Annotated in this window: 43 protein-coding genes, 1 tRNA gene and 1 pseudogene (1 of these 45 only partly in view); 20 read left to right on the top strand and 25 right to left on the bottom strand. The window is 64.9% G+C overall.

Features of this window, described 5'->3' with window-relative positions:
- Positions 1–85 precede the first annotated feature (85 nt).
- Positions 86–484 carry an MAPEG family protein gene (locus AC5ZFO_RS26455; RefSeq protein ID WP_282521843.1) on the bottom strand — a complete coding sequence of 133 codons (399 nt, stop codon included), beginning with the start codon at positions 482–484 and terminating at the stop codon, positions 86–88.
- Positions 485–566: 82 nt separating this feature from the next.
- On the opposite strand from AC5ZFO_RS26455, the gene hemH reads away from it, so the two are divergent.
- From hemH to AC5ZFO_RS26430, 5 genes are all read left to right on the top strand, one after another.
- Entirely contained in the window at positions 567–1,604 is a 1,038-nt protein-coding gene (hemH, locus tag AC5ZFO_RS26450; protein WP_282521844.1) for a ferrochelatase, read from the top strand.
- An 11-nt stretch (positions 1,605–1,615) separates the two neighbouring features.
- Positions 1,616–2,593, top strand: a complete 978-nt coding sequence (locus AC5ZFO_RS26445; RefSeq protein ID WP_306664430.1) for an ABC transporter substrate-binding protein — start codon at positions 1,616–1,618, stop codon at positions 2,591–2,593.
- A 106-nt stretch (positions 2,594–2,699) separates the two neighbouring features.
- Positions 2,700–3,227: a hypothetical protein gene (locus AC5ZFO_RS26440; protein WP_282521846.1), complete on the top strand. Its 528-nt coding sequence runs from the start codon at positions 2,700–2,702 to the stop codon at positions 3,225–3,227.
- A 191-nt stretch (positions 3,228–3,418) separates the two neighbouring features.
- Positions 3,419–4,423 carry an SPFH domain-containing protein gene (locus tag AC5ZFO_RS26435; protein WP_496122805.1) on the top strand — a complete coding sequence of 335 codons (1,005 nt, stop codon included), beginning with the start codon at positions 3,419–3,421 and terminating at the stop codon, positions 4,421–4,423.
- Between the two features lie 112 nt (positions 4,424–4,535).
- Complete coding sequence (locus AC5ZFO_RS26430) at positions 4,536–4,979, top strand: NfeD family protein (protein WP_282521848.1); 444 nt, start codon at positions 4,536–4,538, stop codon at positions 4,977–4,979.
- 203 nt (positions 4,980–5,182) lie between these two features.
- On the opposite strand, the gene AC5ZFO_RS26425 is transcribed toward AC5ZFO_RS26430, so the two are convergent.
- A complete protein-coding gene (locus tag AC5ZFO_RS26425; protein ID WP_282521849.1) occupies positions 5,183–5,509 on the bottom strand; it encodes a winged helix-turn-helix transcriptional regulator in 327 nt (108 codons plus the stop codon).
- A gap of 72 nt (positions 5,510–5,581) precedes the next feature.
- On the opposite strand from AC5ZFO_RS26425, the gene AC5ZFO_RS26420 reads away from it, so the two are divergent.
- Positions 5,582–6,136, top strand: a complete 555-nt coding sequence (locus AC5ZFO_RS26420; RefSeq protein WP_282521850.1) for a carboxymuconolactone decarboxylase family protein — start codon at positions 5,582–5,584, stop codon at positions 6,134–6,136.
- 157 nt (positions 6,137–6,293) lie between these two features.
- On the opposite strand, the gene AC5ZFO_RS26415 is transcribed toward AC5ZFO_RS26420, so the two are convergent.
- Positions 6,294–7,301 carry a KpsF/GutQ family sugar-phosphate isomerase gene (locus tag AC5ZFO_RS26415; RefSeq protein ID WP_282521851.1) on the bottom strand — a complete coding sequence of 336 codons (1,008 nt, stop codon included), beginning with the start codon at positions 7,299–7,301 and terminating at the stop codon, positions 6,294–6,296.
- 191 nt (positions 7,302–7,492) lie between these two features.
- Between AC5ZFO_RS26415 and AC5ZFO_RS26410 the strand changes: the two genes are divergently transcribed.
- The gene (locus AC5ZFO_RS26410; RefSeq protein WP_282521852.1) at positions 7,493–9,250 is read left to right on the top strand and encodes an outer membrane beta-barrel protein; all 1,758 of its coding nucleotides are present in this window, start codon (positions 7,493–7,495) and stop codon (positions 9,248–9,250) included.
- A 201-nt stretch (positions 9,251–9,451) separates the two neighbouring features.
- Here AC5ZFO_RS26410 and AC5ZFO_RS26405 read toward each other — a convergent pair whose 3' ends face one another.
- Together AC5ZFO_RS26405 and gltB are read right to left on the bottom strand one after the other, a co-directional pair.
- Complete coding sequence (locus AC5ZFO_RS26405) at positions 9,452–10,903, bottom strand: glutamate synthase subunit beta (RefSeq protein WP_282521853.1); 1,452 nt, start codon at positions 10,901–10,903, stop codon at positions 9,452–9,454.
- Between the two features lie 132 nt (positions 10,904–11,035).
- Complete coding sequence (gltB, locus tag AC5ZFO_RS26400; protein WP_496122804.1) at positions 11,036–15,769, bottom strand: glutamate synthase large subunit; 4,734 nt, start codon at positions 15,767–15,769, stop codon at positions 11,036–11,038.
- A gap of 491 nt (positions 15,770–16,260) precedes the next feature.
- On the opposite strand from gltB, the gene AC5ZFO_RS26395 reads away from it, so the two are divergent.
- On the top strand, positions 16,261–17,034 hold the full coding sequence (locus AC5ZFO_RS26395) for a hypothetical protein (protein ID WP_282521855.1): 774 nt from the start codon (positions 16,261–16,263) through the stop codon (positions 17,032–17,034).
- A gap of 101 nt (positions 17,035–17,135) precedes the next feature.
- Here the strand turns inward: AC5ZFO_RS26395 and AC5ZFO_RS26390 are convergent, their stop codons facing one another.
- Together AC5ZFO_RS26390 and AC5ZFO_RS26385 are read right to left on the bottom strand one after the other, a co-directional pair.
- Positions 17,136–17,906, bottom strand: coding sequence for an alpha/beta fold hydrolase (locus AC5ZFO_RS26390; protein ID WP_282521856.1), 771 nt, complete (start codon positions 17,904–17,906; stop codon positions 17,136–17,138).
- A 154-nt stretch (positions 17,907–18,060) separates the two neighbouring features.
- Positions 18,061–18,522 (bottom strand): Hsp20 family protein, encoded by a 462-nt coding sequence (locus AC5ZFO_RS26385; RefSeq protein WP_282521857.1) that lies wholly within the window; start codon positions 18,520–18,522, stop codon positions 18,061–18,063.
- Between the two features lie 207 nt (positions 18,523–18,729).
- On the opposite strand from AC5ZFO_RS26385, the gene AC5ZFO_RS26380 reads away from it, so the two are divergent.
- A complete protein-coding gene (locus tag AC5ZFO_RS26380; protein ID WP_282521858.1) occupies positions 18,730–19,677 on the top strand; it encodes an alpha/beta fold hydrolase in 948 nt (315 codons plus the stop codon).
- Positions 19,678–19,862: 185 nt separating this feature from the next.
- Here AC5ZFO_RS26380 and AC5ZFO_RS26375 read toward each other — a convergent pair whose 3' ends face one another.
- Positions 19,863–22,634 carry a di-heme-cytochrome C peroxidase gene (locus AC5ZFO_RS26375; RefSeq protein WP_282521859.1) on the bottom strand — a complete coding sequence of 924 codons (2,772 nt, stop codon included), beginning with the start codon at positions 22,632–22,634 and terminating at the stop codon, positions 19,863–19,865.
- Positions 22,635–22,825: 191 nt separating this feature from the next.
- Positions 22,826–24,622 (bottom strand): adenylate/guanylate cyclase domain-containing protein, encoded by a 1,797-nt coding sequence (locus AC5ZFO_RS26370; protein ID WP_282521860.1) that lies wholly within the window; start codon positions 24,620–24,622, stop codon positions 22,826–22,828.
- Positions 24,623–24,847: 225 nt separating this feature from the next.
- Here AC5ZFO_RS26370 and AC5ZFO_RS26365 point away from each other — a divergent pair, with 225 nt between their 5' ends.
- Together AC5ZFO_RS26365 and AC5ZFO_RS26360 are read left to right on the top strand one after the other, a co-directional pair.
- Positions 24,848–25,480, top strand: a complete 633-nt coding sequence (locus AC5ZFO_RS26365; RefSeq protein ID WP_282521861.1) for a LysE family translocator — start codon at positions 24,848–24,850, stop codon at positions 25,478–25,480.
- 66 nt (positions 25,481–25,546) lie between these two features.
- The gene (locus AC5ZFO_RS26360) at positions 25,547–25,957 is read left to right on the top strand and encodes a GFA family protein (protein WP_282521862.1); all 411 of its coding nucleotides are present in this window, start codon (positions 25,547–25,549) and stop codon (positions 25,955–25,957) included.
- Positions 25,958–25,960: 3 nt separating this feature from the next.
- Here AC5ZFO_RS26360 and AC5ZFO_RS26355 read toward each other — a convergent pair whose 3' ends face one another.
- Complete coding sequence (locus AC5ZFO_RS26355) at positions 25,961–26,713, bottom strand: sulfite exporter TauE/SafE family protein (protein ID WP_282521863.1); 753 nt, start codon at positions 26,711–26,713, stop codon at positions 25,961–25,963.
- 92 nt (positions 26,714–26,805) lie between these two features.
- Between AC5ZFO_RS26355 and AC5ZFO_RS26350 the strand changes: the two genes are divergently transcribed.
- Positions 26,806–27,696 (top strand): LysR substrate-binding domain-containing protein, encoded by an 891-nt coding sequence (locus tag AC5ZFO_RS26350; RefSeq protein WP_028148086.1) that lies wholly within the window; start codon positions 26,806–26,808, stop codon positions 27,694–27,696.
- A gap of 224 nt (positions 27,697–27,920) precedes the next feature.
- On the opposite strand, the gene AC5ZFO_RS26345 is transcribed toward AC5ZFO_RS26350, so the two are convergent.
- The 3 genes from AC5ZFO_RS26345 to AC5ZFO_RS26335 form a co-directional block, all read right to left on the bottom strand.
- Positions 27,921–28,898 carry a Bug family tripartite tricarboxylate transporter substrate binding protein gene (locus AC5ZFO_RS26345; RefSeq protein ID WP_282521864.1) on the bottom strand — a complete coding sequence of 326 codons (978 nt, stop codon included), beginning with the start codon at positions 28,896–28,898 and terminating at the stop codon, positions 27,921–27,923.
- 22 nt (positions 28,899–28,920) lie between these two features.
- The gene (gene hisN, locus AC5ZFO_RS26340) at positions 28,921–29,703 is read right to left on the bottom strand and encodes a histidinol-phosphatase (RefSeq protein WP_282521865.1); all 783 of its coding nucleotides are present in this window, start codon (positions 29,701–29,703) and stop codon (positions 28,921–28,923) included.
- A gap of 547 nt (positions 29,704–30,250) precedes the next feature.
- Positions 30,251–31,141, bottom strand: coding sequence for an N-formylglutamate amidohydrolase (locus AC5ZFO_RS26335; protein ID WP_282521866.1), 891 nt, complete (start codon positions 31,139–31,141; stop codon positions 30,251–30,253).
- Between the two features lie 328 nt (positions 31,142–31,469).
- Here AC5ZFO_RS26335 and cpdR point away from each other — a divergent pair, with 328 nt between their 5' ends.
- Positions 31,470–31,829, top strand: coding sequence for a cell cycle two-component system response regulator CpdR (gene cpdR / locus AC5ZFO_RS26330; RefSeq protein WP_007597092.1), 360 nt, complete (start codon positions 31,470–31,472; stop codon positions 31,827–31,829).
- A gap of 74 nt (positions 31,830–31,903) precedes the next feature.
- Positions 31,904–31,978: transfer RNA gene (locus tag AC5ZFO_RS26325), tRNA-Val, on the top strand.
- A gap of 216 nt (positions 31,979–32,194) precedes the next feature.
- Here AC5ZFO_RS26325 and AC5ZFO_RS26320 read toward each other — a convergent pair.
- On the bottom strand, positions 32,195–32,719 hold the full coding sequence (locus tag AC5ZFO_RS26320) for a Cif family virulence factor (protein ID WP_282521867.1): 525 nt from the start codon (positions 32,717–32,719) through the stop codon (positions 32,195–32,197).
- A 161-nt stretch (positions 32,720–32,880) separates the two neighbouring features.
- Positions 32,881–34,182 (bottom strand): heme-binding protein, encoded by a 1,302-nt coding sequence (locus AC5ZFO_RS26315; RefSeq protein ID WP_496122803.1) that lies wholly within the window; start codon positions 34,180–34,182, stop codon positions 32,881–32,883.
- Between the two features lie 505 nt (positions 34,183–34,687).
- Between AC5ZFO_RS26315 and AC5ZFO_RS26310 the strand changes: the two genes are divergently transcribed.
- Both AC5ZFO_RS26310 and AC5ZFO_RS26305 read left to right on the top strand, forming a co-directional pair.
- Positions 34,688–35,173: an L-2-amino-thiazoline-4-carboxylic acid hydrolase gene (locus AC5ZFO_RS26310; protein ID WP_282521869.1), complete on the top strand. Its 486-nt coding sequence runs from the start codon at positions 34,688–34,690 to the stop codon at positions 35,171–35,173.
- Between the two features lie 11 nt (positions 35,174–35,184).
- Positions 35,185–35,430: a hypothetical protein gene (locus AC5ZFO_RS26305; RefSeq protein ID WP_282521870.1), complete on the top strand. Its 246-nt coding sequence runs from the start codon at positions 35,185–35,187 to the stop codon at positions 35,428–35,430.
- 111 nt (positions 35,431–35,541) lie between these two features.
- Here the strand turns inward: AC5ZFO_RS26305 and AC5ZFO_RS26300 are convergent, their stop codons facing one another.
- A complete protein-coding gene (locus AC5ZFO_RS26300; protein ID WP_282521871.1) occupies positions 35,542–35,994 on the bottom strand; it encodes an NUDIX hydrolase in 453 nt (150 codons plus the stop codon).
- Positions 35,995–36,225: 231 nt separating this feature from the next.
- Here AC5ZFO_RS26300 and AC5ZFO_RS26295 point away from each other — a divergent pair, with 231 nt between their 5' ends.
- Complete coding sequence (locus AC5ZFO_RS26295; RefSeq protein WP_282521872.1) at positions 36,226–36,648, top strand: RidA family protein; 423 nt, start codon at positions 36,226–36,228, stop codon at positions 36,646–36,648.
- Positions 36,649–36,657: 9 nt separating this feature from the next.
- On the opposite strand, the gene AC5ZFO_RS26290 is transcribed toward AC5ZFO_RS26295, so the two are convergent.
- A complete protein-coding gene (locus AC5ZFO_RS26290) occupies positions 36,658–37,749 on the bottom strand; it encodes an enolase C-terminal domain-like protein (protein ID WP_282521873.1) in 1,092 nt (363 codons plus the stop codon).
- Positions 37,750–37,944: 195 nt separating this feature from the next.
- On the opposite strand from AC5ZFO_RS26290, the gene AC5ZFO_RS26285 reads away from it, so the two are divergent.
- On the top strand, positions 37,945–39,507 hold the full coding sequence (locus tag AC5ZFO_RS26285; RefSeq protein ID WP_496122802.1) for an adenylate/guanylate cyclase domain-containing protein: 1,563 nt from the start codon (positions 37,945–37,947) through the stop codon (positions 39,505–39,507).
- Between the two features lie 268 nt (positions 39,508–39,775).
- Here AC5ZFO_RS26285 and AC5ZFO_RS26280 read toward each other — a convergent pair whose 3' ends face one another.
- The 5 genes from AC5ZFO_RS26280 to AC5ZFO_RS26260 all read right to left on the bottom strand — a co-directional run bounded on the left by AC5ZFO_RS26280 (position 39,776) and on the right by AC5ZFO_RS26260 (position 45,446).
- Positions 39,776–40,999, bottom strand: coding sequence for an ABC transporter substrate-binding protein (locus tag AC5ZFO_RS26280; RefSeq protein ID WP_282521875.1), 1,224 nt, complete (start codon positions 40,997–40,999; stop codon positions 39,776–39,778).
- Positions 41,000–41,318: 319 nt separating this feature from the next.
- Positions 41,319–42,251 (bottom strand): alpha/beta hydrolase, encoded by a 933-nt coding sequence (locus AC5ZFO_RS26275; RefSeq protein ID WP_282521876.1) that lies wholly within the window; start codon positions 42,249–42,251, stop codon positions 41,319–41,321.
- A 142-nt stretch (positions 42,252–42,393) separates the two neighbouring features.
- Positions 42,394–42,909, bottom strand: a complete 516-nt coding sequence (locus AC5ZFO_RS26270; RefSeq protein WP_282521877.1) for a hypothetical protein — start codon at positions 42,907–42,909, stop codon at positions 42,394–42,396.
- Positions 42,910–42,928: 19 nt separating this feature from the next.
- Complete coding sequence (locus AC5ZFO_RS26265; protein WP_496122801.1) at positions 42,929–44,551, bottom strand: flavin monoamine oxidase family protein; 1,623 nt, start codon at positions 44,549–44,551, stop codon at positions 42,929–42,931.
- A gap of 325 nt (positions 44,552–44,876) precedes the next feature.
- Positions 44,877–45,446: an alpha-ketoglutarate-dependent dioxygenase AlkB gene (locus AC5ZFO_RS26260; protein WP_282521879.1), complete on the bottom strand. Its 570-nt coding sequence runs from the start codon at positions 45,444–45,446 to the stop codon at positions 44,877–44,879.
- 79 nt (positions 45,447–45,525) lie between these two features.
- Between AC5ZFO_RS26260 and AC5ZFO_RS26255 the strand changes: the two genes are divergently transcribed.
- On the top strand, positions 45,526–45,666 hold the full coding sequence (locus AC5ZFO_RS26255) for a hypothetical protein (RefSeq protein ID WP_007597071.1): 141 nt from the start codon (positions 45,526–45,528) through the stop codon (positions 45,664–45,666).
- Here the strand turns inward: AC5ZFO_RS26255 and AC5ZFO_RS26250 are convergent.
- The 3 genes from AC5ZFO_RS26250 to AC5ZFO_RS26240 are packed head-to-tail and all read right to left on the bottom strand — an operon-like array spanning position 45,663 to position 49,463.
- Entirely contained in the window at positions 45,663–47,249 is a 1,587-nt protein-coding gene (locus AC5ZFO_RS26250) for an ATP-binding protein (RefSeq protein WP_282521880.1), read from the bottom strand. The genes AC5ZFO_RS26255 and AC5ZFO_RS26250 overlap by 4 nt on opposite strands.
- Positions 47,246–47,950: a response regulator gene (locus tag AC5ZFO_RS26245; RefSeq protein ID WP_282521881.1), complete on the bottom strand. Its 705-nt coding sequence runs from the start codon at positions 47,948–47,950 to the stop codon at positions 47,246–47,248. Before AC5ZFO_RS26245 ends, AC5ZFO_RS26250 begins: the two co-directional genes overlap by 4 nt.
- Before the next feature lie 16 nt (positions 47,951–47,966).
- A complete protein-coding gene (locus AC5ZFO_RS26240) occupies positions 47,967–49,463 on the bottom strand; it encodes a DUF4153 domain-containing protein (RefSeq protein WP_282521882.1) in 1,497 nt (498 codons plus the stop codon).
- A 191-nt stretch (positions 49,464–49,654) separates the two neighbouring features.
- On the opposite strand from AC5ZFO_RS26240, the pseudogene AC5ZFO_RS26235 reads away from it, so the two are divergent.
- Positions 49,655–49,684 (top strand): annotated as a pseudogene (locus AC5ZFO_RS26235) (glycoside hydrolase family 3 N-terminal domain-containing protein); it runs 1,334 nt beyond the window's last position.

Raw genomic sequence — 49,684 nt, 5'->3', positions numbered from 1 at the left:
CCATCGCTACCCTCCAAGGCTTTGCCCGAGGGAATCACAATTGACGAATTACGCAACAGGCCCACAAGGGGAGAAGGAAGAAAGATCACACCGGCAAAAACCGCTTCAGCGCCGGCATGAAGAAGATCCCGAGATTGATCGCAAAGCCGATGCTCCAGAGGATCGAGCGCAATGTCGGGCGGTTGCCGAGATAGGTCAGCACGTAGGCGATCCGCACGATCAGGAACAGCACGGCGAGCTCGTCGATCAGCCGCTGCGGCGAATCCCGGAATTCGGCAAGCAGCACCGCGAAGGCGAAGAACGGAAAGGTCTCGATGCCGTTCTGGTGGGCACCGAGCGCGCGCTGCGCCAGCGCATCCTCGAAGAAGGCGGGGTCGCGCGGCCGGGAATTGTCGAACGTGCGAAACCGCGTCCATTTGATCGAGACGATCGTCGACAGATAAAGCAGCAGCGCTCCAAATACGCACCATTCCGCGAGCGTCATCTTTCCTCCCCCGCTTGGGCGCGACCCTAGCGAAACCGGCCTCATCTTGACAAGTTCGGAGCAACGCGCGACGCAACTGATCATGACGACAATTGCCCCCATCGCAGCGCAAAAGCCCGCCGTCCGGTCCAGCCTGCGGCGCGTCGGCGTGCTCCTGGTCAACCTCGGCACGCCCGATACGGCCGATGCGCCCGGCGTGCGGGTCTATCTCAAGGAGTTCCTCTCGGACGCCCGCGTCATCGAGGACCAGGGGCTGGTCTGGCAGTTCGTGCTCAACGGCATCATCCTGCGCAGCCGTCCCCGCACCAAGGCGCTGGACTATCAGAAGATCTGGAACAATGAGCGGAACGAGTCGCCGCTGAAGACCATCACGCGCTCGCAGAGCGACAAGCTCGCGGCCGCACTGTCTGACAGCGACCACGTCGTCGTGGACTGGGCGATGCGTTACGGCAATCCCTCGATCAAGTCGGGCATCGATGCGCTGATCGCGAAGGGGTGCGACCGCATCCTCGCCGTGCCGCTCTATCCGCAATATTCCGCCTCGACCTCGGCGACGGTCTGCGACGAAGTGTTCCGCGTGCTCGCCCGCTTGCGTAACCAGCCGACGCTGCGGGTGACGCCGCCTTATTACGAGGACGAGGCCTATATCGAGGCGCTCGCGATCTCGATCGAGACGCATCTGGCAACGCTGCCCTTCACGCCGGAGCTGATCGTCGCGTCCTTCCACGGCATGCCGAAATCCTATGTCGACAAGGGCGATCCCTATCAGTCCCACTGCGTCGCCACGACCGAGGCGCTGCGTCGCCGGCTCGGCATGGACGAGACGAAACTGCTGCTGACCTTCCAGTCGCGCTTCGGCAATGACGAGTGGCTCCAGCCCTACACCGACAGGACCATGGAGCGGCTGGCCAAGGAAGGCGTGCGTCGCATCGCGGTGGTGACCCCCGGCTTCGCCGCCGACTGCCTGGAGACGCTGGAGGAGATCGCGCAGGAGAATGCCGAGATCTTCAAGCACAATGGCGGCGAGCAGTTTTCCGCGATCCCCTGCCTCAACGACAGCGTATCTGGCATGGACGTGATCCGCACCCTGGTGCTGCGCGAGCTTCAGGGCTGGATCTGATGGCGCGTCCCATGAACCGCCGCGAGACTTTGGCGCTTCTTGGGACGATCGCCGCGCTGCCGGCCTCGGTGCTGGCGCAGCAGCCGAACGCCACGCGGCGGCTCGGCGTGCTCTCGGTCACGGCCGCGGATGACGCGATCGGGCAGGCCCGCAGCACGATCCTGGTCGAGACGCTCGCCGCCCATGGCTGGAAGGAGCACGACAATCTCAGGATCGATTGGCGCAGCGGCGCTGGCGACCGGGCGCGCATCGCGCGCCTCGCCGACGAACTCGTGGCGCTCAAGCCGGACATCCTGCTCGCGGTCGGCACGCCCTCGGTCGAGGAGCTGCGCCAGCGCACCACGACGATCCCGATCGTGTTCGCCGTCGTCACCGATCCCGTCAGCCAGGGCTTTGTCAAAAACCTCGCTTATCCCGGCGGCAACATCACCGGCTTCACCGATTATGACGGCCCGCTCGCCGGCAAATGGCTGGAGATGCTGACGCAGGTCACGCCAAAGGTGTCCCGCGTCTTCGTCGTCTACAATCCAGCCACCGCGCCGTTCGCGCCCCTGATGCTGCACACGATCGAGGACGCCGCACGGACGCTTCACGTGACGGTCGAGGCAGCACCAGTTCACGACGCCGGCTCGATCGCCGCGCTGGCTTCGCGGAAGGATGGCGGCCTTTTGGTGCTGCCTGACTTCTTCACCATGGCCAATCGTGCCCAGCTCCTGGCTGCAATCGGTGAAGCCCGCGTGCCGGCGGTGTTCTGGAGCCGCACCTTCGTCGACGAGGGCGGGCTGATGTCCTACAGCACCGACAGCGCCGAGCAGCTCCGCCGCGCGGCCAACTACATCGATCGCATCCTGAAGGGCGCGCAGGCAGCCGACCTGCCGGTCCAGAATCCCACCAAGTTCGAGCTTGCGATCAACCTGAAGACGGTGAGGGCGCTGGGGTTGACGATGTCACCCTCGTTGCTCGCGATCGCCAACACCGTGGTTGAATAGGGGCGCCGATGCTGCCTTCGACTGGTGATTCCAGAATTCCTGGGGCAGAATGACGGTGGGGATGTTGCCGCGAGCGATGCGGCTCGAACGGGGCGGGCGCGATTGCATGCGGGGATTGTTGCTTGTAGCTGTCGTGGCCTGCGGACTCGCCGGCTGCAACACGACCGGGGACGTAGCGTCGACCATGTATCCGGAAGCAGTGCGGGCCGGCGGTGCCGTCAAGAGTGATACGGCCATCGTCCTGGTCGCAAACGGCGGCAGCGAGACGATCAACTATCTTCAGTTCGTTCACAACGGCTTTCCCGCGATCAATGCGCGAGGGATCAGCCTTGCTCCGGACGGCCTTGTTGCGATTCCGGTCGCGGTCGGAACGACGGGGCTTGAGCTGCAAAACTATACGACGACGGGTCGCCCGGGCACCTATCTCCCGAATGGCGCGTCGATGGGATTCGTGCCGGTGCATACGCCCAAGATCGATCTTCCCTCCCCTGGACTGTATTACGTTGCGACCGTCTTTCCGGGGCAGCAACGCAGCTTCGAGACAAGGCCGACGGCCGTCCAACTGGCGAAGCTGCGCAAGGAGCGGCCCGAGCTCGCCGCGCTGAAGCCGGTGAATTTTACATGGTCCAACTAGGACACCGTTGCTAGGTTGCCGCCGTGCCGTTTCAAGGGTTTTCTCACAATACTTATCGGCGATCGTTCCGCCTCCGTACTTCTTGTGGAAATGTCGCTCCGCGCCGACGTGAATGGTGACCGCTGAACCGGTAAGGTCACGTTCCCGACCAATGACAGCGCGGGAAGGGGCTTTCCCGCCTTGGAGGAAATATGAGCGGTTTCGATGTTTTCGCGATTGTTCTGGTTTTGCTCGTCATCGTCACGCTGGTTGCCGGCGTGAAGACGGTGCCGCAGGGCTATGACTGGACCATCGAGCGGTTCGGCAAATACACCCAGACGCTGAGCCCCGGGCTCAATCTGATCGTACCCTATTTCGATCGCGTCGGGCGCAAGATCAACATGATGGAGCAGGTGATCGACATTCCCGAGCAGGAGGTCATCACCAAGGACAACGCCACCGTGACGGTGGACGGCGTCGCCTTCTATCAGGTGTTCGACGCCGCGAAGGCGAGCTACGAAGTCGCCAACCTCAACCAGGCGATCACGGTCCTGACCATGACCAACATCCGCTCGGTGATGGGCTCGATGGACCTCGACCAGGTGCTGTCGCACCGCGACGAGATCAACGAGCGCCTGCTCCGCGTCGTCGACGCCGCGGTCTCGCCCTGGGGCGTCAAGGTCAACCGCATCGAGATCAAGGACATCGTGCCGCCCGCCGACCTCGTCGAAGCCATGGGCCGGCAGATGAAGGCCGAGCGCGTCAAGCGCGCCGACATTCTGTCCGCCGAAGGCCAGCGCCAGTCCGAGATCCTGCGCGCCGAGGGAGCCAAGCAGGGGCAGATCCTCCAGGCCGAGGGCCGCAAGGAAGCCGCGTTCCGCGACGCCGAGGCCCGCGAACGTTCCGCCGAGGCCGAGGCCAAGGCGACGCAGATGGTCAGTGAGGCCATCTCCAAGGGAGACGTCGCCGCGCTGAACTATTTCATCGCCGACAAATATATCAAGGCGTTCGGGCAGCTGGCCGACTCGCCGAACCAGAAGGTCATCATGCTTCCGGTCGAAGCGATGAGCATGCTGGGCTCGCTCGCCGGCATCGGCGAGATCGCCAACGCAACGTTCGGAGAAAGCGCGGCGTCCGCGGCCGCTGCCGCCCGCCGTGGCGGGTCGGTGCCGACGACCGGCCCCACGCCGCCGGCGGTGCCGCCCCGGCAGGGATAATCAAAGCGCATGCGCTTCCGATGAGGGCATGCGTCAATTTAAAGCGCATGCCCCGGAAAAGTGGAGACCGGTTTTCCGATCAGGGCATGCGCCAATAGAAGGAGGTCGTGTCATGACCGACATGTTCGTATCGCTCGGCACCTGGAATTGGCTGATCTTCGGCTTCATCCTGATGGCGCTGGAAGTGCTGGCGCCGGGCGTATTCCTGTTCTGGCTCGGGCTCGCCGCGTTGCTGGTCGGCCTGATCTCCTTTGCTGTCGCCGTGTCGTGGCAGATCCAGCTCGTGATGTTCGCAATCTTCGCGGCCGCCGCCGTGCCGGTGTGGCGCCGGCTGGCGCGGCCGAAGCTGGACGCAAGCGCCAGCCCCTTCCTGAACAAGCGAAGCGAGGCATTGCTCGGCCGCGAGTTCACGCTGGAGAAGCCGATCATCGACGGCAACGGCACCGTGCGCCTCGGCGACACGGTCTGGCGCGTGGCCGGGCCCGATACGCCGGCCGGGACGCGGGTGAAGGTGGTGCAGGTGGACGGTGCGAATTTGACGGTGGCCGCGGCGTAGCCGCGCTTACCCTCCCCTGGAGGGGGAGGGTCGATCGCGCGAAGCGCGAGCGGGGTGGGGTGATCTCTCCACGCGGGCACTGTAGGCTGTGGAGGCACCGTCACCCCACCCCGTCTCACATTTCGCTGCGCTCCATGTGAGCCGACCCACGGGCGAGCTACGCTCGTCCCGGACCCCTCCAGGGGAGGGTAAGCGAGAAGACCTCACTTCTGCCACCTCTCCGCGAACCGGTGCAGCGGCATGAACGTCTCGCACAGCTCGCGCCCAAGCGCCGTCAGCCCGTAACCTCCTCCGTCGCCCAGCTCCACGAACCCCGCGTCGCGCAGCTCCGTCAGCCGCGCCTGCAGCACCGTCGGCGAGGCCTCGTCGCAGGCGGCGCGCAGCGCGCGGGAGGTGAGGGGGGCGTCGCGCAATTCCCACAGGATCCGCAGGCTCCAGCGTCGGCCGAGGAGGTCGAGCAGCGCCATGATCGGCCGGCCGGTGCGCGAGCCGCGCACCGTCCGGGTCCCTGATGCTGCCTGCTTCGCCATCCCGGCCCTCTTGCGCTGTGCTACAAATAATGTAGCGTATTGCTACGATAATTGTAGCAACGGAGACAGCTGATGTCCCAGGCCACGCCGCGTATCGCGCCGCTCGTTCCGCCTTATCCCCCGGAGATCCAGGCCCAGTTCGACCGCATCATGCGTGGCGCCCCGCCGCTGGCGCTGTTCCGGGTGATGGCGGGCCACGCCCGCGCCTGGGACAAGTTCCGCGCCGGCGGGCTTCTTGATCCGGGGCCACTTTCCCTGCGCCAGCGCGAGATCGTGATCGACCGGACCTGCGCGCTGACCGGATGCGAATATGAATGGGGCGTGCATGTCGCGATCTTCGCCGGGCCGGCGAAGCTCACCGAAGATGAGGTGCACGCCACCGTGCTGGGCGACGCGACGTCACCCTGCTGGTCGACGGCCGAGCAGGCGCTGATCGCCGCCGTCGACGCACTGCATCACCGCGCGACGTTGGACGACGCCGAATTCGCCGCGCTGTCGGCGCATTACGACGAAGCCCAGATCCTGGAGATCATGCTGCTGTGCGGCTTCTACCGCACGGTGTCGTATCTGGCGAACGGGCTGAAGCTGCCGCTGGAGGAGAAGGCTGCGCGGTTTCCGGCGGTCTAACCGCCGTCATTGCGAGCGTAGCGGTGCCGCTCTTGGTCCCTCATCCTGAGGAGCGCGGAACGCGCGTCTCGAAGGATGAAGGCCCGGCCGGTGGCCTCGCCCTTCGAGACGCGCGCCGTTGGCGCGCTCCTCAGGGTGAGGGTCAATACAGCGCGCCCTACGCCACGCCCGCCCGCAGCAGATCGTGCAGGTGCACGATGCCCACCACCTTGTCGGCTTCGGTCACGACCAGCGTCGTGATCTTGCTTGTGTTCAGCACCTCGATCATCTCGGTGGCGAGCATCGAGGGCGGCACGGTCTTCGGCTGCCTGGTCATGATGTCGTCGACGGACGCCGTCAGGAGATCCGGCCGCATGTGGCGACGCAGATCGCCGTCGGTGATGATGCCCGCGATGCCGCCGGCATCGTCGACGATGCAGACGCACCCCAGGCCCTTGGCCGACATCTCCATCACCGCGTCCGACATCTTGGTGCCTTCAGGCTTGACCGGGATCTCCGCGCCCGTGCGCATGTAGTCGCGGACGAATTTCAGCATCGCGCCGAGCTTGCCGCCGGGGTGGAAATGCGCGAACTCCAGCGCGGTGAAGCCGCGGCCTTCGAGCAGCGCGATCGCAATGGCATCGCCGATTGCGGCCTGCATCAGCGTCGATGTGGTCGGCGCCAGATTGTGCGGGCAGGCCTCGCGCGCCTTCGGCAGCTCGATCACGATGTCGGCGGCTTGTCCCAGCGAAGACGCCGCGTTCGACGTCACCGCGATCATCGGGATCGCGAAGCGCGCCGAATAATTCACCAGCGTCTTCATCTCCGGCTGCTCGCCGGACCAGGACAGCGCCATGATGACGTCGTCGGTGGTGATCATGCCGAGGTCGCCATGGGCGGCTTCCGCGGTGTGGACGAAGAAGGCCGGCGTGCCGGTCGAGGCCAGCGTCGCCGCGATCTTGCGCGCCATGTGGCCGGACTTGCCGAGGCCGGTGACGATGACGCGGCCCTTGGCGTTGCGGATCAGGTCGACCGCCTTGGCGAATGTCGCGCCCAGCGGACCGCGCAGGGCGGCGGCGAGCGCATTGATGCCGCCGCTCTCCGTCTCCAGCGTGCGGAGCGCGGATTCGACGCTGTCGGGGATGGGGCCGGATGATGGGGTCATCAGCGGTTTCGAGCTCGGCATGTTCAGGTCCAGGGAGGAGGGGCGCTCGCCCGTTGGCGCCTGCTTAGCATGCCCGAGCGGGCGAGGCGACGCGGCCGCCAAAGCCCTCAACCGGTCATTAACCATAATTGTTTTAACTCCATTAACGATGGTTCCCGCCCGCGGGCGGAGGTCGTCGTGGAAGTCTTTGATTTCGTTGGAGTTCTTACATCGTGGGGGCGCCTCCAGGCACGAGCCGGAGCAAACGCGGGCATTTCCTGCGCGCGGCTTTGCCATGCCTCGCGCTGACCGCCCTGCAAAGCGTGCCGGCGGCCGCCCAGAGCCTCACGCCCGACCTGTTCAATCCCAACCGCGGCGGCTTTGCCGCGCCCGACACGCTGCCGACGCGCCGCACGGCGGGCGTGCCGCAGGCGCCGTCGGATACGCTTCCGGCGCTGCCCGATCCCAATGCCGATCCGCGCAAGCGCCAGCAGGCGCCGGCAACCTCGCGCGTCGGCCAAAACTCGACCAACCAGGTCCCGACCTACGGCCTGCCCGCCGCCAACGGCGCAAGCGGCTCCGGCTACGACTCGCTCAACCGCAAGCGGCAGCAACCAAAGCTCTATCCCGGGCAGCCGAAGCCGAAGCGCCCGGTCGGACCCGGCTCGCCGGTGCCGCCGGCAACGCCGGACCGGACACTCGGGCCGCCGCGCATCGCGCCGCCGCCGTCCGAGACTGCGCACAAGGTGCCGGTGCCGCCGGCGATGGCCGGCAACGTGCCCGGCCAGCCGCTGCGCCGTCGCCTCAAGGTCGATGACGACGCGTTCGGCGCGGTCGGCGACTATGCCGGCAGCTTCCTGATCAAGGGCGGGCTCGAGCTCTCGGCCGGCTACGACACCAATCCGGCGCGCCTGAACAAGCCGATCGGCTCGCCGGCCTATGTCGTCGCGCCCGATCTTCTCGTGATGTCCGACTGGGAGCGCCACGCGCTGGTCGCCGATCTGCGCGGCTCGTTCTCCGGCTACACCAACAACATGCCGGCGACGATCGACGGCTTCGCCTCGCCGTCGCCGGTCGAGATCGATCGCCCCGACTTCACCGGTCATGTCGACGGCCGCCTCGACGTCGACCGCGACTTCAAGCTGACCTCGCAGCTCCGCCTGCGGCTCGCCACCGACAATCCCGGCAGCCCAAACGTGCAGGCCGGCCTGCAGAAATATCCGGTCTACGCCGCTTACGGCACCACGCTCGGCTTCGACCAGACTTTTAATCGCTTCCAGGTCGCAGCCGGCGCCACGGTGGATCGCACCGCCTACACCGATTCCAAGCTCACCGATGGCTCGACCTTCAGCAACGGCGACCGCGACTTCAACCAGTATGGCGGCATCGGCCGCTTCTCCTACGACCTGAAGCCGGGCCTGAAGCCGTTCGTCGAGATCGAGGGCGACACCCGCGTGCACGACCAGGCCGCCGACCGCAACGGCTACTTCCGCGATTCAAACGGCGGCTATGCCAAGGTCGGCTCGTCGTTCGAATTCTCGCGCATCCTCATCGGCGAGATCTCGGTCGGCTATACCGCGCGCAATTATGTCGACCCGCGCCTGAGCCAGCTCGCGGGCTTCCTCACCGCGGGCTCGCTGATCTGGAACGCAAGCGGCCTGACCACGGTGAAATTCGCCACCGACACGCAGATCGCGGAGTCCACGGTCCCCGGCTCCTCCGGCGTGCTGGTGCACACCTACGGGATCGAGGTCGATCACGACTTCCGCCGCTGGCTCACCGCCGTCGGCAAGTTCACCTACGGCACCTACGACTACCAGAACCAGAATCGCAACGACAAGACCTACTCACTCGAAGGCAATCTGATCTACAAGCTCAACCGCAACATCTGGATCAAGGGCACGCTGCGCCACGACATCCTGAACTCGAACCAGCCGGGGTCGAGCTCCCAGGGGACGGTGATGTTGGTGGGGGTGAGGTTGCAGAATTAAGGCGGCGGTGCGTCGCGATTGAGCGTATGCGGCTTAGTTGGCTTCGCTCTCGCCACTCACTCCGCTGTCATGCCCCGGCTTGACCGGGGCATCCAGCACGCCGCGGCTTATCCGTATACGTTTGACGTCTCTGGAATACTGGATCGCCCGGTCAAGCCGGGCGATGACACCGTTTGCTGATTTGGCGGCCGAGCAACAAGCTCAGCGCGGCAGATCCGTCTTCCCCATCAAAAACGTGTCGATCGACCGCGCACACAGCCGGCCCTCGCGGATGGCCCAGACCACCAGCGACTGGCCGCGGCGCATGTCGCCGGCGGTGAACACGTTCGGGCGCGAGGTCTGGTAGTCGAGCGTGTTGGCCTTGACGTTGCCGCGCGGGTCGAGGTCGACCGAGAGCAGCTTCAAGAGGCCCTCGTGCACGGGATGGACGAAACCCATCGCGAGCAGGATGAGCTCGGCATCGAGCTCGAACTCGGTGCCGGCAATCGGCTTGAACTTGTCGTCGACGCGCACGCAGTGCAGCTTCTTGACCTTGCCGTTCTCGCCGGAAAACTTCTGCGTCAGCACGGCGTATTCGCGGACCGCGCCTTCGGCCTGGCTGGAGGAGGTGCGCATCTTGAGCGGCCAGTTCGGCCAGGTCAGGCCCTTGTTCTCGCGCTCGGGCGGGGCGGGCATGATCTCGAGCTGGGTCACCGAGAGCGCGCCCTGGCGCAGCGAGGTGCCGATGCAGTCAGATCCGGTGTCGCCACCGCCGATGACGACGACATGCTTGCCGCCGGCCAGGATCTCCTGGACGCCGCCGAGCGGCTCCTCGGAGACGCGGCGGTTCTGCTGCGGCAGGAAGTCCATGGCGTAGTGGATGCCTTGAAGATCGCGGCCGGGGATCGGCAGGTCGCGCGGGGCTTCCGCGCCGCCCGTCAGCGCAACCGCATCGTACTCGTTGAGCATCTGGCGCGGGTCGACATTGCCGTCAGCGCCGACATTGCTGTTGTAGTGGAAGGTGACGCCTTCGCCTTCCATCTGCTTGACGCGGCGGTCGATGATGCCCTTCTCCATCTTGAAGTCGGGGATGCCGTAGCGCAGCAGGCCGCCGGCCTTGGCGAACTTCTCGAACAGGTGCACGTCGTGGCCGGCGCGCGCGAGCTGCTGCGCGCAGGCCATGCCGGCCGGACCCGAGCCGATCACCGCGACCTTCTTGCCGGTCTTCACGGCCGCCACTTCCGGCCTCAGCCAGCCATTGTCCCAGGCGCGGTCGACGATCGCGCATTCGATGGTCTTGATGGTGACGGGGTTGTCGTCGATGTTGAGCGTGCAGGACGCTTCGCACGGCGCCGGGCAGATGCGACCGGTGAACTCCGGAAAATTGTTGGTCGAGTGCAGGTTGCGCGAGGCCTCTTCCCAATTGCCCTGGTAGACGAGGTCGTTGAAATCGGGGATCTGGTTGTTGACCGGGCAGCCGGGCGTGCCGGGCGCCACCGAGCCGGTGCCGTGGCAATAGGGAATGCCGCAATTCATGCAGCGCGCGGCCTGGTCGCGCGTTTCCTTCTCGGTCAAGGGAACGACGAACTCGTTGTAATGCTTCACGCGCTCGGCGACCGGGGTGTACTTGCGGTCATGCCGTTCGATTTCGAGAAAACCCGTGATCTTGCCCATTAAACCCGAAGTCCCTGCCGCTTAAATTCGTTTTGTTTCTTCCTCGCCGTCATTGCGAGGAGCAATCCAGTCTGCATCAAGGAAGAAAGTCTGGATTGCTTCGCTTCGCTCGCAATGACGGGGTGTGATGCCCTACGCCCCGATCGCGATTTTCGGCTCGGCGTCCGCGTTGGCGGCCATTTCGCGCAGTGCGCGCCGGTACTCCACCGGCATCACCTTGCGGAATTTGGGCAGCCAGTCCTTCCAATTGGCAAGGATCTCGGCGGCGCGCTTGGAGCCGGTCGCTTTCGCATGGCGCGTGATCAGGACGTGCAGGCGCTCGACGTCGGAGTCGAGCAGGTTCTGGAACACGTCGACCCGGCCATGCGCCTCGAGGTCACCGGCGTGATTGTAGGTGCCGGCGTTGATCAGCTCTTCCGACAGGACCGGCTCGAGCTCAACCATGCTGAGATTGCACAGCTTGTCGAAGTCGCCGGTCTCGTCGAGCACGTACGCGATGCCGCCGGACATGCCGGCCGCGAAGTTGCGCCCGGTCTTGCCGAGCACGACCACGATGCCGCCGGTCATGTATTCACAGCAATGATCGCCGGCGCCTTCGACGACCGCCACCGCACCCGAGTTGCGCACGGCGAAACGCTCGCCGGCGACACCGCGGAAGTAGCACTCGCCCTGGATGGCGCCATACATCACCGTGTTGCCGACGATGATGCTCTCTTCCGGCACGATGCCGCTGTTGGCGGGAGGCTTGACGATGATCTTGCCGCCCGAGAGGCCCTTGCCGACATAGTCGTTGGCTTCACCTTCGAGCTCGAAGGTGACGCCTTGCGCCAGCCACGCGCCGAACGCCTGGCCGGCGGTGCCCTTGAGGCCGACATGGATGGTGTCGTGCGGCAGGCCGGCATGACCGTAGATCTTGGCGACCGCGCCCGACAGCATCGCACCCGCGGAGCGGTTGGTGCTGTTGATCCTGGCCTCGATCTTCACCGGCGCGCCGCGGTCGAGCGCAGGCGTCGCCTTCTCGATCAGCGTGCGGTCGAGCACCGCTTCCAGATGATGGTTCTGGCGCTCGGAGTGATAGATCTTCTGGCCCTTCTCTTCCTTCTGCTTGACGAACAGCTTGGAGAAATCGAGGCCCTTGGCCTTCCAGTGCGCGACCAGCCTGGTCTGATCGAGCAGCTGAACCTGTCCGATCATCTCGTTGAAGGTGCGGAAGCCGAGCGACGCCATGATCTCGCGGACTTCCTCGGCGACGAAGAAGAAGTAGTTGATCACGTGCTCGGGCTGGCCGGTGAAGCGCTTGCGCAGGACGGGGTCCTGGGTGGCGACGCCGACCGGGCAGGTGTTGAGATGGCACTTGCGCATCATGATGCAGCCGGCGGCGATCAACGGCGCGGTGGCGAAGCCGAACTCGTCGGCGCCGAGCAGCGCGCCGATCACGACGTCACGGCCGGTGCGGAAGCCGCCGTCGACCTGGACCACGATGCGGCTACGCAGTTGCTCGCGCACCAGGGTCTGGTGGGTTTCGGCAAGGCCGATCTCCCACGGCGAGCCGGCATGCTTGATCGAGGTCAGCGGCGAAGCGCCGGTGCCACCCTCGAAGCCTGCGATGGTGACATGGTCGGCGCGCGCCTTGGCAACGCCGGCGGCGACCGTGCCGACGCCGATCTCGGAGACGAGCTTGACCGAGACGTCGCCCGTCGGGTTGACGTTCTTGAGGTCGTAGATGAGCTGCGCCAGATCCTCGATCGAATAGATGTCGTGATGCGGCGGCGGCGAGATCAGGCCCACGCCCGGCGTCGAGTGCCGGACTTTTGCGATGGTCGCGTCGACCTTGTGGCCGGGCAGCTGGCCGCCTTCGCCGGGCTTGGCACCCTGCGCCATCTTGATCTGCATCATGTCGGAGTTGACGAGATACTCCGTGGTGACGCCGAAGCGGCCCGAGGCGACCTGCTTGATCGCCGAGCGCATGGAATCGCCGTTCGGCATCGGCTTGAAGCGGTCGGCTTCCTCGCCGCCTTCGCCGGTGTTCGACTTGCCGCCGATCCGGTTCATGGCGATCGCGAGCGTGGTGTGCGCCTCGCGCGAGATCGAGCCGAAGCTCATCGCACCGGTGGCGAAGCGCTTGACGATGTCCTTGGCCGGCTCGACCTGGTCGATCGGGATCGGCTTGCGCTTCTCTTCGTCAGCGTTCTTGATCCGGAACAGGCCGCGCAGCGTCAACAGCCGCTCGGACTGCTCGTTCAGGATCTTCGCGAAGGCGCGATAGCGCTCCAGCGAATTGCCGCGGGCGGCGTGCTGCAGCAGCCCGACCGACTCGGCGGTCCAGGCATGGTCCTCGCCGCGGCTGCGATAGGCATATTCGCCGCCGACATCGAGCGCGGTCTTGTAGACCTGCGCCTCGCCGAACGCGTCGGCATGACGGCGCACCGCTTCTTCCGCGATCTCGGCAAGGCCGACGCCCTCGACGCGGGTGTGCGTGCCGGCAAAGAACTTTCCGACGAAATCCGCCTTGAGGCCGACCGCATCGAAGATCTGCGCGCCGCAATAGGACTGGTAGGTCGAGATGCCCATCTTGGACATCACCTTGAGAAGGCCCTTGCCGATCGACTTGATGTAGCGCTTGACGATCTCGTAGTCGTCGAGCGAGCCGGGCAGGCGGTCCTTCATCGCGATGATGGTCTCGAACGCCAGATAGGGGTTGATCGCTTCGGCGCCGTAGCCGGCGAGGCAGGCGAAGTGATGCACTTCGCGGGGCTCGCCGGATTCGACGACGAGGCCGACCGAGGTGCGCAGTCCGACACGGATCAGATGATGATGCACGGCGGCGCAGGCGAGCAGTGCCGGGATCGGCACCCGGTCGGTGCCGACCATGCGGTCGGACAGGATGATGATGTTGACGCCCTCGCGGACGGCGGCTTCCGCACGCGCGCAGAGCTCGTCGAGCACCTGGTCCATGCCGGCAGCACCAAGACCGGCGTGGAAGGTGGTGTCGAGCGTGCGCGACTTGAAGTGCGACTCGGCGACCTCGGAGATCGAGCGGATCTTTTCGAGATCCGCATCGGTCAGGATCGGTTGGCGCGCTTCGAGACGCTTGGTGGTGGCGAGGCCCTGCAGGTCGAACAGGTTCGGCCGCGGTCCGATGATGGAGACGAGGCTCATCACCAGCTCCTCGCGGATCGGGTCGATCGGCGGGTTGGTGACCTGCGCGAAGTTCTGCTTGAAGTAGGTGAACAGCGGCTTGGCCTTGTCCGACAGCGCCGAGATCGGCGTGTCGTTGCCCATCGAGCCCGCGGCTTCCTCGCCGGTGGAGGCCATCGGCGTCATCAGGATGGAGATGTCTTCCTGGCTGTAGCCGAACGCCTGCTGGCGATCGAGCAGCGACAGATTGGAGCGCACGCCGGTGGTCGGCACCTTCGGCAGCTCTTCCAGCACGATCTGGGTCCGCTCCAGCCACTCCTTGTAGGGATGGCTCCGGGCGAGTTCGGCCTTGATCTCGTCGTCCGGAATCAGGCGGCCCTGCTCGAGGTCGACCAGCAGCATCTTGCCGGGCTGCAGCCGCCACTTGGTGATGATCTGGTCCTCGGGGATCGTCAGCACGCCCATCTCGGACGCCATCACGATGCGGTCGTCTTTGGTCACGAGATAGCGCGCCGGCCGCAATCCGTTGCGGTCGAGCGTGGCGCCGATCTGGCGGCCGTCGGTGAAGGCGATCGCGGCGGGGCCGTCCCACGGCTCCATCAGGGCTGCATGATATTCGTAGAAGGCGCGGCGCTTCTCATCCATCAGGGGATTGCCGGCCCACGCCTCCGGAATCATCATCATGACGGCGTGTGGCAGCGAGTAGCCGCCCTGCACCAGGAATTCGAGCGCGTTGTCGAAGCAGGCGGTGTCCGACTGGCCCTCGTAGGAGATCGGCCAGAGCCGGTTGATGTCCTTGCCGTAGAGCTCGGAGCTCACGGAGGCCTGGCGCGCCGCCATCCAGTTGGTGTTGCCGCGCAGCGTGTTGATCTCGCCGTTATGCGCGATCATGCGGTAGGGATGCGCCAGCGACCAAGCCGGGAAGGTGTTGGTCGAGAAGCGCTGATGCACCAGCGCCAGCGCGCTCTCGAAGTCCGCCTCGTGCAGATCGGGATAGTACTTGCCGAGCTGGTCGGCGAGGAACATGCCCTTGTAGATCACGGTGCGGCACGACATCGAGCAGGGATAATAGCCCGCAAGCCCGCGGTCGCGGCGCTGGTAGATCGCCTGCGAGATCGACTTGCGCAGAATGTAGAGCCGGCGCTCGAAATCGTCCTCGGTCTTGGCGGTGCCGTTGCGGCCGATGAACACCTGCATGCAGGCGGGCTCGGTCGGCTTCACGGTGACGCCGAGCGAGGAATTGTCGGTCGGCACGTCGCGCCAGCCGAGCAGGGTCAGGCCCTCTTCCTTGATCTGGTCGGCGATGATGCTCTTGATGACGTTGCGCCAGGCGGTGTCGCGCGGCATGAACAGCGCGCCGATGGCGTATTCGCCCGGAGCCGGCAACGTGAAGCCGAGCTCCTTGGCCTTGCGGCTGAAGAAGGCGTGCGGAATCTGCACCAGGATGCCGGCGCCGTCACCGGCGCGCGGGTCGGCGCCAACGGCGCCGCGATGCTCGAGGTTGCAGAGGATGCTGAGCGCGTCCGCGACGATCTCGTGGGACTTCTTGCCCTTGATGTTGGCGATGAAGCCGACGCCGCAGGAATCCTTCTCCAGGCTCGGATCGTAGAGGCCTTCGGCCGGCGGGCGCGAATTGTGTTCCTGAATCGGATCGGTCGTTTTCGAGGCGACGGTCGCCGACAGCTCTTCTGCCACGATGTTTGCGCGCTCGAATTGCGACCCGTTCATTGTTCCAATCCTCTCCATGCGGCAAGCTGCCTCACCGCTATCTTCGGCGCACCTTCGGCGTTCCGCGGCACCCGCCTCTGGGTCACCGCTCGTCCGCTGCGAGCCGCATTTTCTTAAATTCAGGCCAAGGCGTTCTTCGTCCCCGAGAACGGCTTTGCCTGTTGCCTTCCTGGCGCTCGAAAGCACCGACTTTCGTTGCAATCCGTATGCCGGAACTGCAAGGAAAATTGAGACAGTCTTCCTGTCCTAACCAACACCTTGCCAAATTTTTGTCTATCACACAAGCGCGCGGAAGTCCCGATTCCCAGAGTGTCAATCAGCGCTTTCCGCATGGCACGCGGCCCCGGTTTTGAAGCAAACGCGCCCTGATCCGGCCCTGCCGACGCCGAAATCCCGAATGAAGCTTCGGATCAGCCCTTCGAAAGGCGCGCCACGCCGCAAGAAGCGAAAGAGTGCGAGACATTCGGGGGCCTGACAGGAGCGTGTCGACCATGAAGTTTTTCACAGGATGTGTGGCCGCTGCCACGCTGGCGCTGTTGGCAACGGCCGCCGAGGCACAGGTTCCGGCAAACGGCGCTGCGCGGGGCGCCTATATAGCGGTCTCGGATTTCGATGGACCCTATGGGCCGCCGGAAGCCGCGCCGCCACCGCCGCCGCGTTACGGCTACGGCTATGGCTACGAGGAGCGGGGCCCGGCGCCGGCGCTGCTGCCGTCGACGGAGGTCTACGCCGTGCTGCGCGACAACGGCTTCTCGCCGCTCGGCATCCCGCGCCTGCGCGGCAGCGTCTACACCATCGCGGTGATCGACCGCCGCGGCGACGACGGCCGGCTGGTGATCGATGCCCGCGACGGGCGAATTCTGCGCTTCATGCCGGCCGCCGACGCCTTCGGCATGGCGCCCAGCGATGAGGTGCCGACGGTTGCACCTTACCGTCCGCAAAGCGCGCTGCCGCCGCCGACCATGGTCCGCAGCGGCCCGCCGCGTCCACCGGCCTCGATCCCGCATGTCGCCAGCCGCACCGTGCCGCTGCCCAAGGCCGCCCCGCACCGCGGCGAGGCACCTGTCGCCGCCACCAAGCCGGCCGCGCCTGCACCCCAGCAGGCACAAGCGCCGCAGCCACAGCCCGCCCAGCAAACCGCTGCCGTGCAGGCAAAGCCCGCTGAAGCCGCACCGCAGACCGCAGGACCGACCGTCGGTCAGGCCAAGCCGGCTCCGACGATCATGCCGACGCAGGAGATGCCGGCGGCGCAGGGGTTGGACTAGCGCGCTCGTTTGCGACTGCACGCCCCGCTCCGGACGGAGATATGAGCAAAACAAAAGCGCCCGAGAATCTCGGGCGCTTTTTCATTGCGGCGATCGCGCGCTCAGCTGCGCGCATACCCCGCGGCTTCCAGGATCAGGTTCGCCACCTCCTTCGGATGCGACACCAGCGAGAGATGGCCGGCATCGAGCTCGATCGTGGTTGCGTTCATGCGCTTGGCGAGGAAGCGTTCGAAATCCGGATTGATGGTGCCGTCGTTCTTCGACACCGCGTACCAGCTCGGCTTCGTGTGCCATGCAGCTTCCGTGGTGCGGCCGGCGAAGATCGAGGCGGCCGTCGGCCATTGCACGGCGTAGAGCTCCCTGGCCTGCTCCGGCTTCACGCCATTGGCAAAATATTTCAGGAAGGCGTCTTCCGAGAGTTTTGTGTAGCCGTCGCGCTCGACGATGCCGGCGCGGGCCGGGCCCGCCGGAAACTGCTTCGACAGCGCGACGAAGTCTTCGTTCGCATCGGGCGCGCGTGCGGCGACGTAGACGAGGCCGGTGACCTTCGGGTCGTTGCCGACCTGGCTGATCACGGTGCCGCCCCAGGAATGCGCGACCAGCACGGTCGGACCATCCTGTTCGGCCAGCACGCGCTTGGTCGCCTCGACGGAGTCAGCAAGCGACGACAGCGGATTTTGCACGGCAGTGACGTGCAGGCCCGCGGCCTGGAGGATCGGGATCACCTCCGACCAGCTCGATCCGTCGGCCCAGGCGCCGTGCACCAGCACGACGTTCTTGGCTTTCACCGTCTGCGGTGTCTGCGCATGAGCCAGGCTGATGGGGCCCGCCAGCAGGCTCGCGGCGACGAAAAGGCTGCGCCAAAGTGACATGATCGTGCTCCGTATTGTTTTTGCTGCGATGTCCAAAGGACGGAGCGCGTCGTCGCGGCGTTACGTGTCCTCACCGTTCTGTGATGCGATGCAAAAACGAAAAAACGCCCCGGGGCACCGGGGCGTTTTCGCAACTTGGCGGTTGTCGACGTGCTTAGGCGGCGACTGAGCTCTCGATCACCTGCGCCTTCGGCGCGCTCGCGTTGATGGCGATCTGGCGCGGCTTCTTGGCTTCGGGAATCTCGCGCACGAGGTCGACGTGAAGCAGCCCGTTCTCGAGCGAGGCGTCCTTCACCTGCACGAAGTCGGCAAGCTGGAAGGCGCGCTCGAAGGCACGCGCGGCGATGCCGCGGTAGAGCACTTCGGACTTCGAGTTCTCGTTGGCGACTTTCTCGCCCTTGATCGTCAGCGTGTTTTCCTTCGCGACGATGGAGAGCTCGTCCTTGGCGAAGCCCGAGACCGCAACCGTGATGCGGTAGGCGTTCTCGCCGGTACGCTCGATGTTGTAGGGGGGATAACCGGGGCTACCGTCCGAACTGGCCTGGTCGAGCAGGCTGAAGAGGCGGTCGAAGCCGACGGTGGAACGGTAAAACGGAGTCAGGTCGTAGCTACGCATGGTCTAGTCCTCCATTGAGCGACTGTTGGTAACCCGCCCGCCAATCGGGCCGGGCTTTAGTCTGTGTGCAGCCTGATGTTCCGGTTCCGAAACACTGGTAGCGGCCTGCACCAAGGTGATATGGGTTCAGGGGAACGGCGTTCAAGAGGGCGGCAGCTTGCGCCTTTTCGGCGCTCCAGCCCCTTGATTTGCAGCATTTCTCGCCCAATGACGCTGATCTCGATTCCGTCCAATCCCGTTCCCGAAGACGTCGTCAGCGGCACCATCAAGACACCCGATGGCGCCGAGCTGCGCTTTGCGCGCTGGGCGCCGCCGGCGAACCGCAAGGGCACGGTCTGCGTCTTCACCGGACGCAGCGAGCAGATCGAGAAATATTTCGAGACCGTGCGCGACCTGCGCGACCGCGGCTTCGCGGTGGCGATGATCGACTGGCGCGGGCAGGGCCATTCCTCGCGCCGTCTGCGCGATCCGCGCAAGGGCTATGTGCGCGACTTCTCCGATTTCGAGATCGACGTCGAGACCTTCGTTCAGCAGGTGGTGCTGCCGGATTGCCCGCCGCCCTTCTTCGCGCTCGCCCATTCCATGGGCGGCACGGTGATGCTGCGGGTGGCGCACGCGGGCAAGCGCTGGTTCGACCGCATGGTGCTGTCGGCGCCGATGATCGACCTGCCCGGCCGCGCCACCTCGTTTCCGGCGCGGGCGCTGCTAAAGACGATGCGCCTGATGGGGATGGGCGGTCGCTATGTCCCCGGCGGCACCGACCACATCACCGGGCTCAATCCCTTCATCAACAATCCGCTGACCAGCGATCCCGTGCGCTATGCGCGCAATGCCGCGATCCTGGAGGAGGATCCGACGCTCGGGCTCGCGTCACCGACGGTCGCCTGGGCCGATACCGCCTTCCGCGCCATGAACACCTTCAAGGGCAAGAACTACCCATCCGAGATCCGCCAGCCGATCCTGATGCTGGCGGCCTCCAGCGACACCGTGGTCTCGACCGCGGCGATCGAGGAGTTTGCCTATCACCTGCGCGCCGGCTCCCATCTCGTGATCGCCGGCGCCAAGCACGAGATCCTCCAGGAGCAGGACCGCTACCGCTCACAGTTCTGGGCCGCCTTCGACGCCTTCGTGCCGGGCACGCCGCTGTTCAAGTGAGGTGGCGGAAGCTTCCTGAGGACGGCTGATCGTTCCACAATCTCCGTCATGCCCGGGCTTGTCCCGCCTGCGCGGCCGAAGCCGCTTCGGCGCGGCGAAGGCCCGGGGCATCCACGCCTTGCTGCGCGATCAAGGAACGTGGATGGCCGGGACAAGCCCGGCCATGACGATGAACCTTCTCTGCCTCACAGCGTCTTCAGATACTCGATCAGCTCGTAGCGCTCGTCGTCGTTCTTGAACTCGCGGCCGATCACGCCCGGGCGTCTCGGTTCACCTTCCTTGCGCTCGAAGGAATGGCCGCGCACGCTATTGCCCTGGACCGGCTTGCCGTCAGGTCCGTTCATCGAGAACTCGGTTTCGCCCATCTTGCACTTCTCGCCCGCGGTGACCGCAAAGCCGACCGTCACGGGATCGTAGTCGCGGCGCCCCATGCAGAATTCTTGCGGGCGCTCGTTCTGCGGCTTCAGCAACCAGTAGAGCGACGGCACCGAGCCGTTGTGCAAGTAAGGCGCCGTTGCCCAGATCCCGTTCAGCGGACGCGCGCGATAGCGCGGCTCGGGCGTCGGATTGAGACAGTTCTTGCGCGCGAGATTCCACAATTTCGCCCGCTCGGCGTCCGGGACCTTCTCGTCGTCCATCCATTTGCGGGCGACGAGATCGACCACCGTCATGAGGCCGAGCGCATAGACCATCTCGTTGGGCGAGGTGCTCGCCGTCGAGACGTCGCATTGCCACCATTTCTGGAGGTCGGCTGTATTCACCTTCAGGAAGCCGGGCACGTCGACAATCCTCTTGCCGAGCACGAGCGACTGTTCGGGATCCGTCTTGATCTCGTCGAGGGGAATCGTCACCGCGTTCAGGACCTTGCTGTCGCCGCTCGGCTCCCAATGTCCCGAGGACCAGAAGGCCTTGGTGTTGACGGCCGGCAGGTGGCATCCAGCGCACATCTCCGCGTAGATCTTGCGGCCATTGTCGACCTTCTTCTGATCGATCCTCCATGCGTCGCCGAGGATCTGCGAGGGCCATTGCGGCGCCAGCAGACCGCCGAATTTCGGATCGGCCGAGGGATCGGCCGGCTTGAACGGATCGGGACCCCTGAGCATGTCCTCGATCCAGCCGAGCGTCCTGATGTGAACGGAGGACCGCCACAGCCTGTCCTCCGGATAGGCATCGGACAGGTTGAGCAGCGCGTTGACGCCCAAGGCTTCGCCGGCGTTGCGGATCAGCGGCTGCTCGATCGAGGCGTCATATTGGGCAAACTTGAACCACGGCACGGTCCAGATCGCGGGGAAGCTGACCGGTGCGTCCTGGGCATGCAGGTTCTTCTCGAATCCCTTGACCCCGCTCAGCGCGAGATCCTGCGAGAACACCTGGTTGCCGATGCGATTGAGGGCGTCGAGGCGGCCGAACCCTTCCTCGGTGTCCTTCTGCTGCTTGCCGTCCCAGGTCTTCTTGCTCTCGATCGTCTCGTTGTACTTGTTCTGCCAGTCGATCAGGAATTTGCCGATCGCGCCGAGCTTCTGCTTGAGCGCGTCGCGGTCCGCCTTGCTGGCTTCGCTCCCGAGCACGCGATCGGCGAAACGCTGAAAGCGGAACGGGACGTACAGCGTGTAGGCGATCGACAGGCCCGTCGACAGCTCGAGCTTCTTCAGATCGGTCATGGCCGGGCCGCCGTCGAAGCGGACGTCGATGCCCTGATAGTGGATCTGGCCGGTATGGCAGGCCGCGCAAGTCAGCCCGATCTTGTCCTGTTCGTGATGGCCCGTCGCGGGATCGACGACGCCGGTCATCCGTGCGAAGCCGACCGGCAGGCCGTCGACGTTCTCGGCGGGGGTCCACCTCGTCGACCAATCCGGCACTTGCGTCGTCTCATAGACATTGGCGTAGCCGAAGCGGCGCAGCGTCGTCGCGTCGGTCTGGATCGACTGCGGGCTCGGGATGAAGCCGAAGCGCTCGAGATAGGCGCTATCCTTCATCATGCCCGGCCGCGAGAACAGGCGAAGGCGCGGCTGCTCCAGCGCCATGAACCATTCATAGGGCACTGGAAAGGTCGCGGTGCCCTGGCTGGCATGATGAAACCAGTGCCGGTCCTTCAGCGACCAGTTCTGCTCGAGCCAGTAGGCGGCGGTCGTCTCGGGGACCGCGGGCAGGGGCGGCGGCAGAAGATTCACGAGGATCCCCTTCTGCGGCAGCATGGCGCGGACCTGGTTGGGGAATTCGGCGACCGCGACGAGGGCGACCAGACCTAGGGCAATCAGCAGGGCCGCGAGCTTGACGGCGCCCCGCACCACGCGCTGACAGGTCGACAGCACCGGCTGCGACACGACCCGCTGGTTGATGCGCGCGGGAAATTTGCGCTCGTTGAACAGCGTACGCACGTCGGCGATGCCGAGATAGCGGTTCTCGCCTTCGCCCTTGCCCATGATCTTCAGCAGGATGGGCCATTCGAATTGCATCAATATCCGATAATACCAGCGCGCAGCGCTCCCGGCTCGCTTGAGGTTGTCGCGCATGTAGGTCTGTATTTCCGACGCGTTGATGCCGGGCTCAGTACCGCCGCCGTTCGGATCGGAATAGACCCTGCCGAAGCTGGCCAGGCGGGCGATCTGATCCTCGTTGACTTTGCCGTCGACGCCGAGGATGCGCGAACCGGCGCCGCGCTTGTCCAGGGGGCCGCCGCGCAGCGCATCGAGCTGTGCGCCCGAAAAGATGCTCTTCAGGATGTGACCGAAGCCGTTGGCGATCAGCGCGATGCCGCGGGTCTCGACGCGGGCCACAATCTTCATCAGCCCCTTGTCACCGCTCGCATTCGCGATCGTCTGCGATAGCTTGCCGATCGGCACGGTCCCGCCGTCGACGAAACCTTCGCCGACGAGGCCGCGCAGGAAGGGGCAGGGATTGTCTGGCGAGACCTGGATCGAGGGATCGAAGGGAGGCTTCGAGGCGGGGTCGTTCATGGCCCAAAATCCTGAAAACAGCGAATCGTGAAATGAAGACGCGCCGATCAAGCGCGGAAAGTCCTAACAAACCGACAGCAACCTATACTACTTCAGCGTGTAAAGAAGTGTGGCTGAATTCACGGTCCTGTCAATAAAAGTCGGCCCGCGGTTTGCGAAGGGACCGGGTCGGGACCGAGAAGGCCCGCCTGTCAGGACTCGGCCGCGCGTTTGACGTCGCTTTGCACCAGGGTCAGCTTGCCGAGCGGCACGCCCGCGTTCAGAAGTCCCTCGCGGTAATGGGCAAGGTCCTCGGGCCGCTTCCAGTGGAAATTGCGCAAGTGACGATCGACATTCAGTGTCGGGTAGTTGCGCATCAGCACGCCGACGGCCTCGCCCGCCTCATCGTCCCGGCCCAACTGTGCCAACGCCGCGGCACGGATCGCCAGCGCCTGCATGTGGTTCGGGTTGATGTAGAGCTGCTCGCGGGCCCAGGACAGGGTCGCGTCGTATTGCCCCAGCAGATAATGGCTGAAGGCGTTCAGCGCGGCCCATTGGTAGCGCGGATCGCTGTTGTCGCGCTGTGCGGCCATCGAGAACAGCTCGATCGCCTCGCGGTGCTCGCCGATGACGAAATGGCAGATGCCGAGCACGCCGCGTGCGCCGTTGTCGTAGGGATTGAGCGCGACCGCGCGCTTGGCGGCGTCCATCGCGGCCTCGTAATGCGCCTCCATGGCATGCGCCCAGGACAGGATCGAGAAGGCGAAGGAGGAGCGCGGGTCGAGCCGGACGCTGGTCTCGGCGAGGGCCATCGCCTCGGCCCACATCTCGCGCGTGCCCTTGACCCACCCGAACTGGATGCTCTGGATCTGGATCGTGGCGAGATAGGCGTGCGCGATCGACAGTTTGGGGTCGAGGCTGATGGCTTCGCGGAACAGGCCGACGGCGGTGGCCAGGTCTTCCTTGGTCTGCCGGTAGTAGTGCGACAGCCCCTTGAGGAAGCGGTCCCAGGCGGTCACGTCGGTGGAGAGCCGCGCCGGCGCCGAGGCCTCGGCACGAACGATCTCGGTGGCGATGGCGGCGGACAGATTGGTGGTGATCTCGTCCTGCATCGCGAACAGGTCGCCGATGTCGCGGTCGTAGCGGCCGGTCCAGAGCTGCTCGCCGGTCTCCGGCGCGATCAGCTCGGCGGTGACGCGGATCTTGGCTCCGGCGCGCCGCACCGAGCCCTGGATCAGATAGGTGGCATCGATCTCGCGCGCGATCAGGCGGGTGCCGGTGTTCTTGCCCTTGAACGCGAAGGTCGAGTTGCGGCTCAGCACACGATAGAAGGATTGCAGCGACAGCGCGTGGATCAGATCCTCGGTAAGGCCGTCGGAGAAATATTCGTCCTGGGCGTCGCTGAGATTGGCGAAGGGCAGCACGCCGACGATCGCCGTGCGGTACTGCTGCGACAGCGCCGACGCCTCCCGGAGCTCGGGCGCGAGCGCCGGCGCACCCTCGGGCATCCAGGTCCAGACCCCGACCGGGTCCTTGATGTTCTTGAAGCGATGGTTGCCGGCATCGACCAGCAGCGCGGTCAGGTGTTTGCTCGCCTCCCGGTAGGCCTTGGCCGAGATGGCGAAGCCGCCGGGGCTCGCCACCGATTCGAGGCGGACGGCAATGTTGACGTCGTCACCGAATACCTCGTCCTCGTCGGCGATGACGTCGCCCATGTGGATGCCGAGGCGAAACTGCATGGCGCGCTCGGCGGGCAGGTGATGGTTGCGCTCCGCCATCAGCGTCTGCATCGCGATCGCGGCCTCGACGGCGCCGACGATGCTCGCGAACTCCAGCAGGAAGCCGTCGCCGGTGTTTTTGACGACGCGGCCGCCATGGTTGAGGATGATGGGATGGATCGCGCTGCGATGGGCCTTGAAGGCGGCATGGGTGCCGGCCTCGTCGCTGCCCATCATGCGCGAATAGCCGGCGACATCGGCGCAGACGATGGCGGCCAGACGTCTTTCCATAGTCCGGAGCTCCAAGAGACTTGGACGGGACCGATGACCGGCCACGGCGTGGCAGTCGCCTCGAATCCCGCATTGCCAAGAACCCAGCCTTTATAAAGCAGATAAGGCCGAGCGAAAGCATCATCCGCATTGCAAATTTGAGGTAAATTCCCCGCAATTCTGGCGATGGACGGCGGCGGCCGGACCGAATAAGCCCGCCTTTCAGGGCTGACGGGGGCACCTCACATGCTGGGCATTCACGAAATCTGGCTCTTCATCCTGTCGGGCATATTGCTCAACATCACGCCCGGCCCGGACTCGGTCTACGTGATCGGCCGCAGCATGCAGATGGGCTGGCGGGGCGGTGCCGCGGCCGCGCTCGGCATCAGTTTCGGCTGCTTTTTCCACGTCGCGGGCGCGGCAATCGGCCTTTCGGCCCTGCTGATGGCCTCATCGACCGCCTTCTCGATCCTGAAGCTGGTCGGCGCGGCCTATCTCGTCGTGACAGGACTTCAGATGCTGTGGTCGCGCCCGGCGCTGGCCGCAGTCATCGACGAGCCGGTGCGCAGCCCGCTGCGGCGGGTCTTCCTCCAGGGCGTCTTCACCAACGCGCTCAATCCCAAGGTCGCGCTGTTCTTCCTGGCCTTCCTGCCGCAATTCGTCGCAGCCGATTCCCTGCACAAGCCGCTCGCCTTCCTGACGCTCGGCTTGATCTTCATTTTTACGGGAACGTTGTGGTGCCTGGTGCTGGCGGCGTTCGCGGCAAGGGCCGCCCATCGCTTGCGGAGCTCCGAGGGCGCGATCGCCTGGGTCAACCGCGCCCTCGGCGGCCTCTTCATCTATCTCGGCATCCGCGTCGCCATGCTGGAGACGCGATAACTCGTTCGAACGAATGATGGTTACAGCACGCAGTCGGCCCGATAGAGGCTGCGCGGGGAGGTTTCAATGGTTCGTGGAAGCTGTCTGTGCGGTACCGTGCGTTTCGAGGTCGATCAGGTGCGCGCGCTGACGCATTGTCATTGCGCCAATTGCCGCAAGCTGACCGGTGCCGCCTTCGCCACCTACGCCCATGTCGATGCCGACAAGTTTCGCTTTGTTGCCGGCGAGGACATGACGGTGGCTTACGAATCCGCACCGGGGAGCTTCCGCCATCGCTGCAAGACCTGCGGTTGCCTGACGCCGGGCAAGGCGAGCTATCTGCCGACCGTCAGCATTCCCGCCGGCCTGCTCGATGACGATCCCGATGTCAGGCCCCGCCTCCACGTCTTCACCTCGTCGCGCGCGCCGTGGTGGACGATCCAGGACGATCTGCCCCAGCACGAAAAATGGGTGCCGGGTTACGAGCCCAAATCTTAAGCCTCAGGCGAACTCCTTCAGCAGTGCACTGCCCGCGAGATAAACGCCGAGCAAAATCATCGCGATCAGGAACCAGCGGCGAAACGCTTCCGCCGGCATCCGCGCCCGCACCAACTGGCCGACGAACATGCCGGCAAAGGCCATGGCCATGCCCACGGCGCCCGGCACGGCGTTCGCCGGCGTCAGCAAGCCGCCGGCGGTGAGATTGAAGGCGAGCGCCAGCGTCGCCGTCGTGAAGAACACGCCGAGCGCCTGCACCAGCTCGTCCTTCTCCATGCCGATCGCCTGCATGAACGGCATCGACGGGATCACCTGCACGCCTGTCGAGGCCGAGATCACGCCGGTGATCACGCCGACCACGCCGCCGGCCCATTTCTCGTTCTGGGGCGCGACGCGGAACTCGAATTTGCTGAGCCCGATGATCGCGTAGATCACGAGCAGGATTCCGAGCACGATCGTGCCGTAACGGGCATGGGGACCGGTCAGCGCGCCGGCATTGAGCCAGCATCCGATCACGGTGCCGATCATCAGCGGCCACAGCCGCCTCAGGATGTCGCGCAGATAGGGGCCGGAGAAGGTCTGCCAGATATTGGTGACGATGGCGGGCACGATCACGATGGCGATCGCGCGGCTCGGCGCCATGCTCACCGCGAGCAGGCCCATGGACACGGTCGGCAGGCCGAGCCCGACCACGCCCTTGACGAATCCGGCGATCAGGAAGACGGCGGCGATGAGGATGAGGAGCGGGTCGATCATATCTTGCACATTGACCGAAGCCGCGCGCGGGCACAATCTGGAGGTTACGGAGACAGCCTTCGTTCTTGGCGGAGGCTGAGGAGAATCCAGCCATGCGCTTCGACCTCGTCGACCTCCAGCTGTTCATCGCGGTCGCCGACCAGCGCAGCATCACCCGCGGCGCCGAGCGATCGAATCTCGCCTTGGCCTCTGCCAGCGCGCGCATAAAAGGGCTCGAGGACGCGCTCGGCGTCGCGCTGCTCAAGCGCGGGCGGCGCGGTGTCGAGCTGACTGCGGCGGGCGAGAGCCTGCTCGACCATGCGCGGGTCGTGATGCACCAGGTCGACGCCATGCGCGGCGATCTCGCCGGCTTTGCCAGCGGCGTGCGCGCGAGCGTGCATTTTCTCGTCAACACCTCGGGGCTGTCGGAGCATCTGCCGAAGGCGCTGGCGGGCTTCCTGCGCGAGCATCGCGACGTCGCCATCGACATCGAGGAGCGCGAGAGCACCGATATCGCGGCAGCGATCACCGCCGGTGCCGCCGATCTCGGCTTTGCCGCCGAGCACGCGCTGCCCGACCATATCGAGCGCTTCGTCTTCAGCGAAGACCACCTGACATTGGTGACGTCGCGGCGCGGCCCGTTCGCGGGCCGTCGCCAGATCGATTTTCAGGAGACGGCCGCTTGTGATTTTGTCGGGCTCACCAGTGCCACTGCGCTCCAGATGCACATTTCGAAGCACGCCGCCCGGCTCGGCATGCGTCCGCATTACCGTGCGCGTCTGCGCGATTTCGACGCGATCTGCCAGATGGTCGCCGCTGACGTCGGCATCGCCCTGGTGCCGATATCCGCCGCCCGCCGCTGCGCCAAGCTGATGCCGCTGGCCATGGTCCGCCTGCGCGATGCCTTCGCCAACCGCAAGCTCGTGATCTGCGCACGCAGCTTCAAGGCGCTGCCAAGGCCGGCCAAGATGCTGGTGGAGCATTTGCGGGCGGCGGCGGTGTGAGGGCGGCTTTTTGGATGTGAGCCTACGCTGCGGCTGTGCGCACAACTGCGCTCCCTCCCCCCTTGCGGGGGAGGGCGGGGGAGAGGGGTGGCCCAGGAAAAGGTACCTCTGTCGCGAAGAAGAGAGATCGATGGAGTCCCCGTGTGAACCCCTCTCCCTAGCCCTCCCCCGCAAGGGGGAGGGAACGCACCTGTCGCGTTGTGAGGCCGTTCGCCTACCGCGCGCTACTTCGCCGTCTCGACCCCGGCGTCCTTGATCACCTTCGCCCACTTCTTGGTCTCGTCCGCGATGAAGCTGCGAAAATGCTCCGGCTCGTCGCCGATCAGCGTCGCGCCTTGGGCGGCGAGCTTTTCCTTGACCGCGGGATCCGCCATGGCCTTCGTCGCCAGGCCATGCAGCGCGGTGACGATCTCCTTCGGCGTGCCCTTGGGCGCCACCATGCCGTACCAGTTCTCGATGCGAAGATCAGCAAAGCCCGCTTCCGCGGTGGTCGGCACGTCGGGCGCGGTCGCGGAGCGCTCGGCCGAGCCGACCGCGATCGGCTTCAACGCGCCGGCCTTGACCTGCGGCAGCAGCACCGGAAGATCCAGGAAGGTCATCTGCACCTGCTGGCCCAAGAGATCGTTCACCGCGGGAGCTGCACCACGATAGGGCACGTGGACGATGTCGATCTTCGCCGTCAGCTTGAACAATTCGCCGGCGAGGTGCGGCAGGCTGCCGGGGCCGGAAGAGGCGAAATTGAGCTTTCCGGGCTGCGCCTTGGCGAGCGCAATCAGCTCGCCGATATCCTTGGCGGGCACGTTGGTGGCGACGACCAGCATTTCCGGCACGGTCGCAACCAGCGTCACCGGCGCGAGGTCGCTCGAAGTGTCGTAGGCGACCCGCTCCATGCTCGGGCTGATCGCGAGCGCGCCGGCTGAGGAGATGGCGATGGTGTAGCCGTCGGGCGCGGCCTTCGAGACGGCGTCGGTGCCGAGCACGCCGCCCTGGCCGCCGCGGTTGTCGATCAGCACCGGCTGCCCTGATAGCTCCGACATGCGCTGGCCGATCACCCGCGCGATGATGTCGTTGGGACCGCCGGCCGGGAACGGCACGATCAGCTTGATCGGTTTTGCGGGAAAATTCTGCGCCGATGCCAATGACGGCAGCAGCAGGACCAATCCCAAGAACAATTCAACGAGCAGCCTGCGTGAAATGGTCATGCAAGCCTCCCGCTCGCGATTGTTATTGGTTGAGCAGTTTCAGTGCTTCTTCGTGAACTCTGGCGTCGCCGGCCGCGATGATGCGGCCGCCGCCCTGCGCCGGCTTGCCTTCCCAGGTGGTGACGACGCCGCCGGCGCCGGTCACGATCGGGATCAGGGCCGCGATGTCGTAAGGCTTCAACTCGGTCTCGACCACGAGATCGACGTGACCGGCCGCCAGCATGCAATAGGAGTAGCAGTCGCCGCCGTAGCGCGACAGCCGCGCGCCCTGTTCGATGCGGCTGAAGATGGCGCGGTCGCGCTCGTTCATCAGCAGCGGGCTGGTGGTGTAGCTTGTTGCTTCCGACAGCGCGGCGCAGCGGCGGACCTGGAGCCGGCGCTCGCCGGACGGGCCTTTATACGTGGCCGAGCCGTTGTCGCCGGAGAAGCGCTCGCCGATGAAGGGCTGGTGCATCATGCCGTACACCGGCGCGCCCTTGTGCAGCAGCGCGATCAGCGTGCCCCAGATCGGAAAGCCGCCGATGAAGGATTTCGTGCCGTCGATGGGGTCGAGCACCCAGACATAATCGGCGTCCTCGCGCTCATTGCCGAATTCCTCGCCGACGATGCCGTGCTGGGGGAAGCTCGCCTTGATCAGCCGGCGCATCACCGCCTCCGCGGCGCGGTCGGCCTCCGTCACGGGGTCGAAATCCTTGGTCTTGCTCTTATCGTCGATCGACAGCGAGGTGCGGAAGAACGGCAGGATGGTTTCGCCGGACGCGGTGGCGAGCCGTCCGATGAAGGCTGAGAAGTCGATCACCGTCACGGCGCATCCTCAAAACGAAAGTCGGGTGAAGCTCGCTCTTGCCTAGCTCAATTCGCTTCTCGCGTGCAGCGTTGAGTTGATTTGCACCCTGGTATTTTGGATGCCGCAACCGGTTGCCACATCCCAGTCATATGCTGGCCAAATATCGATCACAGAGTTGAAAACTTAGTTCCGAGCATGCCTTGTTCGTATGCAAACGGTTATCAACCCATTGAATTTCCTTATCAAAGAAACTGAATCTGGGTTTCGCTATAAGCAAATGAGCCATGTGCATATTGCATGGGAAACGGCTCAAAAGGCCTTGCACTTTGTGCGCCGCGGCCGCATATTGTTGCGGTGCGGTAGCGCTCTGCGTTACCGCTGCCCTCCTTGGGCGTTTCCTCCCTAGACTTGGGCCGCTTCTTCATCAGAAGCGGCCCTTTTTTCTTTGAGCCTCGATCTTCACTTCGAGCGCGCGAAAACGCGAAGCGAAGATTCGGCGCACGATACGCTGGCAGCTTGATCTGATGTTTGATCGGCGACGCGATCGCGCGGCGACGGCTCGCGTCTATTCGGCCGCGGCCTGGAACGGGCCGAGATCGCCGAACGGGATCGTCGTCGCCAGCACGTCGGCGAGCACGCCGAAGTCGTTTGCCACTTGCGCAAAGCGCGGACTGCGCTCGCGCCGCCGCTCGTCCATGTAGATCGCGCGGTTGAGCTCGAGCTGCACCGCGTGCAGGCCGCTTGCGGGGTTGCCGTAATGCTCGGTGATGAAGCCGCCGGCATAGGGCTTGTTGCGGCCGATCGAATAGCCGAGGCCGCCCATGGTCTCCTCGACCCTGTCCGGCAGCAGCGGCGTGCAGCTCGTGCCGTAGCGGTCGCCGATCACGATGTCGGGCCGCCGCGGCTCGTCCCTGCTGACGCCGACCGAGGGCATCGAGTGGCAGTCGACCAGCACCACGGTGCCGAACATCTGGTGCACCTTGTTGATCAGCCGGCGCAGCGCGCGATGATAGGGCTTGTACAGCGTCTCGATCCGCGCCAGCGCATCGTCGACCAGGATGCGTTCGCGGTAGATTTCCTGACCGTCGCCGACCACGCGCGGGATGGTGCCTAACCCGCCGGCGACCCGCATCGAGCGGGTATTGGCAAAGCTCGGCAGCCGGCCGGTGAACATGCGGGGATCGAGCTCATAGGGCTCGCGATTGACGTCGACATAGGAGCGGGGAAAGTTGACCCGTACGGTCGGAAAGCCGCGCTCGCTCAAATGGCCGATCAGCTCGTCCATGAAGGAATCTTCGGACCGCCGCAGCGTCGTCAGGTCGATCCTGGAGGCGCTGAGGAATTCGTCCGGATAGGTCGAGCCGGAATGGGGCGAGTTGAAGATGACAGGCGCGCGCCATTGCGCGGGCTCCACGATCTCGAAGGCGGGCGACACGTCGCCGTCAAACCGGGTCATCTTCTCAGGCTTCGTCCCTTCGCGCCGCGGGATCCGGGTCTCGGATCAATTGATTCGGCCGGTGGAGCGGCTCTTATGTGTCGTCATTGTCTGGAATCGCAACCATTCTGCCAAGCGAAAAGATGTGATCGGCGCTGGAACATGTCTTAACCGTGTGGGCAGGGAAGCGGGGATACGCCGGCGCGGCTCGATTGATTCGTGCCGCATTCGGGTTCACAAGTGACCGGCAGCGCAGCCAGCCCAGGGTAAAGATTTTCACCCCAAATTTACCCTCTGTCGGGCTTAGTAACCTCTGCTGATATCCTCTGGGGATTTGACGTTTCCTGCCATGCCCAAAATCCTGCTCGCCGAAGACGACAACGACATGCGCCGTTTCCTGGTCAAGGCGCTGGAAAACGCTGGTTTTCAGGTCTCGTCCCACGACAACGGCATGGCCGCCTATCAGCGGCTCCGGGAAGAGCCGTTCGAGATGCTGCTGACCGACATCGTGATGCCGGAGATGGACGGCATCGAGCTCGCCCGCCGGGCCTCGGAACTCGACCCCGACATCAAGATCATGTTCATCACCGGCTTCGCCGCGGTCGCCCTGAACTCGGATTCGGACGCCCCCAAGAACGCCAAGGTGCTGTCCAAACCCGTGCATCTGCGCGAATTGGTCAGCGAAGTGAACAAGATGCTGGCGGCCTAAATCGGCTCCCTTCGGTCCTTGCACCGGCTCCCCTGAGCCGTTATAGGGACCCGACCCGATCTAGACGATATCTAGGGCGCGTAGCTCAGCGGGAGAGCACTACCTTGACATGGTAGGGGTCACAGGTTCGATCCCTGTCGCGCCCACCATCCTTCGCTCGCAAAGCGAGAGAAGGATGCCACGCCGAAGCCCAAAGGGCGCAGGCGGGCTGCCCGCCACGAGCTTCGGCAAGGCAAGCCCAACAATCCGAAATTGCGAAGCGAACGTGTAGCCCGGATGGAGCGAAGCGCAATCCGGGGTGTATCCTCTCCGACGCCGTCCCGGATTACGCTGCGCTCCATCCGGGCTACGATTCTCGATCGCGGCTATTTCAGTTCCGTGTTCGCGACCGGCAGGACGGAGGCGACTGACCAGCCGTTCGCATCCCGCACGTAGGTCTGGCTGATCAGAAACGTATTCTGTTGGGCTGGCTTGCCGGGAAGGCCGCGCGTGAAGACGATGGGAACGAGGACCTGCATGACCTCGTTCGAGATCACGGCGACGTGGAATTTCGACATGTCGGGTTCGAGGTGCCAGGTGCCCTCGTAATAGCCCTTGAAGCGGTCCGCGACCGCATCTCGGCCTCTTGTCTCGATGCCTCTCGCAAACAACAGCGTGCCGGGCGAATTCCACAGCATGGCCTTCACATCGTCCGCGTTGTGCGCATTCTGCGCGGCAATGAACTTTTCGAAGATGGCTCGTGCCGCCGCATCATCTGCCGCGGCCAGCGCCGGTCCGGCCGACCAGGCCGTCGCCGCGAGAAACAGCGCTGCGGCAATTGCCGCAAGATGACGGCGCCGCGCAAACGGCCGTAGCCTGATCGAGCCTCGAGACATCTTGGAAGGGGGCATGTTCATCTCTCTTTTGGATGACAATGATCATACCATTGTTCGTCTCGCCGGCTTTTCAGGATCGCGCGAGCGGCGGTCACCGTTGCATCACGGATGCGTTGGTTCAGGCCACGTCCCGATGCCGCGGAACGTGGCGCTTCGTCGTCACACCGCCATCCGCCTCACGTCAGCGGCAACAGATGATCCGGGATCGGCACGGGTGCGGCCGGCACCAGCGATGCGACCGAGACGTGCGGCCAGGTCAGCCCGGCGAAATCCAGCATGACCTTCTGTGAATACTGGATCTGCGTCGTCGCCACCCTGACGTGGCCGCCCTTGAATCCCTTGTTGGGCACGAACGGGATTGCGGCGACAAAGCTCGGAACCAGCGGCACGTTGCTTCTCTGGCGCGGTTGCAGGATCACCGGCGGCGTTCCCGGCGGCAGGGCCGGCACGTCGATGTCGTAAACCACCGTCTCGATCCAGAACACCGCGTCCATCTGGAAGGCGTTGGCGTTGGCGCTCCCGCCGCCTGGCGGCGGATTGGGCTGCCCCTCGAGGAATGCGATATTCGCGGTGCCGCCCGCGAAGTTCGGCGCGGTGGGATGAGGTCCAGGCGAGGGAATGGCCGGCAGCGGTCCGTCGGACAGCGGCGTGCCGGGCTTCGTGGATGTCTCGATGACGATGGTCTGCGTGATGGTCTGATGCGCGATCTGATTGCGCAGCACCGTGTTCGGATCGGTGATCATGGCCTGGGTGAGCCTGCCGGAGGCGATCAGCGCGGTCAGATCCTGAGGCAGCCTGCGAGTCGTGTTGTTGGTCGCGGTCTGGTTCTGGAATGCGATCTTGTTGCCCGGATTGCCGCCGACGAACGGGGTGATGTCGATCGCCGCGATGGTTGGCTTGCCGGCGACCGGAGCCAGCGCGGTGCCTTGCGCAGTGATCGTCGTGCCGTGCGGGATCGATGCCATGCGCGCAACGGTGAACGGCTCGTTCGGAATGGTGGTGGCGGGCACCGCCAACCAGATGCCGGGTTCGAAGTGAATGCCCACGGGCTCCTGCGTGGTGACGTCGCGGATGGTCTGCAGATAGGGCACGCCGTTCAGGAATGCGTCCCTCTGCTGGTTGGAGCCGCGATTGGGGATCGAGCCGAGGCTGGGTTCGAAGGAGAGCGTCTCGTCGGTGAGATTGAGCTCCAGCACGTTGTCGTCGGGATCGGTCGTGTTGACTGGTCCCGGCATCGGTGTCGGCGTGATCTTGCTCTCCGGCCGGAAGATCGTGTTGAAACCCCTACCCGTGAACGTGCCCTTGAAGGCCGCAAGCGGACCGAGGGGCGACGGCAGGGTGACCGGCGGGGGAGCTGCCGCTGCCGCTGCGGCGGCCGCCGCCGGCCGTGCGGCAGCCCTGAATGCTTCATCGACCTCGTGGATGGAGAAATTCGCGGTCTTGGTGAATGCACTGGTGAGTGGTTTGGGCTCGTCCATGGTGATCCCTCGCGATGCTGCAACTGTCGATGCCGGCATTTCCCCGGGCCGGCTGTCCGGGCAGGTGAGTCCTGGCAGGTGAGTCCTGCGCTATTGCGCCTCGTGATCCCGATCGCGTCTCGTGATCCCGATCGCGTCTCGTGATCTGCCCGATGCCGGGCATGACAACATCGTTCACGCGCGCTCATGCGCGCGTGCCGACTACGTGCATCGATCGGGCTTACGTTGTTGGTCGGGCCGGATACTGAACGGATCTGCGTGAATCGATCGTGATTTTCAACTTGCGGTTCGAGCAAATGTGCGGTCGCGAAATTGGCGAGCCCTGCGAACTGGCCGAAGCATTGCTTCCTTCTCCGTGCTCGAAAATGAGATCATCAAAATGAATGTCGGGCGCCTGGCCGGCTTCGGTTATACTGGACCATCATACAACCTTAAGATGGTCGCAAATGTGTGCCAGGTCACAGGGCCAAAGAGTCGCAGCAACGAGAGACGAGCGAGGCTGCCCATGAGCGTTTCCGTCATCGAGCAAGCAAAAATCCAGGCGCAGGTGCTGGTGCCGCTGGTCAAGGCATTGCAGGCCGAACTCGGCGAGGCGCGCGCCAACGCGCTGGTGCGCAAGGCGCTCGGCGATCTCTATCGCGGCTTCGGTGAGGCGTTCTGGAAAACGAAGAACGAGACCGAGAACAAGACCGATCTCGGCAAGGCCGTGTCGTCGGCGTTCAAGACCTATGCCCGCGACGATGCCCTCGCCTATGACGTCGTAGCGCAGACCGAAGACACCTTCGCGTTCGACGTGACGCGATGCGCCTATGCCGAGTTCTACAAGGCGTTGGGCGAACCGGAGCTCGGCTTCCTCCTGGTCTGCACCGCCGATTTCGCGACCGCGGACGGGTTTGGTCCCGACGTCAGGCTCACGCGCACGCAGACCATCATGCAAGGCGCCAGCCATTGCGATTTTCGCTACCGGCGCGAGGCCGGGGGATCACGGTGAAGGGGACACAAATGATGCGGGTAAGCTGCCTTGCCATGGCAATGCTGGCGCTGATGGCGTCATGCGCCGATGCGGCGATCGTCGACTGGCAGGCCGAGCTCCAGCGCTGCCGCGTGCTGCGGCAGAACGTGGCGCCACTGCTTCAGGCCGGCGAGGGGATATCAGCCGTCGGCCGCTCCAACAGATCCGTCCGCCGTTGCATCTGGATCCAGCGCATGGCGGTGCGCAAGAAGATCCCCGGCGCGGAGGTTTGGTAGCACTCCGTCATTGCGAGCGCAGCGATGCAATCCAGAATCTTTCCACGGTGATAGCCTGGATTGCTTCGCTGCGCTCGCAATGACGATGTGGAGGGAGCGACGTCCTCAGGTCTATCTCCCGCGCAGCAAGCCCTTCAGTCCCGCCGGATAAAGGCTCGGCCCACCCTCCACGTCGAGCTCCGCAAGATCGAACCAGCGTGCGACGATCTCTTCGCCGTTATCCTCGCGGAAATCGATGCGGTCCTGGCCGCTGAACGCGCCGTCTGGAAGCGCGACCTCCGCGATGAACATCACCTCGTGCCCGGTCGATCCCTCGTGCACAAAAATGTTCTCCATCACCAGCGGCTCGCCGATGATCGTGATGTCCATGCCGAGCTCTTCGTTGAATTCGCGCACCAGCGCAGTCCGCCAGCTCTCGCCGAATTCGATCTCCCCGCCGAGCGGCCTGACGCCCTTGATCCGTCCTGCATCGTCACGCACCTCGGCCGCGAGCAGCCGCCCGCCCCGCCAGTGCAGGCCGATCGCGACGACGCGGACGTGAGGGTGGGGCCGCCATGTGGACATGGGGGCATCGTTATCGCGCCCGCCGCCGCTGCGCAATGCGCGGTGGCGAGACCTTGTCGGGCTGGATGCGCACCGCCTTCGGCATGCAAATGCTTCGCAGCCTTGATCCGTGACTCTCCGCCTGCCATTGTCCGGTCATCCATTACGGCGACGAGCCTGGTGAGATGCAATTTGCGGCGTTCGGCGAAACGTGTCGCTTCGCCGGACGTGACGAGAAGGCAGGTTTCCGAGATGAGCAGCGTGAACAAGCCCGGTGGCAACTATTTGCCGGTGATCATCCATAGTGGAATTGCGTATGTCAGTGGTCAGCTGCCGCGTCGCGGCGAAGACCTGCTGTATGCGGGCAAGGTCGGCGCAAATGTCGATATCGCGGCCGCGCAGGAGGCCGCTGCTCTCTGCGCCGATCTCTGCATTTCGGCTGTCAATCACGCAACAGGCGGAGAGGACAGGATCGTCCAGGTCCTGCAGCTCGTTGGATACATTGCTTCAGCACCTGGATTTACCCAGCAGTCGCAAGTCATGAATGGGGCCTCCGACCGGCTGATCGAGCGCTTGGGGGATCGCGGTCGTCACACGCGCACGTCTGTCGGCGTCGCCGAGTTGCCGCGGGGCGCTCCCGTCGAGCTGAGTATGATTGCCGCTGTTCGGTCGTAAGAGGCGGTCTTATCCGGCGAGATACTTCTTCACCGCCGCCTCATCCCACGCAATCCCGTTGCCGGGCTCCTCGCCCGGCAGGGCAAAGCCGTCCTTGATCTGCAATCGTGTCGCCAGCACCGCGTCGGCCCAGTCGACATATTCCAGCCAATGCGCGGTCGGCGTCACGCAGAGCAAATGCGCGCTGACCTCCGAGAACAGATGCGTCGACATCTCGATGCCGGCGGCATGTGCGAGCGCGGCGGCGCGGAGCCAGCCGGTGACGCCGCCGATGCGCTGGACGTCGGGCATCACGTAGTCGCAGGCTTCCGCGGACAGCGCTGATTGCATCGAGAAGGCGCTGTCAAAATTCTCGCCGATCTGGACCGGCGTGCGGAGCGCATCGGCAATGCGGGCGCAGCCGGCATAGTCGTCGTGGCGGATCGGCTCCTCGATCCAGGTCAGCCCTTCGTCGTCGAGCATCTCGCCGCGGCGGATCGCTTCGGTGACCGTCAGAGCCTGGTTGTAGTCGCACATCAGCGTGACCTGATCGCCGACGGCCTTGCGCACCGCGCGCACCACGGCGAGATCCTCCCGCGCATCGGGCCGGCCGACGCGGATCTTTGCGGCGTGAAAACCTTCGGCCAGCAGCTTGTGGGCTTCGTCCACCGCGGCGCCCGCCGGCATGATGCCGAGCCCCTTCGAATTGTAGGCCCTGACCGGCTTCGGCGCGCCGCCGAGCAGGCGCGTGAGCGGCAGGCCTTTGCTGCGCGCCAGCGCGTCCCATGCCGCCATGTCGATGCCGGATTGCGCCAGCCGCTGCAGGCCGGCGAGGCCGAGCAGGGTGAAGCGCTGGGTCAGCTTGCGCTCGATCTCGAACGGCAGCAGCTCGTCGCCGGCGACGAGCTCTGACATTTCCGTGACCATCGCCGTCAGCGGCTTCAAGGCCGACGGCGTGATCGAGAACAGATAGGCATGTCCCACCGCGCCCTGGTCGGTCTCGCAGTCGATCAGCACCAGCGGCGCCTTTGCGACCGCGCCGGTCGAGGTCTTGAGCGGCAAATTCATCGGCACGATCACGGGGCGCGCGTTGAAGCGCCTGATGCGGATGGTCTCGGTCATATGGAGTATCTCCCGGCGGAGTGAATGCAGGTTAATGTCGATCTTAAACATTCGCCATGAAACGAAAAGCCATTTGCTGCGACCCACCATGAAATGGGGTTGCGCGGCCTCGCACTTGCGGGCTCTGTGCCGCCGCAAGCTCTTGCCGCGAATTCCAGGGATTTGCGACAAGATCGCACACGACGGAGCCACAGCGTGAAACAAGAGATCTCCGAAGAACAGCGCAAGAGCGGCATCCTCACGGGGGCCGTGATCGCCTTGCTCCTGCTCGCTTTGCCGCTCGCGGTATGGCTGGACCTGACCGACCTCAGCAAGACCGCGCTGCGCCGGCAGGCCGCCGACCTCAACTCGGTGATCACGAGCGTGCGCAGCTACTATGCGTCCAACGTGGTCGGCCGCATCCTGGCCAACCCTGATGGCACCACCAGGGTCGTGCACAATTACGAATCCGTCCCCGGTGCGATCCCGATCCCGGCGACGCTGTCGCTGGAGCTCGGACGGGTGATCGGCGCGCAGCAGGAGAACATCGCCTACCGCTTCGTCTCGGATTTCCCGTTCCAGAACCGCGCCGCGCACCAGCTCGACAAATTCGAGAAGGACGCGCTCGACGCGCTTCGGAGGGATCCCGAGCAGAAGATCGTCGAGACCGAGACCTCGCTGTTCTCCGACAAGGTCCGGCTGGTCGCGCCCGTCACGATGGGCCCGGCCTGCGTCAGCTGCCACAACAGCCACCCCGAGAGCCCGAAGAAGGACTGGAAGGTCGGCGATATCAGAGGCATCCAGGAGGTGATCATCGCGCAGCCGATCGCCGCCAACATCTTCTCGTTCAAGTTCCTGCTGGCCTATTTCCTGATCGCCGCGGGCTGCGGCCTGTCGTTCCTCTCGCTCCAGCGCCGCCAGGCCGGCCGCATCAAGGGCATGAACAAGGAGCTCGAATCCGCCAACGACTTCCTGGCTTCGTTGTCGATGAAGATCTCGCGCTACATCCCGCCGCAGGTCTACAAGAGCATCTTCAGCGGGCAGAAGGATGTCACCATCCACACCGAGCGCAAGAAGTTGACGATCTTCTTCTCCGACATCCAGAATTTTACGGCGACCGCGGAGCGGCTTCAGCCGGAATTGTTGACCCAGCTCCTCAACGAATATTTCACCGAGATGTCGGCGATCGCGCATGAATATGGCGGCACCATCGACAAGTTCATCGGCGATGCCATGCTGATCTTCTTCGGCGACCCCGAGACCAGGGGCGACCGTGCGGACGCGCAGGCATGCCTGCAGATGGCCTGGCGCATGCAACAGCGCCTTGCCGAGCTCAATGCGAAGTGGCGCGCCTCCGGCATCGAGCAGCCGTTCCGCTCGCGCATGGGCATCAATTCCGGCTATTGCAATGTCGGCAATTTCGGCAGCAGCGACCGCATGGACTACACCATCATCGGCGCGGAAGCGAACCTCGCCGCGCGCCTGCAATCGATCGCCGAGCCCGGTGGCATCGTGCTGAGCTACGAGACCTTTGCGCTGGTCAGCGACATCGTTCGCGCGCACGCGCTGCCCGCGATCACGATGAAGGGCATCAGCCGCGAAATCATTCCCTATTCGGTCGACGCACTCAACGATGCGGCGGCGGAGCGGAGCGGGGTCATCACCGAGCGCGCGCCCGGCCTCGAGCTCTATCTCGACCCCGCCGTGGTGAAGTCAGGCGATGCGGCGCGGGTGCGCTCGCTACTGGAAAGCGCGCTGGCTTCGCTGAAGCCGGCGTGAGACGGCGCGCGCAGTCTTGCGTGACTCCTCTTGAGAGCGCGCCGTGTGGCACCCCTCTCCCTAACCCTCCCCCGCAAGGGGGGAGGGAACGCATTTGAGCGTGCGGTTGGATTTGGTTCTGTGAACTCATTGAGCTTCTGAGCCCAGCCCTCACGGCGCGGCACACTGCGCTCCCTCCCCCTTGCGGGGGAGGGCGGGGGAGAGGGGGGGGCCAGCAAAAGGTGCGTGCTTGAACGCCGCGCTGCACCAACCCACGTCCACGTGAAGCTTACCGCGCCGCCCCTTCCGTAAACGCCGTCTCGATCACATCGCCAAAAGGTTGCCACGACCTGCCGTCAAACTGCACCAGCCGCATCTGCCTGATCGGCAGGTAGCTGTTCGGCGAGGTGCTCATCCTGATGTTGGGCAAGGCAACGGAGGGCTGCTGATCCCTCAGCGAGGCCGCCTGCCTCATGATGTTCTCGCGCGAAAAATCGTCGCCGCATTGCTTCAGCACCTGCGTCAGCGCTTCGGCTGCGGCGTAGCCATAGAGCGCCGCGGTGTTGTTGGTGCTTTCGACGTGGTGGTACTTGTCCATGAAGGCGAACCAGTCCTTCATGGCGGGGTCGTTCTTCCATGCGGGGTCGCTCGGATCCTTCAGGAAGGCCGCCGAGATCACGCCGGCCGAATTCTCCAGGCCCGCGGGCGCCATCGCGTTGGCGATCGAGGCGGAGGCGTCGTTGACGATGATGACCGGGCGCCATTTGAGTGACGCCGCCAGCTTGATCACCTTGGACGCCGTCGACGGCACGCCGAGAAAGACGAAGATGTCGGCGCCAGCGCGCTTGAGGATCGAGACGTGCCCTTCGAGATGCTCATCGGCAATGTCGAAGGCGATGTCGACGAGGACAAGGCGGTTCAGGTCGCCAAGACCTTCCTGGATGCCCCTGTAGAGCATGCGTCCGAACTGGTCGTTCTGCCAGAGCACCACGATCTTCTTCTTGGGATAATAGGCCTGGATATAGTTGGCATAGATGCGCCCCTCCGACCGGAATGAGGGCTGCCAGCCCATGGTCCAGGGAAACGCCTTGGCCTGGCTCAGCTCCTCGTCGCCGGAGGCGACGAACAGCTGCGGGATTCTCTTCTCGTTCAGGTACCAGCGCGTGGCGATATTGCCGGGCGTGCCGAACGAGCCGAACATCAGGTGCACGTCGTCCTTCTCGACCAGATTGCGCGTCAGCTCCAGCGCGTTGGCCGGATCGGAATTGTCGTCGCGCGTGATGAAGCGGATCTTGCGGCCGTTGATGCCGCCGCGCGCGTTGATCATGTCGAAATAGGCGGCTTCCGCCTGGCCGATGGCGCCGAATTCCGAGAGCGGTCCCGAATACGGCATGACATTGCCGATGCGGATTTCGTCGTCGTTCGCGGGTTGCTCGGCGCGTTGCTCGGACATCGCGCCAAGCGACGCGATAGCGATCATCGAAACGAACAGCATCCTGCCGATGACGCGCATGCTCGATACCTTGATATTGGCCCCTCCAAGAGGTCGGCTCAATCCGCACCAAGTCCGCTTGATCTACGTCAAGCGTTTGTCAAACCTGTGGCTTGATCGCCCGCTTCAAGGCGACGCATCGCAGTCGAACGAAGCGACAGCCGTGTTGACGGGCTCCGGCAGTCTTCTCTGAGAGAGTCCCCGTGTGGCACCCCTCTCCCTAGCCCTCCCCCCTCTTGTCCGCCGTAGCCTTGGCCAAGGCGGATGCGGGGGAGGGCGGGGGAGAGGGGTAGCTCAGCAAAAGGTGCGAGTGGATCGGCACGCCGCCCGCAACGCGCCGCTACGGCAGCCCGCGCGCCTCGAGCTGATGCACCAGCAGCAGCGTCGGTTCGGCGAGGCTGTCGCCGGAGCCGTCGAGGCCGAAGGCGGCGGCGATACCGTCGCGGCTGCGCAGCAGCGCGCTGCGCGGGCAGTGGCCGGCGCCGCACAGCGTCTTCTTCAAGGTCTCGCCCTGCGCCACGAGGCTCGCGGGATCATTCGCGGCCCAAGCCAGCACGATCGGCGCGTCGACGTTGAGGATGCCGGGGAAGACCGACCGCTTGTCATATTGGGTTGCATCAGTGCCGAGATAGGCCTTCTCGCTGTCGTTCGCGTCCTTGCCAGCGCGGTAGATCCCGGACACCAGCACGACGGCCGCGACGTCGGCCCGGTCGGTCTGGAACTCGGGATGCGCCAGCAAGGTGGCGACATGGAAGGCGCCGGCGCCGTAGCCGACCGCGACGATCTCGCGGGCATCGCCATTGAACAGGTCGATATTGCCGTGGACCCAGGACAGCGCCGCCGCGACGTCGGTCGCACCCATCGGCCAGGTTGCCGAGGGCGCAAAGCGATAGCTGACGCGCACGCCGATCATGCCGTTACGCGCGGCAAAGCACATCGCCTGGTCCTGGATCTCGCGGGACAGGTCCGGCGCGCCGCGATCGCCGGTAAAGGTGTCGCCCCCCACGAACAGCAGCACGGGCCGGGGCGTATCCGCCTTGGTCTCGCTGCTGGTGGCGACGTCGAGCACGTTGGCTTCGCTCTCGCCGTAGCGCAGCCCGCGCGAGAAGGAGATCTGCTCGCACAGCCGCGCGGTGCCACCGGCGGTCGTGTCGTTGTCGGTGAGCCCCACCCGGACGAGATCGGACGGCCGTGTGAGCCGCGCCGGCGACGGACCGTGTGCGGAGGCTGCCGTCATGCCCAGGATGAGAAAAAAAGCGAGATAATTCTTCATGTTGGTATGTTGGTGCCGGCCTGCGTGCCCGATATGGGCTCGCGCGTTTGGCCTGTCTTTTCAATTCGCCTTATTAGTTAGTTGGTCTTGAGGCGATTTCACGGCACCCGGTTTCTTGCCCATGTTCTTGCCCATGCGCAGTTCAATTCCCCGGCTGGAACGTGCAGTCGGCCCCGCTGCCGTCTCTCCGGCGGATGGCATTGGGGTCGATCGTGCAGCTCAGCTTGCTCAGGCTCTCGAAGTTCGATCCCGCCGCACCATCGGACGGAATGCCGGCGAGCGCTTCTGTCGCGAAAATTTCATTGGCCGTCGAGCCGTTCACGGTCCTGCTCTTCTTGCCGAAGGCCAGCTCGCAGTTGCGTAGCGTGATGTCGACATTGCCGGTGCGGCAGACGATGCTGTCCGCGGTCACCACGATCGGCTTCTTGTAGGGAATCTCGGCATTGGCGGCGAACAGCATCGCCACCGCCTTCTTCTCGGCGCCGGTCAGGTCCGGCGACAGCGGCGCGATCACGCCCGCGAGCGCCAGCGCCGTCGAGCCCGAGACTTTTGCAGGCGTTGCCTCCGAGGCCCCGGCGGCGTTGAAGGCGCCGGCAAAAGCGAGCGCGGAGACGATGCGGGCCCAACTCCTGGATCGGGCCCCTGTCGTGAATGTCATTCGCGCCGCTCCTCTTCGGTCACGGCTTCGATGCCGCAAGGCGCCCGGAGCCTATGACAGAATTGCTGGTCCTGGCAGAGCCCTGCGCTCCAGGCTGCTTGTCGATGGCCTTGATGATCGCGGCCGCCGCCGTCTGGCCGGACTGGAGAGCGCCTTCCATGTAACCGAAATAGGCAAAGCAGGTGTGCTCACCGGCAAAGAACAGGCGGTCCTCGAAGCCCTTGGCCAGCAGCGGCCCGGCGAGGCAGATCTCGCCGGGGGCGGGACAGGAGTAGCCGGCGGCGGTCCATTCGTCCCGCGGCCAGGCCATGAACTCCGGCTGATCGGCCAGATGTGCGACATAGCCCTTGTAGACGCTGCCGATCTGCTGCGCGTAGAACGCGTCGACCTGCGTCTGGTCCCCGGGCTTGTAATGCTTGAGAGCTTCCGCCGCGACGTCGGCGCCGGCAAACAGGCTGAGCTCGACCGGGTGCTCCGGCGGGGCGATCTGGTTGTCCGTCCCTTCCCAGGTGACACCGAACTGGTTCGAGATGGCGGTCGGGGCGAGGCCCTCGCCGATCCAGAAGCGCTTCTTGAGCGGGCTGAGATATTTCACCGCCGTCCCCATCGTGACGTAGTAGTCGTGCGGCAGGTGGGGCGTGATCGTGATCTTGGCGTCCGGTGAGTCCGGCCACAGGCTCGGGGGTATCGCGAGCACGGCATAATCGGCGTTGAAGGACGCGCGTGCCGTTCCGTTGCCGGAGGGGCCGAATTCCAGGGTCACGCCCTCGCCGTCGATGCGGATGGCGCACACCGGCGTCGACAGGTGGGTGCTGGCGCCCTTGTCCTTGATGTCCTGCGCGAGACGAATGGCGAGCTCCTGATTGCCTTCCGAGCAGCGCAAAGTCTCGGTCTGGGTGAAGAAGGCGTCGATCTGGTTCTTCATCCGTCCGCCCGCGACGACGGTCAGATTGGCAAGAAGGCTCTGCTCGGTGGTCGGCTGGCCGGCATCGTTGGAGAACTGCTCCTCCATGGCGTGCATGGTGAGCTTCGAGCAGTTGAGGCTGGCGATCCACTCCGCAATCGTCCTGGCGTCGAGTTTCCTTGCGCCCTTGGTGCGCCAGGGCTTGTGAGGCTTGACCCTGCCGGCCCACCGGCTGAGCTTGCGGAAGGCGTCGTCCATCTCGTGATAGACCAGCTTCATCTGGCCGTCGGAGAGCTTGTGGCCGTCGAGAAACAACGGCATGTCGAGCTCGAGCGCGTCGAAATTGGTGTCCGAAGTGATGACGGACAGGCCGAGCTCGAACCGCTTGGCATATTTCAGCCAGAGCGGATGGTTGTAGCCGATCAGCTCGCCGCCGGCCTCGACGATCCCGCTCGGCTTCTTCTTGCTGAGAACCCGGCCGCCGAAGCGGTCGCGGGCCTCGAACAGCGTCACCTCGCAATGCGCGACGAGTTCGGAGGCCGCCATCAGGCCGGCGAAGCCGCCGCCGATGATCGCGACTTTCGGGCGTCGCACCGCCAGCGCGCGGAGCGCGGTGGGCGAGCGGATCGCGGGCGGGGTGGGTTGAAGGGCGAGCTTGTCCTTGACCCGCCGCTGGCGCTCTGCCCCCGAAATCCTGGGCCCGTAACGCCGGTGCAGCCGCGCAAACAGCGAACGCATCGCGAGCCTCCCTTGAAAATGTCTTCTGCCGGGACGGCGCCGTGCCGCCCTGAAATGCTGCAACATCGGCTAAAAATTGGCCGGCCGATAGAAGCGAGATTAACTTACAATCTTGCGGAGAGTCGAGTGGCGGCTTCTCTTCCGCCGACGTCTTGCCCCTGGCCCGCAATTGAAGGGAAAATCCGCGAATCGCGCGGCGATTGCGCGGCGCGGCTGTTTTGGTCCGACGGGTCAAACATTTGGGGCGCGCGACCGCGGTCGCATGCCGGCCGCGCGTTCTACTGTGCATGGGGTTGTTTTCGCAGTTTTAGTTTTGGACCGGCCGTTACACCCGCTTCATCGTCCGGAAGGTGATGGAATAGCGGCGTGCCTCGACCGGCGGGATGCTGTGCTCCCATTGCGACCGCGCCTCGCCGTCCATCATGTAGAGCGAGCGCGGCAGGGCTTCGAGCGCGTGGCGCTCCCATTTGTCGCCGCTGCGGCGGCGAAAGCGGAATTTGCAACGAGCGCCCAGCGACAGGCCGAGGATCTCCTTGAAATGCGGCTTGTCGCGGTGCCAGCCGATGCCGACGCCGGTGTCGTATTCGGTGCAGAGCACCTGCCGGACACTGCCATCGGCGAGGCCCGCCCAGGCTTCGACCTGCCGCGCGACGGGCAGGACCCAGTCCGGGATCGGCTCGGCCTCGGCCAGCCGTTGCAGCGAATAGTCATAGCGATAGCCGAACGACGCCACCCGGCGGTTGCCCTCGAAGGCGCCGAACTGGAAGCGCTGCAATGGCAATGCTGCAATGCGGCCGATCAAGTCCTGCTCGACGGCGGCCTCGACGAAGTCATCGGTATAGCGAAGCCCGGCAGGGCCGGCTTGCGGGGCGGCGAATAAACCAAGCTGCGTCATTGCTCGCATTTCCGTGATGGAACCTAATGGCGGCTGATGCGACTTACATAGGACACGGAAAAAAACGTGCGAGGCTGTCATGGCAGAGAAGCATACCGCCGATCCGGCAGAGATCATGCGGGCGACCGGTCATCCTGAGCTGGAATATGCCGCCGGCTGGACCATCGCTGGTCTGGTCACCATCGGCACCATCGTCGCCGCCTGGGTGTTTGCCATTTAGGCTGCGGGAAACTGAAGCTCGAAGGCCGCGCCCTCGTCGGTCGGCTTGAGCCTGATCGAGCCGCCATGGCTCGCCATCACTGCGCGCGCGATTGCCAGCCCCATCCCGGTGCCGCCCTGGTCGCGGCGGGTGGTGAAGAACGCATCAAAGATCCTGTCGCGGTTCGGCGCCGAAATCGGCTCGCCGTCATTGCTGACCGTCACAAGCAGGGTCGTCCGCCCGTCCACCGCCTCCAGCCTGATTGTCCCGGCTTTGTGCCGCATCGCGTTGTCGGCGAGATGCGACAGTACGATCAGCGCCTTCTCGCCGGACATGCCGATCGCCCGATCGAGGCGGCCGCTGGCCTCGATTGAGCTGGCTGGAAAGCGGCTCCGGAGGTCGGCGATGACGGGCGCAAGCTCGGTGCGCTCGTTCTGCGGCAGGCTCTCGGCGCGGGCGAGCTCGCGCAGCCGCTGCGCCATTGCCTCGAGCCGTTGGGTGTCCGACAGGATGTTGGCGATGAACGTCTTCTGCTCGGCCGGCGTCAGGCCGTCGGCCTTGCCCTGATACGAATCCTGCAACAACTCGGCCGCGCCCTTGATCGAGGTCAGCGGCGATTTCAGCTCGTGGGTGAGGTGGGCCGAGAACGTCGCGATATAGTCCGAGCGCCGCGCCAACTGTTCCGCCATGCCGAGAAAACTGTGCGAGAGCTGGGCGAACTCGCGGGTGCCGTAATGCCGGAGCGGCCTGAACGCCTCGCGATCGCCGCGGCCGATCCGCGCGGCGCGGTCGATCAGCTCGCGCATCGGCAGCGTGATGGTGCGCGAGAACACGAGGCCGATCGCGATGGTGCCGAGGATCACGGCAAGCCCCGCCAGCACGAACTTGGCCCGCTCCTGGTAGAGATGGTCAAAAATGTTGCTCGGCGTCCGCGTGGTGTAGATCACCCCCGCAACGCGGTTGTTGACGATGACGGGCATCGCCGAGAACACGTGCACGCCGAGGCCGCGGCTGAACGAATAGATCGGCGGCGGCGGCCGATCCGGGACGCGGTTGCGCAGGGTGGCGCGGTATTGCCCGTGCAGCGCGTCCGCGACCTCCTCGATATGGGCCAGCGACTGCCCGACCTCGTAGCGCCCGGCGATCACCACGCCCTGCGGATCGAGGATGCGAAAGCCTGCCAGCGTCACCTTCTGGGTCTCGCGGATGATCGGCGTCAGCCTTGCGCCGATCTCGACATAGGCTGGCTGCGCCGGCTGCGGAGCGGCTTGCGCATCGGGCCGCCGTCGCAAGAGATCGTTGGCGGTGAGGTCGAGCGCGGGACGGATCGGGGTGACCTGGTCGCCGGGGTCGGGCAGCACGTTGGGCGGCACCTCGGCGCCGAGCGTCAGGCCGTTGTCGAGCCGCGCCGTGACCTCCTGCGCATAGATCGTCGCAAGCACGCGGCTCTGCGCGATCAGCTCGGCCTGGGTCTGGCGGATCAGCTGGTTGTCGTAGAGGCGGAAGAAGAACAGGCCGACCAGCGGCAGCACGCCGACGGTCGCCAGCACCGTGAAAATCACGAGGGTGAGCGACGGCCGCCATTTGTCCGGCGCTGCGCTCATGCCTCTTTCTCGCAGCGGCCGAGCTTGAAGCCGACACCGTGGATGGTCTCGATGACGTTCTCGCAGGCCAGCGCCGCGAGCTTGGCGCGGATGTTGCGGATGTGGCTGTCGATGGTGCGGTCGGAGACCTGGATGTTGAGCTGATAGGCCGCCCGCATCAGCTGCTCGCGGTTGAACACCGAGGTCGGCCGGGTCAGGAACGCGCGCAGGATGCCGAACTCGATCGCGGTCAGCTTCAACGGCGTGCCCGAGAAGGACGCCACGTGCTGCTCGGGATCGATCAGGAGACCGCCTTGCGACAGCGCGGCCGGCCCGGCCTTGGCCTCGCCATTGCGCGGGCTGAGGCGGCGCAGGATGACGTTGACCCGCGCCACCAGTTCGCGCGGGCTGAACGGCTTTGTCACGTAATCGTCGCCACCGATCTCGAGGCCGAGGATGCGGTCGATCTCCTCGTCGCGCGCCGACAGGAACAGGATCGGCACGTCGGAGCTCTTGCGGATATCGCGGCAGACGTCGAGGCCGTCGAACTCGGGCATGCCGATGTCGAGCACGATCAGGTCGGGCTTGTCGGCGGCAAAGCGGGCGAGTGCCTCCTTGCCGTCGCGCGCCTCGATCACGTCCATGCCGGCCTTCTTCAAGGCGACGCGGATGACCTCGCGGATGTGGCCCTCGTCGTCGACGATGAGAATGCGATGCGCCAAGAACCTCTCCGCTTCCTCAGCCTGCCTGCTGATCCTTCGCCTGCGCGTCCAGCCTGCGCTGGAGCCGCCAGCTCCGAAAGCCCCAGCTCCGCCAGGCCAGATCCTGGCGCTGCTGTTCTACAAGGCGGTCGCGGCGCGACACAAGGCAGCTCTCGGGGGCGCCGGGTCGGAGCAAGATGGCCTTGTCGATGGCAGGCAGCGCCTGCGGCCCGAGCGTCAGGAGATAGTTGATGTCGATCTGCACGCCCTTGCCCGATGCTTCCCGGCTGTGGGCGACATTGTAGTCGGCAATGAACGCATCGAAGTTCACGAGCGAGCAGCTATAGAGCACGATCGTCAGCGCGATCAGATTGGCGCCGACGAGCCACTGGTTGGACCGGTTGAGCGCGATGCGCGCCACGATCAGGACCAGCCCGAGCGCCACCAGCCCCATCCAGATGAAGGCGGCGATCCGCCAATAGGTCAGCATGTAGATGTCGACATAGAGGTCGAGGCGAAGGATGGAGGAGGCGACGAGCAGGACGTTCTGCCCGACCCAGAGATAGACCAACGGCCGGATCACCTTCGATTTCTCGGTTGCCCCGCCCGGGCGCATCGCCACCAGCACGAAGGCGGCGGCGAGCAACGCGGTCGCTATCAGCGGATAGGCGCCGCGATGGGCGTAGGCCGCATAGGTCAAATTGTCGGGCAGTGCCACATGGCCCCAGAGATAGATGCCGTCGAGAATGGACTGCGCCGCGAACAGCAGGTTGAACAGGATCAGCGAGCGCAGAATGGTGGAGGGGTTCAGAAATTCGGCCGAGACCAAGGGCGGGAGCGGGGGCGGCACGGGGCCGTCGGCAACGGCGGTGGTGACAATCGTCCTGCGCCGCCAGCGCACATGGATGAACGGCCAAGCCAGCGCCAGCATCATGGCCCAGAATAGTATGCGCGGGATGCTGACATATGCGAGGATGAGCTTTGGATTGAGCAGGGACACCCACTGCTCGATCACCGGATTGGCCGCAGCGAACAGCGCGACGAAGACGGTGCTCAGCACGGCGGGCATCAGCCAGAGCGCGAGGCCGCGGGTGAACGCCGACATGTTGAAGACCTGGAGCGCCTCGAGGAAGAACCTGAAGGGCCCGAACAGGACAAAGTTGCGCAGCGCGCGGGCACGCTCAGCGAACCCGGTCGTTTCCGGATTGGTCGCGATCAGAAGTGCAATGGCCAGCGCCATGGTGAGGATCAGGAAGGACAGCATGTTGAGCTCCTCGACGGCCGGCACGAGGCCGGCGACGAGAATGGCCGTGCCGATCATGGCGCGCCGCAGATCCAGGGCCGCATGATTGAAGAGCACCGACACGCAGGCCATCGCGATCGCAAAGAGCGTCAGCGACAGCCCGATCCGCTGGCCGTAGAATAGCCAGTCGGCGAGCGCGGCCAGCACCAGCGCGAGGCCGACCTTGGCCGGGATCGAGGAATGCCTGATCGGCTGGATTTCCTCTGCTATCGTTGAAGCCAGGCTCGTCATGTCCAAATGACCTTTCGTGATGGGTGGCATCACGAAGTCTGAACGGCGCTTGTGCAGAAGGCGGGACCATCGTCTGCACGGTTTCAGGAGTCTTTTGCAGTTTTCGTGCAGGCGCGCGTTTGCCTCTCGCGCAGCGTGATTCGCTTTGATAGGTGCGAAGCATTAGCCACTCCTATAGCGCGTGACACATCATGCAATTCCTCGGTCGTATCGGTCTCGTC

Source organism: Bradyrhizobium sp. Unk1, assembly GCF_059512345.1.
The sequence above is the reverse complement of the archived record's forward strand: the minus strand, read 5'-3'. Positions and strand labels throughout refer to the sequence as shown.

Coding starts and splice junctions, on each gene's coding strand:
- AC5ZFO_RS26385 (WP_282521857.1), bottom strand. CDS start 18,522: ATGCGTAGCTACGACCTGACTCCGTTTTACCGTTCCACCGTCGGCTTC.
- gltB (WP_496122804.1), bottom strand. CDS start 15,769: ATGAACGGGTCGCAATTCGAGCGCGCAAACATCGTGGCAGAAGAGCTG.
- AC5ZFO_RS26250 (WP_282521880.1), bottom strand. CDS start 47,249: ATGAGCGCAGCGCCGGACAAATGGCGGCCGTCGCTCACCCTCGTGATT.
- AC5ZFO_RS26390 (WP_282521856.1), bottom strand. CDS start 17,906: ATGTCACTTTGGCGCAGCCTTTTCGTCGCCGCGAGCCTGCTGGCGGGC.
- cpdR (WP_007597092.1), top strand. CDS start 31,470: ATGCCCAAAATCCTGCTCGCCGAAGACGACAACGACATGCGCCGTTTC.
- AC5ZFO_RS26380 (WP_282521858.1), top strand. CDS start 18,730: ATGACGCTGATCTCGATTCCGTCCAATCCCGTTCCCGAAGACGTCGTC.
- AC5ZFO_RS26420 (WP_282521850.1), top strand. CDS start 5,582: ATGTCCCAGGCCACGCCGCGTATCGCGCCGCTCGTTCCGCCTTATCCC.
- AC5ZFO_RS26440 (WP_282521846.1), top strand. CDS start 2,700: ATGCGGGGATTGTTGCTTGTAGCTGTCGTGGCCTGCGGACTCGCCGGC.
- AC5ZFO_RS26375 (WP_282521859.1), bottom strand. CDS start 22,634: ATGAACGACCCCGCCTCGAAGCCTCCCTTCGATCCCTCGATCCAGGTC.
- AC5ZFO_RS26300 (WP_282521871.1), bottom strand. CDS start 35,994: ATGTCCACATGGCGGCCCCACCCTCACGTCCGCGTCGTCGCGATCGGC.
- AC5ZFO_RS26310 (WP_282521869.1), top strand. CDS start 34,688: ATGAGCGTTTCCGTCATCGAGCAAGCAAAAATCCAGGCGCAGGTGCTG.
- hemH (WP_282521844.1), top strand. CDS start 567: ATGACGACAATTGCCCCCATCGCAGCGCAAAAGCCCGCCGTCCGGTCC.
- AC5ZFO_RS26265 (WP_496122801.1), bottom strand. CDS start 44,551: ATGCGTTCGCTGTTTGCGCGGCTGCACCGGCGTTACGGGCCCAGGATT.
- AC5ZFO_RS26360 (WP_282521862.1), top strand. CDS start 25,547: ATGGTTCGTGGAAGCTGTCTGTGCGGTACCGTGCGTTTCGAGGTCGAT.
- AC5ZFO_RS26240 (WP_282521882.1), bottom strand. CDS start 49,463: ATGACGAGCCTGGCTTCAACGATAGCAGAGGAAATCCAGCCGATCAGG.
- AC5ZFO_RS26405 (WP_282521853.1), bottom strand. CDS start 10,903: ATGGGCAAGATCACGGGTTTTCTCGAAATCGAACGGCATGACCGCAAG.
- AC5ZFO_RS26415 (WP_282521851.1), bottom strand. CDS start 7,301: ATGCCGAGCTCGAAACCGCTGATGACCCCATCATCCGGCCCCATCCCC.
- AC5ZFO_RS26255 (WP_007597071.1), top strand. CDS start 45,526: ATGGCAGAGAAGCATACCGCCGATCCGGCAGAGATCATGCGGGCGACC.
- AC5ZFO_RS26275 (WP_282521876.1), bottom strand. CDS start 42,251: ATGAAGAATTATCTCGCTTTTTTTCTCATCCTGGGCATGACGGCAGCC.
- AC5ZFO_RS26270 (WP_282521877.1), bottom strand. CDS start 42,909: ATGACATTCACGACAGGGGCCCGATCCAGGAGTTGGGCCCGCATCGTC.
- AC5ZFO_RS26430 (WP_282521848.1), top strand. CDS start 4,536: ATGACCGACATGTTCGTATCGCTCGGCACCTGGAATTGGCTGATCTTC.
- AC5ZFO_RS26455 (WP_282521843.1), bottom strand. CDS start 484: ATGACGCTCGCGGAATGGTGCGTATTTGGAGCGCTGCTGCTTTATCTG.
- AC5ZFO_RS26445 (WP_306664430.1), top strand. CDS start 1,616: ATGAACCGCCGCGAGACTTTGGCGCTTCTTGGGACGATCGCCGCGCTG.
- AC5ZFO_RS26335 (WP_282521866.1), bottom strand. CDS start 31,141: ATGACCCGGTTTGACGGCGACGTGTCGCCCGCCTTCGAGATCGTGGAG.
- AC5ZFO_RS26320 (WP_282521867.1), bottom strand. CDS start 32,719: ATGCCCCCTTCCAAGATGTCTCGAGGCTCGATCAGGCTACGGCCGTTT.
- AC5ZFO_RS26315 (WP_496122803.1), bottom strand. CDS start 34,182: ATGGACGAGCCCAAACCACTCACCAGTGCATTCACCAAGACCGCGAAT.
- AC5ZFO_RS26350 (WP_028148086.1), top strand. CDS start 26,806: ATGCGCTTCGACCTCGTCGACCTCCAGCTGTTCATCGCGGTCGCCGAC.
- AC5ZFO_RS26290 (WP_282521873.1), bottom strand. CDS start 37,749: ATGACCGAGACCATCCGCATCAGGCGCTTCAACGCGCGCCCCGTGATC.
- AC5ZFO_RS26425 (WP_282521849.1), bottom strand. CDS start 5,509: ATGGCGAAGCAGGCAGCATCAGGGACCCGGACGGTGCGCGGCTCGCGC.
- AC5ZFO_RS26345 (WP_282521864.1), bottom strand. CDS start 28,898: ATGACCATTTCACGCAGGCTGCTCGTTGAATTGTTCTTGGGATTGGTC.
- AC5ZFO_RS26295 (WP_282521872.1), top strand. CDS start 36,226: ATGAGCAGCGTGAACAAGCCCGGTGGCAACTATTTGCCGGTGATCATC.
- AC5ZFO_RS26395 (WP_282521855.1), top strand. CDS start 16,261: ATGAAGTTTTTCACAGGATGTGTGGCCGCTGCCACGCTGGCGCTGTTG.
- AC5ZFO_RS26260 (WP_282521879.1), bottom strand. CDS start 45,446: ATGACGCAGCTTGGTTTATTCGCCGCCCCGCAAGCCGGCCCTGCCGGG.
- AC5ZFO_RS26305 (WP_282521870.1), top strand. CDS start 35,185: ATGATGCGGGTAAGCTGCCTTGCCATGGCAATGCTGGCGCTGATGGCG.
- AC5ZFO_RS26365 (WP_282521861.1), top strand. CDS start 24,848: ATGCTGGGCATTCACGAAATCTGGCTCTTCATCCTGTCGGGCATATTG.
- AC5ZFO_RS26435 (WP_496122805.1), top strand. CDS start 3,419: ATGAGCGGTTTCGATGTTTTCGCGATTGTTCTGGTTTTGCTCGTCATC.
- AC5ZFO_RS26355 (WP_282521863.1), bottom strand. CDS start 26,713: ATGATCGACCCGCTCCTCATCCTCATCGCCGCCGTCTTCCTGATCGCC.
- AC5ZFO_RS26370 (WP_282521860.1), bottom strand. CDS start 24,622: ATGGAAAGACGTCTGGCCGCCATCGTCTGCGCCGATGTCGCCGGCTAT.
- AC5ZFO_RS26280 (WP_282521875.1), bottom strand. CDS start 40,999: ATGCGCGTCATCGGCAGGATGCTGTTCGTTTCGATGATCGCTATCGCG.